This is a genomic window from Haemophilus haemolyticus (assembly GCF_003490935.1).
In the GTDB taxonomy this organism is placed as follows: Bacteria; Pseudomonadota; Gammaproteobacteria; order Enterobacterales; family Pasteurellaceae; genus Haemophilus; species Haemophilus haemolyticus_M.
This window is the reverse complement of the sequence record NZ_QQGD01000008.1, coordinates 1-57,671: the sequence shown is the minus strand read 5'-3', so window position 1 is coordinate 57,671 and position 57,671 is coordinate 1. Positions and strand designations below refer to the sequence as shown.

General features: G+C 39.0%; 43 protein-coding genes, 4 tRNA genes and 1 pseudogene. 19 read left to right on the top strand and 29 right to left on the bottom strand.

What is annotated here, in order from left to right; all coding sequences use genetic code 11:
* Positions 1-10 precede the first annotated feature (10 nt).
* A pseudogene (locus DV417_RS09625) lies at positions 11-441 on the top strand (organic hydroperoxide resistance protein).
* 128 nt (positions 442-569) lie between these two features.
* On the opposite strand, the gene DV417_RS08715 reads toward DV417_RS09625, so the two are convergent.
* The gene (locus tag DV417_RS08715) at positions 570-1,442 is read right to left on the bottom strand and encodes an MBL fold metallo-hydrolase (RefSeq protein WP_118879406.1); all 873 of its coding nucleotides are present in this window, start codon (positions 1,440-1,442) and stop codon (positions 570-572) included.
* A 144-nt stretch (positions 1,443-1,586) separates the two neighbouring features.
* Here DV417_RS08715 and DV417_RS08710 point away from each other — a divergent pair, with 144 nt between their 5' ends.
* Positions 1,587-2,540, top strand: coding sequence for a GlxA family transcriptional regulator (locus DV417_RS08710; RefSeq protein ID WP_118879405.1), 954 nt, complete (start codon positions 1,587-1,589; stop codon positions 2,538-2,540).
* Between the two features lie 181 nt (positions 2,541-2,721).
* On the opposite strand, the gene DV417_RS08705 is transcribed toward DV417_RS08710, so the two are convergent.
* The 6 genes from DV417_RS08705 to waaA all read right to left on the bottom strand — a co-directional run bounded on the left by DV417_RS08705 (position 2,722) and on the right by waaA (position 9,816).
* Positions 2,722-3,300 (bottom strand): NAD(P)H-dependent oxidoreductase, encoded by a 579-nt coding sequence (locus DV417_RS08705; RefSeq protein WP_065246361.1) that lies wholly within the window; start codon positions 3,298-3,300, stop codon positions 2,722-2,724.
* A gap of 322 nt (positions 3,301-3,622) precedes the next feature.
* The gene (locus DV417_RS08700) at positions 3,623-5,653 is read right to left on the bottom strand and encodes an autotransporter outer membrane beta-barrel domain-containing protein (RefSeq protein ID WP_118879404.1); all 2,031 of its coding nucleotides are present in this window, start codon (positions 5,651-5,653) and stop codon (positions 3,623-3,625) included.
* A gap of 185 nt (positions 5,654-5,838) precedes the next feature.
* Entirely contained in the window at positions 5,839-7,851 is a 2,013-nt protein-coding gene (gene rep, locus DV417_RS08695; protein ID WP_118879403.1) for a DNA helicase Rep, read from the bottom strand.
* 5 nt (positions 7,852-7,856) lie between these two features.
* A complete protein-coding gene (locus tag DV417_RS08690; RefSeq protein WP_118879402.1) occupies positions 7,857-8,069 on the bottom strand; it encodes a YceK/YidQ family lipoprotein in 213 nt (70 codons plus the stop codon).
* Entirely contained in the window at positions 8,063-8,536 is a 474-nt protein-coding gene (gene coaD / locus DV417_RS08685) for a pantetheine-phosphate adenylyltransferase (RefSeq protein ID WP_118879401.1), read from the bottom strand. Before coaD ends, DV417_RS08690 begins: the two co-directional genes overlap by 7 nt.
* Positions 8,533-9,816, bottom strand: coding sequence for a lipid IV(A) 3-deoxy-D-manno-octulosonic acid transferase (gene waaA / locus DV417_RS08680; RefSeq protein WP_118879400.1), 1,284 nt, complete (start codon positions 9,814-9,816; stop codon positions 8,533-8,535). Before waaA ends, coaD begins: the two co-directional genes overlap by 4 nt.
* Positions 9,817-9,878: 62 nt before the next feature.
* Between waaA and DV417_RS08675 the strand changes: the two genes are divergently transcribed.
* Entirely contained in the window at positions 9,879-10,652 is a 774-nt protein-coding gene (locus DV417_RS08675; protein WP_118879399.1) for a glycosyltransferase family 2 protein, read from the top strand.
* On the opposite strand, the gene DV417_RS08670 is transcribed toward DV417_RS08675, so the two are convergent.
* The 9 genes from DV417_RS08670 to ilvY all read right to left on the bottom strand — a co-directional run bounded on the left by DV417_RS08670 (position 10,649) and on the right by ilvY (position 18,076).
* Positions 10,649-11,212: a DNA-3-methyladenine glycosylase I gene (locus DV417_RS08670; protein WP_118879398.1), complete on the bottom strand. Its 564-nt coding sequence runs from the start codon at positions 11,210-11,212 to the stop codon at positions 10,649-10,651. The two genes, DV417_RS08675 and DV417_RS08670, sit on opposite strands and share 4 nt — an antisense overlap.
* A gap of 114 nt (positions 11,213-11,326) precedes the next feature.
* Entirely contained in the window at positions 11,327-12,079 is a 753-nt protein-coding gene (locus DV417_RS08665) for a DUF3800 domain-containing protein (protein WP_118879397.1), read from the bottom strand.
* Positions 12,080-12,090: 11 nt separating this feature from the next.
* The gene (aroE, locus tag DV417_RS08660) at positions 12,091-12,897 is read right to left on the bottom strand and encodes a shikimate dehydrogenase (protein ID WP_118879396.1); all 807 of its coding nucleotides are present in this window, start codon (positions 12,895-12,897) and stop codon (positions 12,091-12,093) included.
* A 3-nt stretch (positions 12,898-12,900) separates the two neighbouring features.
* On the bottom strand, positions 12,901-13,452 hold the full coding sequence (gene tsaC / locus DV417_RS08655; protein WP_118879395.1) for an L-threonylcarbamoyladenylate synthase type 1 TsaC: 552 nt from the start codon (positions 13,450-13,452) through the stop codon (positions 12,901-12,903).
* Between the two features lie 15 nt (positions 13,453-13,467).
* Entirely contained in the window at positions 13,468-14,004 is a 537-nt protein-coding gene (locus DV417_RS08650) for a DNA topoisomerase family protein (RefSeq protein ID WP_118879394.1), read from the bottom strand.
* A gap of 9 nt (positions 14,005-14,013) precedes the next feature.
* The gene (locus DV417_RS08645; protein ID WP_118879393.1) at positions 14,014-15,930 is read right to left on the bottom strand and encodes an ABC transporter ATP-binding protein; all 1,917 of its coding nucleotides are present in this window, start codon (positions 15,928-15,930) and stop codon (positions 14,014-14,016) included.
* 39 nt (positions 15,931-15,969) lie between these two features.
* Positions 15,970-16,287 carry a thiosulfate sulfurtransferase GlpE gene (gene glpE / locus DV417_RS08640; protein ID WP_065249287.1) on the bottom strand — a complete coding sequence of 106 codons (318 nt, stop codon included), beginning with the start codon at positions 16,285-16,287 and terminating at the stop codon, positions 15,970-15,972.
* Complete coding sequence (gene rarD, locus DV417_RS08635) at positions 16,288-17,166, bottom strand: EamA family transporter RarD (protein WP_118879392.1); 879 nt, start codon at positions 17,164-17,166, stop codon at positions 16,288-16,290.
* Positions 17,167-17,197: 31 nt separating this feature from the next.
* Positions 17,198-18,076, bottom strand: a complete 879-nt coding sequence (gene ilvY / locus DV417_RS08630) for an HTH-type transcriptional activator IlvY (protein WP_118879391.1) — start codon at positions 18,074-18,076, stop codon at positions 17,198-17,200.
* 686 nt (positions 18,077-18,762) lie between these two features.
* Between ilvY and ilvC the strand changes: the two genes are divergently transcribed.
* The gene (gene ilvC, locus DV417_RS08620; protein WP_118879390.1) at positions 18,763-20,241 is read left to right on the top strand and encodes a ketol-acid reductoisomerase; all 1,479 of its coding nucleotides are present in this window, start codon (positions 18,763-18,765) and stop codon (positions 20,239-20,241) included.
* Between the two features lie 63 nt (positions 20,242-20,304).
* Here ilvC and DV417_RS08615 read toward each other — a convergent pair whose 3' ends face one another.
* Positions 20,305-21,957: a phospho-sugar mutase gene (locus tag DV417_RS08615; RefSeq protein WP_118879389.1), complete on the bottom strand. Its 1,653-nt coding sequence runs from the start codon at positions 21,955-21,957 to the stop codon at positions 20,305-20,307.
* A 235-nt stretch (positions 21,958-22,192) separates the two neighbouring features.
* Between DV417_RS08615 and dnaE the strand changes: the two genes are divergently transcribed.
* A complete protein-coding gene (gene dnaE / locus DV417_RS08610; protein ID WP_118808846.1) occupies positions 22,193-25,672 on the top strand; it encodes a DNA polymerase III subunit alpha in 3,480 nt (1,159 codons plus the stop codon).
* 38 nt (positions 25,673-25,710) lie between these two features.
* On the opposite strand, the gene ilvA is transcribed toward dnaE, so the two are convergent.
* The 5 genes from ilvA to ilvG all read right to left on the bottom strand — a co-directional run bounded on the left by ilvA (position 25,711) and on the right by ilvG (position 31,767).
* On the bottom strand, positions 25,711-27,252 hold the full coding sequence (gene ilvA, locus DV417_RS08605; protein WP_118879388.1) for a threonine ammonia-lyase, biosynthetic: 1,542 nt from the start codon (positions 27,250-27,252) through the stop codon (positions 25,711-25,713).
* A complete protein-coding gene (locus DV417_RS08600; protein WP_065246380.1) occupies positions 27,249-27,686 on the bottom strand; it encodes a hypothetical protein in 438 nt (145 codons plus the stop codon). The genes ilvA and DV417_RS08600 overlap by 4 nt, the downstream gene beginning before the upstream one ends.
* 98 nt (positions 27,687-27,784) lie before the next feature.
* Positions 27,785-29,623 carry a dihydroxy-acid dehydratase gene (ilvD, locus tag DV417_RS08595; protein ID WP_118879387.1) on the bottom strand — a complete coding sequence of 613 codons (1,839 nt, stop codon included), beginning with the start codon at positions 29,621-29,623 and terminating at the stop codon, positions 27,785-27,787.
* Positions 29,624-29,890: 267 nt separating this feature from the next.
* Entirely contained in the window at positions 29,891-30,109 is a 219-nt protein-coding gene (ilvM, locus tag DV417_RS08590) for an acetolactate synthase 2 small subunit (protein WP_118861848.1), read from the bottom strand.
* Positions 30,109-31,767, bottom strand: a complete 1,659-nt coding sequence (gene ilvG, locus DV417_RS08585; RefSeq protein ID WP_118879386.1) for an acetolactate synthase 2 catalytic subunit — start codon at positions 31,765-31,767, stop codon at positions 30,109-30,111. The genes ilvM and ilvG overlap by 1 nt, the downstream gene beginning before the upstream one ends.
* A 245-nt stretch (positions 31,768-32,012) precedes the next feature.
* Between ilvG and DV417_RS08580 the strand changes: the two genes are divergently transcribed.
* Both DV417_RS08580 and DV417_RS08575 read left to right on the top strand, forming a co-directional pair.
* On the top strand, positions 32,013-33,539 hold the full coding sequence (locus tag DV417_RS08580; RefSeq protein WP_065249276.1) for a sodium-dependent transporter: 1,527 nt from the start codon (positions 32,013-32,015) through the stop codon (positions 33,537-33,539).
* Between the two features lies 1 nt (position 33,540).
* Positions 33,541-33,636: a methionine/alanine import family NSS transporter small subunit gene (locus DV417_RS08575; protein ID WP_005629210.1), complete on the top strand. Its 96-nt coding sequence runs from the start codon at positions 33,541-33,543 to the stop codon at positions 33,634-33,636.
* A gap of 280 nt (positions 33,637-33,916) precedes the next feature.
* On the opposite strand, the gene DV417_RS08570 is transcribed toward DV417_RS08575, so the two are convergent.
* A complete protein-coding gene (locus tag DV417_RS08570; RefSeq protein WP_118879385.1) occupies positions 33,917-36,157 on the bottom strand; it encodes a nitric-oxide reductase large subunit in 2,241 nt (746 codons plus the stop codon).
* Positions 36,158-36,545: 388 nt separating this feature from the next.
* On the opposite strand from DV417_RS08570, the gene DV417_RS08565 reads away from it, so the two are divergent.
* The 3 genes from DV417_RS08565 (at position 36,546) to DV417_RS08555 (ending at position 40,041) form a co-directional block, all read left to right on the top strand.
* A complete protein-coding gene (locus tag DV417_RS08565; RefSeq protein ID WP_118879384.1) occupies positions 36,546-37,676 on the top strand; it encodes a cytochrome-c peroxidase in 1,131 nt (376 codons plus the stop codon).
* Between the two features lie 81 nt (positions 37,677-37,757).
* Positions 37,758-39,344, top strand: coding sequence for a DNA recombination protein RmuC (locus tag DV417_RS08560; RefSeq protein WP_118879383.1), 1,587 nt, complete (start codon positions 37,758-37,760; stop codon positions 39,342-39,344).
* 145 nt (positions 39,345-39,489) lie between these two features.
* Positions 39,490-40,041 carry a TIGR00645 family protein gene (locus DV417_RS08555; protein ID WP_118879382.1) on the top strand — a complete coding sequence of 184 codons (552 nt, stop codon included), beginning with the start codon at positions 39,490-39,492 and terminating at the stop codon, positions 40,039-40,041.
* A gap of 108 nt (positions 40,042-40,149) precedes the next feature.
* On the opposite strand, the gene DV417_RS08550 is transcribed toward DV417_RS08555, so the two are convergent.
* Positions 40,150-41,352 carry an aromatic amino acid transporter gene (locus DV417_RS08550; protein ID WP_118879381.1) on the bottom strand — a complete coding sequence of 401 codons (1,203 nt, stop codon included), beginning with the start codon at positions 41,350-41,352 and terminating at the stop codon, positions 40,150-40,152.
* A gap of 181 nt (positions 41,353-41,533) precedes the next feature.
* Between DV417_RS08550 and DV417_RS08545 the strand changes: the two genes are divergently transcribed.
* The gene (locus DV417_RS08545) at positions 41,534-42,397 is read left to right on the top strand and encodes a YicC/YloC family endoribonuclease (protein WP_118879380.1); all 864 of its coding nucleotides are present in this window, start codon (positions 41,534-41,536) and stop codon (positions 42,395-42,397) included.
* 9 nt (positions 42,398-42,406) lie between these two features.
* On the top strand, positions 42,407-43,249 hold the full coding sequence (ygfZ, locus tag DV417_RS08540) for a CAF17-like 4Fe-4S cluster assembly/insertion protein YgfZ (protein ID WP_118879379.1): 843 nt from the start codon (positions 42,407-42,409) through the stop codon (positions 43,247-43,249).
* A gap of 30 nt (positions 43,250-43,279) precedes the next feature.
* Here the strand turns inward: ygfZ and xerC are convergent, their stop codons facing one another.
* Together xerC and DV417_RS08530 are read right to left on the bottom strand one after the other, a co-directional pair.
* Positions 43,280-44,167: a tyrosine recombinase XerC gene (xerC, locus tag DV417_RS08535; RefSeq protein WP_005644230.1), complete on the bottom strand. Its 888-nt coding sequence runs from the start codon at positions 44,165-44,167 to the stop codon at positions 43,280-43,282.
* Entirely contained in the window at positions 44,167-44,601 is a 435-nt protein-coding gene (locus tag DV417_RS08530) for a GNAT family N-acetyltransferase (protein ID WP_118879378.1), read from the bottom strand. Before DV417_RS08530 ends, xerC begins: the two co-directional genes overlap by 1 nt.
* A 165-nt stretch (positions 44,602-44,766) precedes the next feature.
* On the opposite strand from DV417_RS08530, the gene tpiA reads away from it, so the two are divergent.
* A complete protein-coding gene (gene tpiA / locus DV417_RS08525; RefSeq protein WP_065249271.1) occupies positions 44,767-45,558 on the top strand; it encodes a triose-phosphate isomerase in 792 nt (263 codons plus the stop codon).
* Positions 45,559-45,918: 360 nt separating this feature from the next.
* Here tpiA and DV417_RS08520 read toward each other — a convergent pair whose 3' ends face one another.
* Both DV417_RS08520 and DV417_RS08515 read right to left on the bottom strand, forming a co-directional pair.
* The gene (locus DV417_RS08520; protein ID WP_118879377.1) at positions 45,919-48,813 is read right to left on the bottom strand and encodes a TonB-dependent hemoglobin/transferrin/lactoferrin family receptor; all 2,895 of its coding nucleotides are present in this window, start codon (positions 48,811-48,813) and stop codon (positions 45,919-45,921) included.
* Between the two features lie 99 nt (positions 48,814-48,912).
* A complete protein-coding gene (locus DV417_RS08515; RefSeq protein ID WP_192878576.1) occupies positions 48,913-51,987 on the bottom strand; it encodes a TonB-dependent hemoglobin/transferrin/lactoferrin family receptor in 3,075 nt (1,024 codons plus the stop codon).
* Between the two features lie 264 nt (positions 51,988-52,251).
* Here DV417_RS08515 and DV417_RS08510 point away from each other — a divergent pair, with 264 nt between their 5' ends.
* Both DV417_RS08510 and DV417_RS08505 read left to right on the top strand, forming a co-directional pair.
* A complete protein-coding gene (locus DV417_RS08510; RefSeq protein WP_118879375.1) occupies positions 52,252-53,997 on the top strand; it encodes an ABC transporter ATP-binding protein/permease in 1,746 nt (581 codons plus the stop codon).
* Positions 53,990-55,648, top strand: coding sequence for an ABC transporter ATP-binding protein (locus DV417_RS08505; RefSeq protein ID WP_118879374.1), 1,659 nt, complete (start codon positions 53,990-53,992; stop codon positions 55,646-55,648). The genes DV417_RS08510 and DV417_RS08505 overlap by 8 nt, the downstream gene beginning before the upstream one ends.
* Positions 55,649-56,035: 387 nt before the next feature.
* Here the strand turns inward: DV417_RS08505 and coaA are convergent, their stop codons facing one another.
* Complete coding sequence (gene coaA / locus DV417_RS08500) at positions 56,036-56,971, bottom strand: type I pantothenate kinase (protein ID WP_118879373.1); 936 nt, start codon at positions 56,969-56,971, stop codon at positions 56,036-56,038.
* A 214-nt stretch (positions 56,972-57,185) separates the two neighbouring features.
* On the opposite strand from coaA, the gene DV417_RS08495 reads away from it, so the two are divergent.
* The 4 genes from DV417_RS08495 (at position 57,186) to DV417_RS08480 (ending at position 57,571) form a co-directional block, all read left to right on the top strand.
* Positions 57,186-57,261: transfer RNA gene (locus DV417_RS08495), tRNA-Thr, on the top strand.
* 29 nt (positions 57,262-57,290) lie between these two features.
* Positions 57,291-57,375 (top strand) — tRNA-Tyr (locus DV417_RS08490).
* 42 nt (positions 57,376-57,417) lie between these two features.
* Positions 57,418-57,492 (top strand) — tRNA-Gly (locus tag DV417_RS08485).
* Between the two features lie 3 nt (positions 57,493-57,495).
* Positions 57,496-57,571 (top strand) — tRNA-Thr (locus tag DV417_RS08480).
* The last annotated feature ends 100 nt before the right edge of the window (positions 57,572-57,671 follow it).

Sequence of the window (57,671 nt, the reverse complement as noted above, 5' to 3'; positions counted from 1 at the left end):
GGAAAACATTATGAAAATTTTCTACAAAACATCAGCAACAGCAGCCGGCGGACGTGATGGTCGTACCCAAGTAAACGACGGTTCAATTGGCTTTGATTTGGTTTCATTCCAAAACGAAAGCGGTAAGCACGGTACAAACCCTGAGCAGCTTTTCGCTATGGGTTACGCGCCTGCTTTGATAGCGCGATGAACCATGTAGCACCGACACTCGGCTTGAAACCGACGAAATCTTCCATTACTGTCGGTGTAGGTATCGGTCAAAAAGCAGATGGTGCATTTGGCTTAGATTTAGATATCACGATTACCGTAGCAGGTTTGACTGAAGATGAGGCGCGCAAATTGATTACTCGTGCTCATGAAGTTTGCCCTTACTCTAACGCTACTCGTGGCAATGTCGATGTACGCTTACATGTGAATGTTATTCAATCATTTGATTTGTAATAAAAATTAGCATAATAATTAATTTCGAAATAAAAGCCATCTGAAATTTCAGACGGCTTTTTTATAACAAAGTGCGGTCAAATTTTTAGGTGTTTTGCAAATCTCCATCAAAACTTGACCGCTTGTTTTTAAAACTTCACTGTTTCACCATCTTCTGGAATTGCTACATTTTCAAGCTTGTTTGCTTGGACAAATTGGTGTAAATCCTTACGGTACACAGACATATGATTTACTGCATCCATGTGCACCGTGATAAGTTTTGTATTTGGTAGCATGTTACGAGCATGAGCAACATCTTGTAGCCCCATAATAATGCCGTCATTCGGAAAAGCTAAGGTCCGCGCATCACCGGTGTTCATAATCATTACATCAGGTTTATAACGATTAATGGCTTTGTTTACTTCGGCAGTCCAAATTGTGTCACCAACCAAGTAAACAGTTGGATGGTCTTTCGCTTGGAATGTTACGCCCATCGCCTCATCTAAAATCTCGGCCAATTGTGGTACAGCGTACATTTCCGTTGTGCCGTGAGAACCGCCGGTTTTATTTAAAATAATACCTTCAAACTCCACTGGTTTTTCTAGCGATAAACTGATTATATTAGTAAAACCTTGCGATTTAAGTAAGTCGCCATCCCGTTCATGTTGCACAAAAATTTTGATGGATTTAGGTAAAATTTTTTGTGCAACCTCATCCCAATGATCTTCATGTGTATGAGTCAAAATAATGGCATCAACATCTTTGAAAGTATCTTCTGCTTTCATCGGTAATTCCACAAGTGGATTACGCAAATGGCTATTTAATGTCCCTTCAAAGCCTGCATAACGTCCTTTTTCTGCAAGCATCGGATCAATTAAAAAAGTTTTCCCTGCGTAGTTCAGGCGACCAGTGGCATTGCGGATATGTTGGTAGCTATCAGTGTTTTTAGAGGCAAGATCTACAGCGAAAGTATTTGCGCTAATAGCCAATGCTGTAGTGTTAATTAAGGTTTTTAAGTTCATTGTTTTTCCCTTTCTATATACGTTATTGAATGAATAAACATATTATAGTGAGAACAAATTTGCGCAAAAATAGACAAAAAATCAATAAACGTAATAATCAGGTCATTTTTTGTGCTATGCTCATATCAAAGTAGGAGAAATAAAATGAATAAACCCACAGTTGCTTTGATTGTGTATGAACAAATGATACCCATTCATTTTGCGATGGCATATTCCGTTTTTTCTATGTCGGATTTAAACGGCAAGCCGTTATTTGACTGTAAAATCGTTAGCGATTCGGACGACCTGACAAACTCGCTATTTCACATACATTTAGATGGTGGTTTAGAATGGTTAGAGAATGCCGATATTGTTGTGATGACTGGATGGCATGATACTCAAGTAATGCCGAGTGAGGCTTTATTAACAGCATTACGGCAAGCGTATCAACGTGGTGCGACAGTGGTGGGTTTATGTTATGGTGCCTATGTGTTAGCGTGCAGTGGCCTACTTAACGGCAAAAAAGCAACCACACATTGGTTGGGAGATAGTGATTTTACTAGTCGCTTTCCGCAGGTGAAATGGGATTTAAATCCTATTTATTTAGAACAAGATCGACTGATTACCTCAGCAGGAACGGCAGCTTCCATGGATTGTTGCCTTTCTATTGTCCGTAAATTATATGGTGTGAAAATTGCCAATCATATTGCCCGAATACTGGTTATCCCCCCTCATCGTGAAGGCGGACAAGCACAATTTATCGAACGCCCTATTTCTCGTTCCACACCTAATCATAATATCAATGCGTTGCTTGCTTATTTAAATGAAAATCTGACCGCACTTCATTCGACTGATAGTCTTGCAGAACGTTTGTCAATGAGCCGTAGCACTTTCACCCGACATTTTCGCAAAGCAACCGGAATGTCATTAAATCAATGGTTAATTGAAGCAAGGCTACAACGAGCAAGAGAGCTTTTGGAAAGCACAGATTTATCTATCACTGACATTGCAGAACAAAGTGGATTTCATAGCGATACCGCCTTGCGTCAGCACTTCTTGAAAAAACATAAGATTTCACCGAATCGCTGGCGTAAACAGTTTCAGATTGAGGATGTTTAGATCTTTTTATTTTAAAGTGCGGTCAGATTTTTAGGTGTTTTTGCAAATTCAGTTCAAAATTAGACCGCTTGTGTGATCTAAACTCAGTCTATTTCTCTTCCTCTCCCCGTTAGGAAATTTGATTAGATAAAAATAAAAAAGGTGGGCCAAAATGCTCACCTTCTAAACTCATATTTTGTAATTATCCGAACACTTTTTCCAAGTGTGCTTGGTAGTCCGCTAAGTATTGTTCTACTTGTGGATTTTTAATTACATCGTTACATAAGAATGTCGGCAGACGGGTCAAGCCGATAAACTCATTGAGTTTGTGGAAGTGCATGTATAAAGCATCCGCACCTTTACCTTCAAAGAAGTCCCCTTCGCGGGTGAATGCTTCAATCGGCGCATTCCAAGTAAGCGAAAGCATGTGTTTTTTGCCTTGCAGTAAACCACCTGTGCCATAGCCTTCAGTTGGATTTACACGATGGCGGCCATCACTGTGGTAAAGCTTGCCGTGTCCGGCGGTTAATACTTCGTCTATATATTTTTTCACTGTCCAAGGTTCGTGCATCCACCAGCCTGGCATCTGCCAAATCACGGCATCCATCCATAAGAATTTTTCGATTTCTGCTTCAACATCATAGCCAGCATCGATCACAGTTTCTTTGACATTGTGTCCAAGTGCGGTCAAAACTTCTTTCGCTTTTTTGTGAAGTATGTGGTTCAACTCGCCGTGAGAATGACCAAACGCCTTACCGCCGTCTAATAATAAAATATTCATCTTTTTGCTCCTAAAACAAATAATTATAAAAAATGGGACTGCCATTATGCCTTTGTACTTTAATTTTTAAAAGTATATTTGCCTGCCACGTTATTTCCAGACTATAAGGAAGACTACAGCCCGTAGGGTGGGCGTAAGCCCACGAAAAAAAGAATATTATTAATAATACGCGTGGGCTTATGCCCACCCTACATTGGCTACATTAGCTGATATTAAAAGTGCGGTAAAAAATTGGTGGAAATCAAACGAAAAATGACCGCACTTTCAGAATAAAAAAATCGGCAGAGAATTTCCTGCCGATTTTATTTTGTTACTACTAAACTTAAAACGTCCACTGTAAATTCAGCGCACCTTGTTTAGCGTGGTGATGTTTGCCTGTTTGGCGGTTGAATGTTGCTTGTAAAGTTAAGTGAGATTTGATTTTCACTGCTACACCTAATTGACTTTCAATTGTCGCTTTATTGTCTATCACTCGACGTTCACCATCTATTTCCACGCCGAAAGGTTTTTGTAGGTAGATTGAATTGACGGCAACAAATGGTTGGAAAATGACACCATTAGTAAAAGTAAATTGCGCTTTAGCTTGTGCGCCAACTCGAGTTTGTAATTGGCGAGAGCCAAGTAAATTCACTTGACTATTTCCACTATCAGTAAAGCGACCGTTTACTCCAAGATAGGTTAATTGTACCTGTGGTTGTAGATAAAAACGAATTTGAGTCCCTTTCCCCGTTAAGTGTTCTGCCAATAAAGTATTGTAACCTGCTTCAATTGAGGCCGTAATACCTTTTGAAGTCAAGCGCTCTGTACCGTCCTCAGCGTTAATGCGATGGCGGAAGCGTTGATATTGTACCCAGCTATCAATATATGCACCGGTTTGTTTATCACGTAATTGATGCCATGTTGCATAAATCCCGGTGCTATAACCTTTCATACTTCCTGTTGTAACATTGTCTGTATCTGGGTTACGGAAAGTGCTACGTTGTTCTGCTTGTCCACCCATTAAGCCAACGGAAAGTTGATAGTCTTGATTTTGTAAGGAGAAAACATCGCCACCAAGTTGTATACCTTTACGATTGCCTTCTACTGGCGCGGTCTTGCCTTGAACATCTTGGCTTAAGTTACCGCTAATTAAACGCACCCATAAACCTTTGCGCGGCAAAGTGCGGTCAAAAATATCGCTGTTTTTGTCGTTCAAACGTAGGTTGAATAAAGTATTGGCAGCTTGAGCCTGTTGTGCATAAATCGCAATATCATCGCGTTCTTGCACTTTGGTAAAAAAGCCCTCTGGGCGTTGTTGTAAAGAAAGCGTATAAATTCCCTTTTGGTGTTTGCCAGAAAGACGGAATGCGCGTTTATCTGCTGTGCCATTTACCTTGATAATTTGATGCCCGTCTAGGCTTTTTAAGTCTTCAATTGGCGTTTCAAAAATGATATTAGACGTTCCTGTCACATCTTTATCAAAGGTTAAAACAGGTTGAGTTGCTTCTTTGGGATCAAATTTAATAAAAAAGTGAGAGCCGTCTCCCTGGTAATTCTCGTGCACAGTTAATCTTGTATTGGTGCTATTAAAGCGAATATTGGCATTTTGTGTCTCTAAGTTATATACATCGGAATCAAAACGCGGTTCCCAAAGAGAATCTTGTAAAACCATTTTTAATAACTGAAGGGTGGCACCGCGCACTTCACTTTGGTTTTTCACAGTGAGAGTCAATCCTCTTGTTTCATCTGGAAACTTAAAACGATAGTTGTCAATGGCAAGTATATTAACATCATATACTCTTCCATCAATCACACCCTCTTTAGGACGACTTCTGTTATGTGCAAAATCATAAAAACTATATAGAAAAGTTTGATATAAAATATTCCTATATCCTAGAGAAGAACCAGAAGGATAGTTCTGTTTTTCTTCAAAAATTCTAGTAAAATGCTTGGCGTATGGCCTATTGAAATCATAATTTTCATGCTCTGGACTGGCAACTCCATATAGATTATCTGCGTTCACCAAACCGTTTAAGTTCCATTTCCTCTCGGCGAGAATGACTAAATCACAATGAAAACAGTCTGGCTTATTAGGCTCCTTTAGATAATCAATAACCTTTTCAGGAATACGGCTCCAAGCTATAGATTTTGGGTTTAACATATCCTCTAATGAATAACTTGGTGAGGAAGCACTCCCACCCAGATAATCGATAACTCCATCATTCTTGAAGTACTCTGTAATATACTCAGGCTCATGAATATCAGCAAAGTTATTAGGTTTATCAACATCAGCAAAACTAAAACTAGGAACAAACAAAACAACTGTAATCAAGAAAAAATTAAGCTTTATTTTTTTGCTGGCTTTGAATTTCATAAATGGATTTTCCTTTGTCAAGTAAAAAAGGTTAATCATTCTAACAAAAAATGAGCAAAAAGATGTGATTCAGTTCGCATTTTTCTATATTTATTTCTTATTTAGAAAAAGGATAACGTTTGCTTTTCTATAAACAAATTAAACCTTGCTTAATTACTATTTTCCCTTACCTATAAGATCTTTTATCACCCTTTCAAAATCGCCCTTAATCGATCAAGTTGGTTTTGTGTTTTTTCTTGTTTTTGCTCCACTGTCAATTTGGGTTTATCACGTTCCCACAGCACATCGTCATTAGGTAACTCAGCTAAAAATCGGCTCGGTTCTGGGCGAACTAATTCACCATATTGGCGGCGTTCTCGACACAAGGAAAAAGTAAGTTCTTTTTGCGCTCTTGTGATGCCCACATAAGCTAAGCGACGTTCTTCTTCCACGTTGTCTTCATCAATGCTGGTTTGGTGGGGCAAAATGCCTTCCTCCATACCGATCAAATAAACATAAGGAAATTCCAATCCTTTAGATGCGTGTAATGTCATCAGTTGAACTTGATCGCTCTCATCATCGTCTTCGCCTCGCTCCAACATATCGCGTAATGTCAGGCGGGTTACCACTTGATTAAGGTTCATCGGCTCATTGGTTTCATCGCCTTTTAACATATCCGCAACCCAGTCAAATAGCGTGGCGACATTCTTACTTTGCATTTCTGCCGCTTTAGGGCTTGTTGCGTATTCGTACAAATATTCTTCATAATGAATTGCGGATAACATAGAACGTACTGCACGTTCAGGTTCAGAACGTTGAATTTCATCATTAAGTTCTACAATCCAACGGCCAAATTTTTGCAATGAATCATAGGCTTTTGGCGTGATGCATTGAATAAGCTCAAACTCAAAAATAGCATCAAATAAACTGATGTGTTTTTCTTGAGCCAATTCACCAAGTTTTTGTAAGGTTGCAGTGCCAATTTCACGCTTCGGCGTATTCACAATACGCAGGAATGCGGCATCATCATCTTGATTCACCACCAAGCGCAAATACGCCATCATATCTTTGATTTCTGCACGAGAGAAAAAAGAAGTACCGCCCGAAATTTTGTAAGGAATGCGGTTTTGCATCAGTACTTTTTCGAGTAATCGAGATTGATGATTGCCTCGATACAAAATCGCATAATCTTTATATTTGGTTTTACGGCTAAAACGATGAGCGATCAGTTCGGCGACAATCCGCTCGGCTTCGTGTTCTTCATTTTTTGCTTCCATAACAAGCAATTTTTCCCCTTCACCAATGGTTGAAAAAAGTTTCTTATCAAACACGTGCTCATTGTTATCAATCAAGATATTGGCGCAATGCAAAATGCGTTGGGTTGAACGATAATTTTGCTCTAGCTTAATCACTTGCAAACGAGGGAAATCATCGCGTAAACGCACCATATTTTCTGGACGTGCACCACGCCATGAATAAATAGATTGGTCATCATCGCCCACCACAGTGAAACAAGCACGATCACCCACTAAAAGTTTAATCAGCTCATATTGGCTGGTGTTGGTGTCTTGATATTCATCCACCAACAAATAACGAATTTTTGCCTGCCATTTTGACCGCACTTCTTCATTCTGCTTGAACAATAATGTCGGAAGCATAATCAAATCATCAAAATCAAGAGCGTTGTAAGCCCGAATTTGTGTGGCATAACGCTCATAACATTTTGCAAAAGTTTGATATTTAGCATCACGCGCCAACGCAAATGCCTGTTTTGGCGAAATCAAATCGTTCTTCCAGTTAGAAATCACGGAAATTAACTCGCGCAATAAATCCTTATCTTCTTTTAACACATCAGCGGTTAGCTCTTTTAACAACGCAAATTGATCGTGCTCGTCAAACAAGGTCATATTTGATTTAAAGCCAAGCGCTTTATATTCACGTTTAATAATGTCAAAACCGAGCGTATGAAAAGTGGAAACGAGCAAACCTTTAGATTGTTCTTTGCCAATGGAATGTGCGACACGCTCTTTCATCTCGCGTGCAGCTTTGTTGGTGAAAGTAACAGCAGCAATTTGTTTCGGAGAATAACCGCACTTTTCAATTAAATGGGCAATTTTATTAATGATTACGCGAGTTTTGCCTGAGCCAGCGCCAGCAAGCACAAGACAAGGGCCTGTCACATATTCAACGGCTTGTTGTTGTTGAGGATTGAGTTTCATAAGAATTATTGGGCCCACGCATAGGGCAGTAATACGGTGTCTAATAAAAATGAGAGGGGCAAATCTAAGATTGGTAATCCCCATTGTTGCGCCATTTCAAGATCATAAGCCGCCCCTGCATAGGCGGTATATTTTTCTGTTGAATCGATAAGTTTGACCACGGAACCACAACCAGATAACGCGATAAGTGCGGTTAAAAAAATAAAGGTTTTTACCATCGTGCTTTTAACGCATTGAACACAGGCACAGGAACTAGCTCAGCGACATCTCCGCCATGTAAATAAATTTCACGCACAATGGTGGAAGAAACAAACGCCCATTTTTCTGCTGGAGGGAAAAACAGACTATCTACGCCTTTTGTGAGTAAACGATTCAGTGCCGCTAATTGAAGTTCATATTCAAAATCTGTTGTCGTGCGTACGCCACGAATAATGGCAGAAATATTGTGCTGCTTAATCACATTGGCCAACAAATCAGAAAAGCCAAAAACCTCCACATTGGATAAATGCGCAACAGATTGACGCACAAGCTCTACGCGCTCATCCAAAGAAAATAGTGGCTTTTTGCTTGGGCTATTCGCCACCGCCACTAAAACACGAGGAAAAATCACCGCACTTCTTTCAATTATATCTAAATGACCATTCGTAATCGGGTCAAATGTACCGGGATAAATCACGCTCGTCATACATTGAGCTCCAAATAAGGTTTTAATAAATCTAACAAACGCTGTAATGCGCCACGGTTTTCCATCAGCACTTCATAGCCAGCATTGCCTAAACGTTCGCAAGCTTCTTTTGAGTTTAATAAGGCTTCTACTGCGCGTTCTAAGGCATCTGCGGTTGAATTAACTTCCAACACACCTTGTACTTCCACCAGCATTCGGAATATCTCAGGGAAATTGAAAGTATGCTTGCCGGTAATCACTGGTATTTTAAATGCAAGAGGTTCCAGTGGATTATGTCCACCATGTTTCACAAGGCTTCCCCCCACAAAAGCAATATCGGAAATGCCATACATCAACATCAGTTCGCCCATACTATCGCCCAAAATCACTTGAGTATTTTCATTTGGTAATTCATTTGTGGAGCGACGAATAAATTGAAATTTTTCCTTTTTAAGTAAATCAGCCACCACATTAAAACGCTCTGGATGGCGTGGAACGAGTAATAACAATAAGTTTGGGTATTTTTCCAATAATTGGCGATGTGCTTGTAAGATAATTTGCTCTTCGCCTTCATGGGTACTCGCCGCAATCCAAATAGGACGATTTTTTACCCAAAGTGCTCGTAAAGCATCAATCTTTTCACGTAACTCATCAGAGATGGAGAGATCATATTTAATATTGCCCGTGATATTCAATTTTTCCTTTGGATATCCCAAAGTGGCATAGCGTTTTCCGCTAATATGATCTTGTGCTGCAATCAAGCTAATTTGCGACCACATTGTTTGTAAGCGCGCTTTTATTTTTCCGTAACGATGTGCAGAACGCGCGGATAAACGAGCATTAGCGATGACAAATGGGATATTGCGCAAAAATAATTGATGAATAAGATTAGGCCAAAGTTCTGTTTCCATCACGATACATAATTTAGGTTGTACAAAATTAATAAAACGATGGATCGAAAAAGGCAAATCAAAGGGGAGATAATAATGAAAAACGCTGTTTCCAAAAGTGGCTTTTACGCGTTCTGAACCTGTGGGAGTAAAAGTCGTAAAAGTAATGGATAAATGTGGATAATCTTGTTGCAATTGGCGAACCAGCGGTGTCGCAGCAATCACTTCCCCTACGGAGGCAGCATGGATAAAGATCCCTTGTGGTGGTGGGCAAGGCGCATTGCCATAAAAACCATAACGTTCAGCCAAACGCTGACGATAACGTGGAGATTTAACACTGAGCAAGCCAATAAAACACAATATCAACGGCTGGCAAATTAAAAGCAAGCTGGTATAAAAAAAACGCCACATAAATGAAATTCGGTTATACTTGAAAAAATTTCGGCTAGTATAGCAAAAAAAGGATTGAAAATATGCCTACAATTAGCGTTGCGATGATTGTAAAAAATGAAGCACAAGATCTAGCGAATTGCTTAGATACCGTGAAAGATTGGGTGGATGAGATTATCATTCTAGATTCTGGTAGCACAGATAACACCAAAGAAATTGCACTCAATTACGGGGGGGGGGGGGTAAAATTCTACAAAAATAGCCAGTGGCTGGGCTTTGGTAAACAACGCCAATTAGCCCAACAATATGTAACCAGTGATTATGTACTCTGGCTAGATGCAGACGAACGCGTTACACCCAAGCTACAACAGGCTATCTTAAGTGCGGTTAAAAATGATCGAGAAAATACCGTTTATGAAATTCCACGAGTGAGTGAAGTATTTGGGCGTGAAATTCGCCATTCAGGCTGGTATCCCGATTATGTGGTTCGTCTCTATCGCACAAATTATGCGCAATATAACGACTCACTTGTGCATGAAAAAGTGGAATTTCCTGCTGGGACAAAAGTAGAAAAATTGACAGGTGATTTAGAGCATTTCACTTATAAAAGTATCCATCATTATCTAGTGAAATCAGCGGATTATGCAAAAGCTTGGGCAGACCAACGCCAAGCTAAAGGAAAAAAAGCAACGCTTTGGCAAGGAATCACCCACGCGCTCAGTTGTTTTGTGAAGATGTATTTGTTAAAAGCGGGTTTTTTAGATGGCAAACAAGGATTTTTATTAGCAGTGTTATCGGCGCATTCAACCTTTGTAAAATACGCCGATTTATGGGAGCGAGATCAACATAAACACTAGCGAGTTTTGCAAGGACAATTATTTAAATGATCGTCCACTAACCCCATAGACTGCATAAACGCATAGCACGTGGTTTCGCCAACAAAGACGAAACCACGTTTTTTTAAGGCTTTAGAAAGTGCTTTAGATGCTTCTGTTTTAGCTGGCACAGTTCGCAAATCAGGCACATCATTGACAATCGGTTTATGATTCACAAATGACCAAATAAAATCACTGAAATTTTCACCGCACTTTTCCATCGCCAAATAAGCTTTCGCATTTTTAACAATGGCTTCTAACTTGGCTCGATGGCGAATTAATCCTGTATTTTTCATACAAGCATCAATATCAAGTGCGGTCATTTTTGCGATTTTTTTCGGATCAAATTGATGAAAGGCTACACGGTAAGATTCACGTTTTTTCAAAACTGTAATCCACGAAAGCCCCGCTTGTTGCCCTTCCAAACAAATTTTTTCAAATAGCTTTTGGCTATCGAATTCAGGCTTTCCCCATTCCTTGTCATGATAATCAATATAAATAGGCTGTTCACCAACCCAAGGGCATCTTGTTATTTGTTGCATATTAAAACTTGACAAAATAAAACGTTTTGATATATTCCAAGCCAAGTGGATCGAGGGTGCTTGGTCGGCGTTATAGCTTCAGTGGGTTTCATTGAGGCTTTTCGCTTTTTAGGACTAAGGAAAATGTTTCAGTCCTTTTTGATCAAAATTTTCCCCCAGTATTTTTCTTCCACCTTCACAATAAAATTTCTTTTTAAGAATCTCAAAGGCTCGATTTGGCTGGTTGCTATCTAAAATATATCTTCCGATAGGCCTTGCTACCAAATCAGCCACCTGTAGTCCTACAGAATTAATCTGTTTTGGCACAATTTTTACTTGAAAAGGCAAAGGCTTTTTGAATTTATTTTGTCCATCACAAATACGTAAAAATTCCAGCTCTAACTCTCTATCCTCATTACGTCCACGGCTTTCCACGGCAACAAAAGTGATTTTATCTTCTTGATGCTTTTCACAAACAAATTCGTATAGGGTTTCTAAACAATGTTTAAGTGAAAAATGATAAGGGTGTGTTGTTTCATTTTGTGGCATTTTTCGCTTATCAATCGCACAAGCAGCAAGAATAAAATTAGTATTTTCAATAATAGATGAAATACGTTCCATAAAACCTTCACGCTGTTCACGAGAAGTGAAAATATTAAAATCGCCTTTTTCTTTACGGATTTCATGCTCATGCAATATCACCATATCATGACCAAAATAATCAAATTTTAGCTTCTGTATCTGTGGAACAATATTATTCCTATAATGATTTTTATAAAAAATACAGAATGCAAACACAAACACAGGGTAGTTTTTGTCGATTGACTGTAGACTGTGGTCTCCACTTTCATCGACATACACCATAAAGTCGCTGTATTTACTTTTCATTGTCAATTACCTTATTTTAATTGCTCATAAACCGCGACAAAATCTGGCATTACGCCTCGCCATAAATGGAAAGAATGTGCTGCTTGCGCGACCAACATTCCAAAGCCATCGCTAACATTTGTTAAACCCAAACTTTTGCATAATGCGATAAATGGCGTGTCTATGCCTTTCGCATATTGCATATCATAAAAAGCCGAGCCCAATTTTAAAATTTCAGTATCAACTGGAGCCGTTCCACCACTTAATCCAGCGGAAGTCGCATTAATCACCAAATCATAAGTTTGTAGCGGAATAGCATCCACTGAGGCAGCTTGAATATTGCCATAAGGCTGAAATCTTTCGGCCAATTCTTTGGCTTTCAAAAAAGTGCGGTTGGCAAGCACAATGTTTTGTTGAGCTTGTAAAAGTGGTAATAATACGCCTTTTGTTGCTCCGCCCGCCCCCAAGATTAATACGTGTTGATTTGGACGAAGCCAATTTAAACGCGCTAAATCCGTCACTAAGCCAATCCCATCAGTGTTATCTGCATAAAGTTTTCCATCATTGAGTTTTTTGAGAGTATTACAGGCTTCCGCCAGTTTTGCTCGTTGGCTATATTCGTCTGCCAGCTGATAAGCTCGTTCTTTAAAAGGCGAAGTAATATTGCAACCTTTCGCACCATCCTCAAAAAATGCCAAAAGCTGTTGTTCAAAAACATCAAGATCACCTAATTTTGCAATGTATTCCATGGTTTGATGCGTTTGCGCTGCTAACTGACGTTGAATTAATGGCGATTTACTTTGCGCAATCGGATTGCCCCACACAGCATAAAGCTCCATAAATTATCCCCGTCTAAAAAGTTGATTTGTGCGCAAGTCTCGTATTTCGGATGGATTGAGTGCGCCGTCCACAGTTTCATCTAATACTGGAAAATCTGCACCGAATTGTGACTGCACTTCATCGGCGGTGCGGCAAGGTGGCTCACCAGTCAGATTGGCGCTAGTTGAAGTCAATGCAAACCCCGTGAGTTCACATAAGGCTTTTACGGAAGGGTGATCACACAAACGTACCGCGATGCTATCAAATTTGCCTGTGAGAAAGTGCGGGGTGGTCGATTTTGCTGGCACAATCCAAGTGGTTGGACGTTTATATTTACCTTGCAGGCGAGAAAGCTGTTCATCGTTAATCTGTTCAAAATCAACAAAAGGACGGAAAAAATCCAAGCTCGGTGCTACTAAAATCAGCCCTTTTTCCACTGGACGTTGCTTTAAATCAAGTAATTTTTTTACCGCACTTTCGCTTTGGGGATTACAGCCCAAGCCAAATACAGCTTCAGTGGGATAAGCAACCACTTGATTTTGTCGAAGGGCCTCGGCGATTTGTTCTCTATTCATTTCACTCTTTTACTTTTATTGCTCAAAAATATGACGGCAAGTTTTATTTGCACACTGTAAAATTTGTTTTTCCCCATCTTCGCTTTTTAACAAAGAAAGTGGGAAATGGCAGGTTGGGCAAGGCACGGTATAAGGCTTGGCAGGCAAAGAAAATTTACATTTAGGGAAATTATCACAGCCGTAAAAAATTTTTCCTTGGCGACCCCGACGAGAAATTAAATGCCCAGTTTTACATTCAGGACAAGCAATTTTTTCCTCAGATTCAGATTCTTCCCGCACCACAAAATCACATTCAGGATAATGGCTACAACCAATAAACATCCCAAAACTGCCTTGTTTCAACTGCAACAAATTACCGCACTTCGGGCAAATTTCATCAAGTGTTTTTAATACTTTATGCTCCGATCGTTGCAAAGGACGCAAATAATCACATTCAGGATAAGCAGAGCAACCTAAAAACAGCCCTTTTTTGCCTTGTTTAATTTGCAAAGACGCACCACATTGAGGGCAATATTCCTGTTGTTTGCTATGATGAAAAAGGCTTTGATTCATAATCTGTCCTTATGCTTGAAGCATTTCTTCCAATTCTTCCTGTGCGGTCATCCATTCCGTTTCTACATCATCTAATGCTTTCTTCACATCCACTTGTTGAACCAAAAGTGCGGTCAATTTTTCTTTATTTTCGACATTATATAATTCGGCATCGGCCAGTTGATTTTCTATGCTCGTAAGCTCAGAAAAAAATTTATTCATTTTTTCTTCTAATTGCGTGATTTTTTTACGCAATGGCGCAGTTTGTTGGCGTAACTCTGCTTCACGGCGTTTTTGTTCCTTACGATTTTGAACCGAATTTTCATTATCACCAACGTTTTCCGAAACTTTATTTTCAGGCCTGCTGTTTTGCTCACTCAGCCATTTTTGATAGTCTTCTAAATCGCCTTTAAATTCTTCCACTTTTTTATCGTTAACCAAATAAAATTCTTCCACGGTATTGCGTAATAAATGCCGATCGTGAGACACCACCACCAAAGAACCTTCGTAATCCACCAATGCTTCCGTTAATGCCTGACGCATATCCAAATCCAAATGGTTAGTCGGTTCATCAAGTAGTAACAAATTCGGGCTTTGCCAAACAATCAAAGCCAACACTAATCGGGCTTTTTCTCCTCCTGAAAAGAATTTCACTGCTTGATTTACTTTATCGCCGTGGAACGCAAAACTGCCCAAATAATCGCGAACTTGTTGCTCCGTTTGCTCGGGAGCGAGTTTTTGCATATGCCACAGGGCAGATTCATCTATCCGCAAAGTATCTAATTGATGCTGGGCAAAATAGCCAAGCTGAACACCTTTTGCCAACTGTACCGTGCCTGAAAGTGCGGTCAGTTCTCCCGCTAAAAGTTTAATCAAGGTTGATTTTCCCGCACCATTTTTCCCGAGTAAACCAATGCGCGAACCTGGCACCAAATTCAGTTTAATTTTACTTAAAATTTCTACCGCACTTTCTCCACTAGCATAACCAGCACTAGCCTGTTCAATCATCATCAACGGATTCGGCAAGGATTGCGGTGGACGAAATTCAAAGGTAAAAGGATTATCCACATAAGCAGGCGCAATCAGTTCCATACGCTCTAAGGCTTTCATACGACTTTGCGCCTGTTTGGCTTTAGTCGCTTTGGCTTTAAAGCGATCAATATATTTTTGTAAATGGGAAATCTTTTGTTGTTGCTGACGATACATGGCTGTTTGTTGAGCCAGTTTAGTTGCTCGTTGCACTTCAAAAGAAGAATAATCGCCTGTATATTCGTTGAGCTTTTGATTTTCGATATGGAGGATTTTTGTCACAATCGGGTCTAGAAAATCACGGTCGTGAGAAATTAATACTAATGTGCCTTGATATTGTACTAACCAACGTTCTAACCAAATAACTGCATCCAAGTCCAAATGGTTAGTCGGTTCATCCAGTAACAATAAATCTGACGGACAAAGCAATGCTTGCGCCAAATTCAAGCGCATTCGCCAACCGCCCGAAAAAGCCTTCACAGGCTGGGTCGTTTCTTCTTGACTGAATCCTAAACCATGCAATAAAGACGCAGCACGAGATTGAATTGTCCACGCATCCAAGGTTTCTAATTGCCCATGAATACGCGCAATGGCGTTACCGTCATTGCGTTCATTTGCCTGCTTAAGCTCTTGTTGCAAGCGGCAATATTCACGATCCCCTTGAATTACATAATCAATCGCAGAAATATCCAATGCAGGCGTTTCTTGATTCACCCAAGATACCCGCCAATTCGACGGATAATTCACCTCACCACCCTCTGGCGTTAATTCTTTTTTTAATAAGGCAAAAAGAGACGACTTACCGCAACCATTCTTCCCCACCAAGCCGACTTTTTGTTTGGGATTAATCGTAGCAGAAGCATTTTCGAGAAGTTCCGTTTGTCCTCGTTTTAAAGACAGATTACTAAATACAATCATGAATAAAATTCTTAATTCAATATATTTTTACAATTTAAATTAATATTCTCTTTCTACTGGTAAATTTGCTTTCTCCCAGCCATCAAATCCACCAATAATACTAAACACATTTTCATAGCCTTGCTCCACTAGAAAGGTCGCTACATTTTTACTGCTCACGCCATGATAGCAACTCACAATAATGGGGGAGTCAAAATCTACTAATTCTTCAAATTGCAAAAAACTTTGGTTCGTTAAATGAAAAGCACCTTTAGGATGCGAGTGTGTAAATCGAGCATCATCGCGAATATCGGCTAATACCGCACCTTGTTGAACCATTTCCCATGCTTGTTGTGGTGTAATTTCTTTAAATGACATTTATAAACTTCCTTTTGCGTGCTGTTTGTACACACCATCAATCACAACAAGAATCATAGCGAGCACTAAACAAATAAAAAGCGGGTAACTTTCGGCGTCAATTTGTTCACCGATAAAAAACGATACGAAAATCATCATAATAGTTTCCACATAGCCAAGTAGGCCAAGCAAATTCATTGGTAGCATATTGCTAGCGATCACATAAGCAATCAATGCCGTGCCGCTAATTAATCCAAGCAACACAAGCAGTCCCCAAATATTAGGATTACTTTGCTCAACCACAGCGAAATCCGTTTGCAAGGCAAAATAAATGCTAATTGGGATTAGACTTAATATCTCTAAGCAAAAAGAGGCGAGATCACTATTTTTTAATGCTTTTCGAACGGAAAAATAGGTGGTATAGCCAACACAAATCACAATAGCTTCCCAAGAAAGCCCACCTTTTAGCACGATATTAGAAATCACACCCAATGCGGCAATTACGACTGCAATAAATTTGAATGTTGAAATGCGTTCTTTAAAAATTAATCGACCAGCTGCCACCATCACAATTGGCAAAAGCAAATAACCAAAAGACACGGTCAATGAACTGCCATTATTCGGCGCCCAAAGAAAAAGCCACATTTGAAAACCCATCAATAAGCCGCAAAAAAGATAGGGCAATGCCAAGTGCGGTTGTTTTTTGATGAGTTTTAAGCGATGCATCAACGCATTTTTCTGCTTAAACATAAACACGGAAAGGACAACAAAGGGAAACGTAAAAATCATCCGATAACCAAAAATCTCCGTACCACTCAAAGGTTTGAGTAACGTAGAAAAATAATACATATAGCCAAATAAAAATGAGGCAAGTAATGAAACGAGAACACCTTTAAACATAAGAAATCCTTATTCTAAACAGCCAATCATTCTATTCTAACATCGCCCAAAATGCACGGATTAAGGGTTGTTCGAGATTCCTTTTTTGGGTACAAATAACCAATTCAAAAGGCTCAATAGGTTTATCGAGATTAAGTCTGGAAATTTGGTTATTCATTGGGCTATTGTCAATTACTGCATCGGGTAACATCGCTAATCCGAACCCCAATCCCACCATGGGAACAATCCCTTCATGCCCCGCAACGGTAGCATAAATTTTCGGGTGTTTAATCTGTTTCTCCCGCAGCCATTGTTCAATCCGTTGCCGAGCATGCCCTTCAACAGGGAAAATAAAAGGCATTTGCTGCCAATTAATGGGGTTTTCCTGCAGTAATTGTGTCGCCAAACAAGCCACACGCGGTGCAATTAAAGATAAGCTAATATCATCAATTTTATGAAATACCACACTGGATGGCAGATTATTCGGCTTACCCGCAATAGCGAGGTCAACTTGTTGCGTTTGAATCAACTCTAAAGCAAGCGCTGGATCACCCGTCGTCAGCTGAATTTCCACTTTAGGATAACGCTGGCGAAATTCTTTAAGTACGTGCGGAAGATGGCTATAAGATGCGGTTACAGAGCAAAAAAGTTTAATTTCACCGCAAAGTTCATCAGATTCATCTTTCAGTTGTTGTTTAAATTGTTGCCAGCTTTGCCATTCTGTTTTAGCAAATTGCAAAAATTTCTCGCCATATTCAGTGAGTTTAACTTGGCGATTATCACGGATAAAAAGTGTCTTCCCTAACTCGTCTTCCAATCGTTGAATTTGACGGGAAAGCGTAGAGGGGGACATGTGGTTTTGGGTGGCGGTTTTGGCGAAGTTTTGGGTTTCTGATAATTTGATGAATAAGTTGAGATCGTTGAAGTCCATAATAATATCTATTTTATTTAAGTCAGGGTTTCGCCTGACGGCGACTTACTTTCTTTTGCTTGTACAAAAGAAAGTAAGCAAAAAAATACACCCCAGTTAAATCGCTGATCTTTGCTTTATTTCAATTTTCTTTACGGTAATTTTCTAAACTCACTGCGCTCAAACAAACGAAAATTGCCTAAAAATTGAAAGTCACAAAGGCGATTTATATGGGGCTTAAGATGTATTAGCACATTATTTGAAAGTGAAGTTGATTATAAGATTGTTTTTATAATGAAAAATATTCAATTTTTAACCGCACTTTAAATCAAAGAAAGAATAAAATATTTTCCCTTCTTTACCGCCTGAAAAATTGGAAATTTGTAGGAAATTTTCGTCTGTTTGAGCACAGCGAGTTCAGAAAATTTCCGTTAAGCAAATTTTCAATTTTTCAGGAAATAAGGCAAAGCAGGGTGTGCTTTCTTTTTGCCTACTTTTACTTTGCACAAGCAAAGAAAAAGTAGGTCGCTCATCGAGCGAAATACGATGCAATTCACAAAAAATAAAATAATTGCATAAATCGCAACATTACATTCCCATAATATCACTTTACGCAACAACAAAAAATCCTATAATCAAACCACAACAAAAAAATATGCAAACACAACATCATACAATTATCAACCTTACACAATTAAGGACAAAAAATGGCTAACTATTTCAACACATTAAATTTACGTCAAAAATTAGACCAACTAGGTCGTTGTCGTTTTATGGATCGCGAAGAATTTGCAGATGAAGCAAACTTCTTAAAAGGCAAAAAAATCGTTATCATAGGCTGTGGTGCGCAAGGTTTAAACCAAGGTTTGAATATGCGTGATTCTGGCTTAGATATTAGCTATGCCTTACGCCCTGAAGCGATTGCAGAAAAACGTGCGTCATTCCAACGTGCAACTGAAAATGGTTTTAAAGTTGGTACTTATGAAGAATTAATTCCAACTGCAGATTTAGTCGTAAACTTAACGCCAGACAAACAACACTCTAAAGTGGTTGCTGATGTGATGCCTTTAATGAAAAAAGACTCTGCATTTGGTTATTCACACGGTTTCAACATTGTTGAAGTAGGTGAACAAATTCGTAAAGACATTACAGTTGTGATGGTTGCACCAAAATGTCCAGGTACTGAAGTACGTGAAGAATACAAACGTGGTTTCGGTGTGCCAACATTAATCGCAGTTCACCCTGAAAATGACCCGAAAGGCGAAGGCATGGCGATCGCAAAAGCTTGGGCTGCTGCAACTGGCGGTCATAAAGCGGGTGTTTTAGAGTCTTCATTCGTGGCAGAAGTAAAATCTGACTTAATGGGTGAGCAAACTATCCTTTGCGGTATGTTACAAGCAGGTTCTATCGTATGTTATGACAAATTAGTGGCAGACGGTAAAGATCCAGCATACGCAGGTAAATTAATCCAATACGGTTGGGAAACCATTACCGAGGCATTAAAACAAGGTGGTATCACATTAATGATGGATCGCCTATCAAACAGCGCAAAATTACGTGCATTTGAACTTGCTGAACAAATCAAAGAAAGCCTTGGTTTCTTATATTACAAACATATGGATGACATCATCAGCGGTCACTTCTCTGCAACAATGATGGCTGACTGGGCAAATGGTGATAAAGACTTATTCGCATGGCGTGAAGCAACGGGTAAAACAGCCTTTGAAAATGCACCAAAATATGATGGCAAAATTAGTGAACAAGAATACTTTGATAACGGCGTATTAATGATCGCAATGGTGAAAGCTGGCGTGGAATTAGCTTTTGAAGCTATGGTTGCAAGCGGTATTTATGAAGAATCAGCTTACTACGAATCACTTCACGAATTACCATTAATTGCGAACACCATCGCTCGTAAACGCTTATACGAAATGAACGTGGTAATTTCAGATACTGCAGAATATGGTAACTACTTATTCTCTAACGTAGCGACCCCAATTCTTGCAAAAGAAATTATCCCTAACCTTCAAAAAGGTGACTTGGGCGAGCCAACTCCAGCAGTGGAAATCGACAACATCACCTTACGCGATGTAAACGATGCAATTCGTAACCACCCTGTTGAATTAATCGGTCAAGAATTACGTGGTTATATGACTGATATGAAACGTATCGCCGTTGCAGGTTAGTGCTGAATTAAACCAAATAACAATCCGCATGTAAAAAGTGCGGATTGTTATTTTTAGAAGCAATTAGCAATCTTGTTTGCCATAAGAATCTTGGCGAAGAATGTGACGAACACCTTCATCAAATTCTGCTAATACGCGATCTGCATCTTTTGGATCTTTGCCACGCGCATCCAAGTAGAATTTAATTTTTGGTTCAGTACCTGAAGGACGAGCAATTAAGCGTCCGCCATTTTCCAAGTTAAATACAAGGATATCGCTTTGACGATCTGTTTTAGTATGGTCGATAAATTGTGCCACTTTCACGCCAGCGATTTCTGCTGGTGGATTGTTACGAAGTGCGGTCATTAATTTTCCAATTTCTGAAAGATCGCTTACTCGAATAGAGATTTGTCCACTCACATAAGCACCAAATTCTTTGGTAAATTCATCAGCATAATCTGCTAAAGTTTTGCCTTGTTTTTTCAAGTTACGCACAAGATCTAAGAACACGATTGCCGCAGAAATACCGTCTTTATCGCGTACTTTGTCTGGGTCAACTAAATAGCCCAATGCTTCTTCAAAACCAAACAATAAGCCAGATACTTTACCGATGTATTTGAAACCAGTTAAGGTTTCTTCTGATTGGAAACCGTATTTTTTTGCAATTTCAGCGAGCGCAGGAGAAGAAACAAGTGAGCAAGCCAATGTGCCTTTTTTGCCTTGATATTGTTTTGCTAAGTACCAACCTAAGAAACAGCCTACTACGTTGCCGTGTAGTGATTTCCAGTTGCCTTGCGCATCAGGCACCGCAACGGCTAAACGGTCTGCATCTGGGTCATTAGCAATGATAAATTCAGCATTCTTTTCTTTTGCCACTTTAATTGCTAAATCTAATGCGCCTTTTTCTTCTGGATTTGGGAAATTCACAGTTGGGAATGTGCCATCTGGCCAAACTTGATCTGCGACTACGTGAGGTTGTGGTAAGCCTGCTTTTGCTAGCGTTTTACTTAAAACTTCATAACCCACACCGTGCATAGCGGTATAAACATAGTTAATGTCGCAAGCTGGCTCTTTAGCTAATGATGCAGTTTTTGTAATGTACGCATCTACCACTTCATCATTTAACACTACATAATTATCGCTACGTGGTAAATCTTGGATATTGCCTGCCGCAACTTTATCAATTAATGCTGCGATGTCTTTATCTGCTGGTGAAACGATTTGACCGCCGCCATTTGCTTTACCTAAATACACTTTATAGCCATTATCTTCCGGTGGGTTATGGCTTGCTGTTACCATTACACCAGCAGTGGTATCAAAATATTGGATAGCATAAGCTAAAACTGGAGTCGGTAATTTGCGTGGTAATAAATAAGCTTTTACGCCTGCACCGGCCATAATTTCAGCTGTGTCACGGGCAAATACATCAGAGTTTTTACGGCCATCGTAACCAATTACGATAGACGGCTCTTTATCGTAGCCTTTTAAATATTCCGCTAAACCGCCAGCAGCTTGAGAAACTAACACTCGGTTCATCCCCATTGAGCCAGCTTGTAAACGGCCACGTAAACCTGCCGTACCAAATTGTAAACGACCATCAAAACGCGCATGTAATTCTGTTTCTGCCGCTTTATCTCCGCCTTTTGCCGCATCTAAAAGTGCGGTTAATTCTGCACGAGTTTCTGCGTCAGGATCTTGGTTTAACCAATTTTGCGCTACATGAAAAAGAGTTGTCATAGGATCATCCTTATTCTCTTGAAATAAATAAATCGCTGCTAGACTAGCCGAAATCACCCAAAATGGGAACGGATAATTATCAAAATTTTGATCTACTTAACATTTTTTATTCACGCAATCGGTTATCTGAGCGAATTAGGAAAGCCGTTTGTTGCATAGGCATTTATTTGAAAAATTCGCTATAATACCGCCTTAACATTTACGGCAAAATTTAACCGCACTTTAAGGATTTTCAATGTCATCCCAACCTCGTTTCGTCCATCTTCGCACGCACACAGATTTCTCGATGATCGACAGTATTGTCAAAGTGAAACCTCTTGTGAAAGCTTGTGCTGCCAATGAAATGGTTGCTATGGGATTAACGGATTTTACTAATTTTTGTGGTGTGGTGCGTTTTTATGGCGAAATGCTTTCTTCGGGGATGAAGCCAATTATCGGGGCAGATGTAAAGGTCAAAAGCGCATTGTGTGGCGATGAATACTTTGATCTTACTTTGCTGGCTAAAAATAACGAAGGCTATAAAAACATTACATTATTACTCTCAAAAGCCTATCAGCGCGGTTACGATGACTATCCTTATATCGATCAAAATTGGTTAATTGAACATCGCGAGGGCGTGATTATTTTATCGGGAGGGACGCAAGGCGATGTAGGTAAAAAATTGTTGAAAGAAAACGTAGCCGAAATTGAAAGTGCGATTGCTTTTTACCAAGAGTTTTTTGCTGATCATTTTTATCTTGCACTTACGCGCACTGGAAGACCTGATGAAGAACGTTATATCCAAGCAGCATTAAAATTAGCTAAAAGTCATGGATTGCCTTTGGTCGCGACGAACGATGTGATGTTTTTGAAATCTGATGATTTTGAGGCCCACGAAATTCGCGTAGCGATTCACGATGGCTATACTTTAGACGATCCTAAACGTCCAAAACGTTATACCCCACAACAATATTTCCGCAGCGAAGAGGAAATGTGCAAGTTATTCGCTGACATTCCTTCCGCTCTCGAAAATACCTTATTAATTGCGCAGCGTTGTAGTGTGACTTTGCGCCTTGGTCAATATTTCTTGCCTCAATTCCCGACTGGAGATTTAAGTACAGAAGATTTCTTGGTGCAAAAAGCCAAAGAAGGTTTGGAAGAACGTTTAGCTTTTTTATTCCCTGATGAAAAAGTGCGGTTAGAAAAAAGACCAAAATATGATGAACGCTTGCAAGTTGAGTTGGATGTGATTAACCAAATGGGATTTCCAGGTTATTTCTTGATCGTAATGGAATTTATTCAATGGTCGAAAGATAACGACATTCCTGTTGGTCCGGGTCGAGGTTCTGGTGCGGGTTCATTAGTGGCTTATGCATTAAAAATCACTGATTTAGATCCGCTAGAATTCGATTTGCTTTTTGAGCGTTTCTTAAATCCAGAACGTGTGTCTATGCCCGATTTCGACGTGGATTTCTGTATGGATGGTCGCGATCGAGTGATTGAGCACGTTGCTGAAACTTATGGCCGTGGCGCTGTATCACAAATTATCACCTTTGGAACCATGGCGGCGAAAGCTGTTATTCGAGATGTAGGACGAGTGCTGGGGCATCCGTATGGTTTTGTTGATCGTATTTCAAAATTAATTCCGCCAGATCCTGGTATGACGCTTGCGAAAGCATTTGAAACCGAACCACAATTACAGACCGCCTACGACAGTGATGAAGAAGTGCAAGCATTGATTGATATGGCGCGTAAGCTGGAAGGCGTGACACGTAATGCAGGTAAACATGCTGGTGGCGTGGTCATTTCGCCAACCTTAATTACTGATTTTGCACCGCTCTATTGTGATAATGAAGGCTTACATCCGGTTACTCACTTTGATAAAAATGATGTGGAATATGCGGGGCTTGTGAAATTCGACTTCCTAGGCTTGCGCACTCTCACTATCATTAAATGGGCATTAGATATGATTAATGCTCGTATGGAGCGTGAAGGCAAGCCTCGAGTAGATATTGCCTCCATTCCACTTGATGATCCTGAATCTTTTGAATTACTTAAACGCTCCGAAACCACCGCTGTGTTCCAGTTGGAATCGCGCGGAATGAAGGATTTGATTAAGCGCCTGCAACCGGACTGTTTTGAAGATATCATCGCGTTGGTGGCATTGTTCCGTCCTGGTCCGTTGCAATCAGGCATGGTGGATAACTTTATCGATCGTAAACATGGGCGAGAAGAAGTGTCTTACCCAGATGCAGAATATCAACATGAAAGCTTGAAACCTATTCTTGAGCCGACCTACGGTATTATTTTGTACCAAGAACAAGTGATGCAAATTGCGCAGGTGTTGGCTGGCTATACCTTGGGTGGGGCTGACTTATTGCGTCGAGCAATGGGTAAAAAGAAACCAGAAGAAATGGCAAAACAGCGCTCTGTATTTAAAGAAGGTGCAGAGAAAAACGGTGTTGATGGTGAGTTATCCATGAAGATTTTCGACTTGGTGGAAAAATTTGCTGGCTATGGTTTTAATAAATCTCACTCCGCTGCTTATGCCTTGGTATCTTACCAAACCCTTTGGCTCAAAACTCATTTCCCTGCGGAATTCATGGCTGCAGTGATGACATCTGAAATGGATAATACGGATAAAATCGTAGGGTTATACGATGAATGTTTACGTATGGGCTTAAAAGTAACGCCACCAGATATTAATATCGGCAAACACCATTTTAGCGTCAATGAACAAGGTGAAATTGTGTATGGTATTGGCGCGATTAAAGGTGTGGGAGAAGGTCCGATTGAAGCACTTGTGACGGCAAGAAATGAAGGGGGGATTTTCAAAGATTTATTCGATTTATGCGCTCGTGTAGATTTGAAAAAAATTAACCGTCGTACCTTTGAAAGCCTAATTATGTCGGGCGCCTTTGATAAATTAGGCCCACATCGCGCCGCACTTTCTAAGAATTTGGAAGACGCGCTTAGAGCTTCCGATCAGCATGCGAAAGATGAAGCAATGGGGCAAACGGATATGTTCGGCGTGCTGACAGAAACCCATGAAGAAGTGGAAAATGCCTATGCCAATACACCGCCTTATACCGAAAAACAAATACTTGATGGTGAGAGAGAAACCTTGGGGCTTTATTTAAGTAGCCATCCTGTTAGCCGTTATTTGAAAGAACTTTCTCATTACACTTCAACTCGCTTAAAAGATCTTGCACCAAATCGTCGTGGACAAATTAGCACTGTGGCGGGGCTAGTTGTGGCATCGAGAATTGCGATGACGAAAAAAGGCAATCGGCTAGGTATTGCTACATTGGATGACCGTTCAGGTCGCTTAGATTTAACATTATTTGGTGAAAGTCTAGAACAATTTGGTGAGAAATTGCAAAAAGATACGGTGATTGTTGCTTCAGGGCAAGTGAGCTTTGATGATTTCTCTGGTGGCTTGAAAATGACGGTGCGCGAGTTAATGACCTTAGATGAGGCACGTTCTCGTTATGTCAAATCCTTAGCTATTAGTCTTTCTGAGCATCAAATTACACCAAGTTTTATTAAACAACTTAAAGCATTACTTGAGCCGGTGAGTGGTGGAACGTTGCCGATTAACGTGTATTATCAAAGTCCGAAAGGCCGTGCGTTGTTACGTTTGGGCGTGCAATGGTCGATCATTCCAACGGATGAAATTCTGACGGAATTGGTGAATTTACTTGGCGAAAGTGCGGTGGAATTAGAGTTTGAATAATACAAAGGCGTGAAAAATATCACGCCTTTTTTATAAGATTAACGTAAGAAATAACGATAAGATTTGCTTTCTGTTACATCTTCAAAAACATAATTGAGTTGGGCAAGTGCCTGTTCAAATTCTGCTTGTTCGCGTTCTTCAATTTGGAACCCAGCAAGGATATTTCCATAGTCCGCGCCGTGGGCACGATAGTGGAATAATGAAATATTCCAACGATTTTGCAAGGTTTCTAGAAATTTCAATAACGCACCTTTTTGCTCTGGGAATTCGAACGTATATAAGCGTTCATTATCATTGGCTGCTCGCCCCCCCATTAAATAGCGAACATGCGTTTTCGCAATATCATCATCAGACATATCCTCAACATCAAAACCATTTTTAGTGAGGTCTGCAATAATGTCTGCTTTTTCTTGCTCATTTGTAGTTCTTACTCCGACAAACACACAAGCGCGTTTATCATCTGCATAACGATAACTGAATTCAGTTACAGCTCGGTTACCTAATACATAAGCAAATTTTAAGAAACTACCTGGTTGTTCAGGCATGGTCACGGCTAATAAAGCTTCTCGGTTTTCACCGATTTCACAACGTTCAGATACATAACGTAATGTGTGGAAATTCAAGTTCGCGCCAGACAAAATTGCCGCCATATTTTTGCCTTCAATATGGTTTTGTTTCGTATATTTTTTCAAACCGGCTAAACCTAATGCACCTGATGGTTCTGCAACAGCACGAACGTTCTCAAACAAATCTTTCATTGCTGCGCACACTTCGTCACTATCGACCAATACCATATCATCAAGATATTGCTGGCATAGACGGAATGTTTCGTCACCAATGCGTTTTACGGCAACACCATCCGCAAATAATCCAACATGCGTTAAATCTGTTGGTTCACCTTTATCGAGAGCGGCTTTTAAGCATGCAGAATCCTTTGATTCTACACCGATGATTTTAATTTCTGGCATAAATTGCTTAAGCAAAATTGCTACACCTGCAGCTAAGCCACCGCCGCCGACTTGTACAAACACATAATCCAAATCTGTCACTTGTTGTAGTATTTCCATTGCTAATGTGCCTTGTCCTGCGATCACTAATGGATGATCGAATGGAGGAATAAATGTCATATTTTTTTCTTTTGAAAGCTCAATCGCTTTTGCTTTGGCTTCATCGAAATTAGCACCGTGCAACAATACCTCACCACCAAAACCACGCACAGCATCCACTTTAATGCTTGGGGTGTTTTGTGGCATGACGATCAATGCTTTTAAGCCTAATTGTTTCGCTGATAATGCCACGCCTTGTGCATGGTTACCCGCAGATGCCGCTATCACTCCTGCTTCTTTTTGTTCTGCTGAAAGGCTAGAAATCATTGCGTAAGCACCGCGTAGTTTAAAACTATTTACTGGCTGACGGTCTTCACGTTTAATCCAGATATTATTGTGCAGTCGTTCAGAAAGTTTTCCCATTTTTTGTAAAGGGGTCACTTGCGCAGCTTCATATACGCGCGAACCAAGTTTAACAATGGCATTGATATAATCTGATTGAGAAGGTTGAGGATTGGTGAGTAGGTTTTTCATAGTATTTCTTTTATTCGTTTATCTTCGATATGAATGATATTGAGCCCTTCGGCATCATAATTTCGGTTAGAGCGACCTTCAATACCTATTTTGAAATCTTCATCTAATCCATCTTGTTTTAAAACTAACGTAAAAATTTCGGGATGATGGCATGAAACAGCATATCCTTTGCCATTATCCAAATGGATAACACCAAAATCTGCTGACGATGTAGCTACTTGAACTTTTCCCCATTCACTTAATAATTTTTTAGCTTGTTTTGCTAAATCTTCTTCGGGTTCAAGTAAAATAACGCAAGTTCCATTTTCAAACAGCACCCAAGACTTCTCATTTCCATTAATGCTATCTTTCCAAACATCAATTAACTTTTTGTTATAAGATGATGTACCAATCCCAACTATTTCTTTTTTCTTAAAAAAATCGAGAAATCCCATTAGAATCTTCCTATATTTATTTCAAAACACGTAGAAAAATGACCGCACTTTGCCTATAACAAAAGGCACGCGTTAGAAACGCGCGCCATCTTGTTAAATTATTTTAACAATGTTTTATCGCGTACCGCACCTTTGTCCGCTGAGGTCGCGAAGTGACCGAATACTTTCAATGCGAAAGAGACTTCACGTTCACGGTGAGCTGGTTGCCAACCTTTTTGATCTTGTTCAGCTCTGCGTGCTGTGAGTTCTTCATTACTGATTTCTAAGTTAATTGCTCGGTTTGGAATATCAATGTTGATAATATCGCCATCGCGTACTAAGCCGATTGCACCGCCAGAAGCAGCTTCTGGTGATGCGTGTCCAATAGACAAGCCTGATGTACCACCAGAGAAACGACCATCCGTTAATAAAGCACATTTTTTGCCCAAGCCCATCGATTTTAAGTAACTGGTTGGGTATAACATTTCTTGCATACCTGGTCCGCCTTTAGGACCTTCGTAACGGATAACAACGACATGGCCTTCTTTGACTTTGCCACCTAAAATGCCTGCAACCGCATCTTCTTGGCTTTCAAATACGATTGCACGGCCGGTGAATTTCCAAATAGATTCATCTACGCCTGCAGTTTTAACGATACATCCGTCTTCAGCGAGATTACCGAATAATACGGCTAAGCCACCTTCTTGCGAGATCGCATTTTCTTTATTGCGAATACAACCGTTTACACGATCATTATCGACGGTATCCCAGCGACAATCTTGTGAGAATGCTTGAGTTGTGCGGATGCCTGCAGGGCCTGCACGGAAGAATTTATGTAATTCTTCATCTTGATTGCGAATAATATCGTATTGGTCTAGTTGTTCTCCCATGCTCATTCCAAGCACGGTGTGTGTATTTTTATGAATTAATCCAGCGCGATCTAATTCACCTAACAATCCCATAATACCGCCTGCACGGTGTACGTCTTCCATGTGGTATTTATTGGTGTTTGGTGCAATTTTGCTTAAACAAGGTACTTTGCGGGATAAACGGTCAATATCTTCCATTTTAAAATCTACGCCGGCTTCTTGTGCTGCTGCTAATAAGTGTAAAACCGTGTTGCTTGAACCCCCCATTGCGATATCGAGGCTCATTGCATTTTCAAAGGCATCAAAAGTACCGATTGAACGAGGTAATACGCTTGCATCATCTTGTTCGTAATAACGTTTGCAAAGTTCGACAATTTGACGGCCCGCTTTTAAGAATAATTCTTTGCGGTCTGCGTGAGTGGCTAACATAGAACCATTGCCTGGTAAAGATAAACCTAAGGCTTCAGTTAAGCAGTTCATGGAGTTTGCGGTAAACATGCCAGAACAAGAACCACAGGTTGGGCAAGCGCTACGTTCAATAGCATCAATGCGTTCATCTGACACATTCGGATCGGCTGCTTCAATCATCGCATCCACTAAATCTAAGCGGATTAATTGATCAGAAAGTTTAGTTTTACCCGCTTCCATTGGGCCGCCTGAAACGAAGATAGTTGGAATATTTAAACGCATTGCCGCCATTAACATTCCTGGGGTGATTTTGTCACAGTTGGAAATACACACCATCGCATCAGCACAGTGCGCATTGACCATATATTCCACGCTATCAGCGATTAAATCACGGCTTGGTAAAGAATAAAGCATCCCGCCGTGTCCCATCGCGATACCATCATCCACCGCAATAGTGTTAAATTCTTTTGCTACGCCGCCCGCTTTTTCAATTTCAGCAGCAACAAGCTGTCCCATATCTTTTAAATGCACATGCCCAGGCACAAATTGGGTGAAAGAGTTCACCACCGCAATAATCGGTTTACCAAAGTCATTTTCTTTCATCCCTGTTGCACGCCATAAGGCACGTGCACCTGCCATATTACGACCTTGTGTACTGGTCGCTGAACGTAGTTTTGGCATAAATAATCTCTCCGAGTAAAATTTTAGGGTTTGTTTGTGTGATTAATTTCTTCGTTAATTGAGACTGCCAAATCTCCCCTTCCCCTCTTTGCTAAAGAGGGAGAATTTCTTTAGTAAGTGGATAACCATTGCTTCATTCACATTCTAGTGTTGTTAAAGTTCAACACTAATACTTAAATTTATCTCAATTCAATCCCCTCTTTAGCAAAGAGGGGAAGGGGAGATTTGGCAGAAGAAAAGTCGAAGAAATTATTTGATAAAATATTCTTAATTAACCATTAAAACATCTGGCAGCTTAACCAACTGATTAACCAATAGATCTAAAGTGCGGTCAGATTTTACGGTGATTTTTAACCGCACTTGGGTTTCAATTAGTGTCATGTCCATTGTTGTAACGGTAAACCCGCGGTGACGTGCTACGCGTAAAATGCGTTCTAATACTTCTGGACGATGGCGAGCGACGAGTTCAAGTTTATATTCATTCATTAGTTCATCTCCTCTACCATATCCGCGTTACATGCCCCCGGTGGAACAAGTGGCCATACACATTCATCAGGTGGAATGCATACTTGTAATAAATAGGCTGTTTTGCTGTTTAATAATCGGTTGAGTGCTGCATTCACATCATCGGCTGACTCAATACGTTCTGCAGGAATACCGAACGCATTAGCGAGCATCACAAAATCTGGGTTGTCGTCTAAAATCGTTTCACTGCGACGTTTATTCCAGAATAAATCCTGCCATTGGCGAACCATACCTAAGCGTTGGTTATCCAGTAGCAAAATTTTTACCGGTAAATTGCCACGTTTGATTGAACCCAATTCTTGGATATTCATCATGAGTGAGCCATCACCGGTAACTAAAATGACTTCATCTTGTAGGCGTGCTTTTTTTGCCCCCACAGCAGCGGGTAAGCCAAAGCCCATTGTGCCGAAACCTGCCGAAGTAATGTAGTTCTCTGGCGAAAAATGCTTCATATGTTGCGCTGACCACATTTGATGCTGACCTACATCGGTACAAATTACCGCATTATCTGGTTTGCGATTAGATAGGGTGTTGAGTAATGCCCAAGGATCAATCGGGCGATTGCCTTGATTTTCAACATAAGTGAAATCTAATTTTGCTTTGAAATTTCTGATTTGTTCACGCCAAGGTTCAATATCAAGCTCTTGTTTGAGTGTATTAAGTGCTTGGATTAAATCCCCTTGTAGGGCAACATCTGCACGGCGTAATTTATGAATTTCCGCTGCATCAATATCACAATGAATCACTTTAGCGTGAGGAGCAAAGGTATCGAGTTTACCTGTTACACGATCGTCAAAACGAGCACCGCATACGAGTAATAAATCACTTTCTTGCACGGCAAAATTAGCAGCTTTCGTACCATGCATACCAATCATTCCCATATACACATCATCGTTTGGATCAATTGCACCTAAACCTTTTAACGTTGAGACGGATGGCATTTGGGTCTGGGTTAAAAATTCGCGTAAGGCAGGAATAGCCTTCGCCATACCAACGCCGCCACCCACATAAAGCACCGGTTTTTTAGCATTTTTTAATAATTCTTTTGCTTCAGCGAGTTTATCTACTGAAAGTGCGGTCGGTTTTTCTGGTGTTTTAACGTAGGCTTTTATATTTACAGGTACTTTACCAACTTGAATATCACGAGGCACATCAATAAGAACGGGGCCAGGACGTCCGCTTTGGGCAATTTCAAAGGCTTCCGCAAAAACATCGGCTAATTCATCCGCACTTTGCACGATAAAGCTGTGTTTAGTGCAAGCAAGAGAAAGTCCTAGAACATCCGCTTCTTGGAACGCATCCGTGCCGATTAATGGAGAGGAAACTTGACCGGTAATGGCTACAACTGGAATGGAGTCCATCATGGCATCGCCTAATCCTGTGACTAAATTGGTTGCGCCAGGGCCTGATGTTGCAATACATACGCCCACTTTTCCTGTGGAGCGAGCATAACCAATCGCTGCGATGGCAGCCCCTTGTTCATTACGACAAAGTAAGTGATCTAAGCCTGCGTCATAAAGGGCATCGTAGGTTGGCATGATTGCGCCGCCTGGATAGCCGAAAAGAGTCGTGACGTGGTGTGCTTTCAGGCACTCCATGATGAGTTGTGCACCTGTCATTGTGTTTGTTTCCTGTTGTTTTTATTTTGGGACAAGTTCAGCATTGTAGCGAAATTTCGAGTCATTGGTAGGGTTTAGCGCGAAAAAAACGAAAAAAGTGCGGTGAAAATTGGCTTGTTTTGAATGTTTATGTTCTTTTTATTAAAAAATCCGTGAATTTTTACCGCTCTTTGTGCTTATTTATTGACTGATGATTAGATTTCATTATATTGAAACTCCTTTCATTTTTTTATATAGGATAATTTATGGCGCACTCAGCCCAAAAAGCGCAAAAGCGTGAGACTTTTTCTGGTCGTCGTGCATTTATTATGGCCGCGATTGGTTCGGCCGTCGGTCTTGGTAATATTTGGCGTTTCCCTTATACCACTTATGAAAATGGTGGTGGAGCATTTATCATCCCTTACCTTATCGCGTTGTTAACCGCAGGGATTCCTCTTTTATTTTTAGATTATGCAATTGGCCACCGTAATCGTGGTGGTGCACCACTTTCTTATCGCCGTGTTAGCCCGCACTTTGAGGTATTTGGTTGGTGGCAAATGATGGTGAATGTCATCATCGGACTATATTACGCCGTGGTATTAGGCTGGGCGGCAAGCTACACATACTTTTCTTTCACTGGAGCATGGGGCGATAAACCAATTGATTTCTTCATCGGTGAATTCTTAAAAATGGGCGACATTAAAAACGGTGTGAGTTTTGAATTTGTCGGTATGGTAACTGGCCCATTGATTGCGATGTGGATTGTTGCGTTAGGCGTGCTGTCTATGGGCGTTCAAAAAGGGATTGCTAAAGCATCTTCTGTATTAATGCCAGTGCTCGTTGTAATGTTTATGGCGCTTGTGATTTATTCCTTATTCTTACCAGGTGCGGCAAAAGGTTTAGATGCATTATTTACGCCAGATTGGTCGAAACTTTCTAATCCAAGTGTGTGGATTGCGGCCTATGGGCAAATCTTCTTCTCTCTTTCTATCGGCTTTGGGATTATGGTGACTTACGCCTCTTATCTTAAAAAAGAATCCGATTTGACTGGTAGCGGCTTGGTTGTAGGTTTTGCTAACAGTAGCTTTGAAGTATTAGCGGGTATCGGCGTATTTGCAGCATTAGGTTTTATTGCTACTGCGCAAGGTCAAGAAGTGAGCGAAGTGGCAAAAGGCGGAATTGGTTTAGCATTTTTTGCGTTCCCAACCATCATCAACAAAGCACCATTTGGTGAAGTGCTAGGCGTATTGTTCTTTGGATCATTAACCTTTGCGGCATTAACTTCATTTATCTCAGTAATTGAGGTAATTATTTCCGCAATTCAAGATAAAATTCGTATTAGTCGTGGGAAAGTAACGTTTATCGTGGGTGTACCAATGATGTTAGTTTCTGTCATCTTATTCGGCACGACAACAGGTTTACCAATGTTAGATGTGTTCGATAAATTCGTGAACTATTTCGGTATCGTTGCCGTGGCATTTGCTTCTTTAATTGCGATTGTAGCAAATGAAAAACTGGGTTTATTGGGTAATCACTTAAATGAAACTTCATCTTTCAAAGTAGGTTTCTTCTGGCGTTTATGCATTGTATTAACGAGTGGTGTTTTAGCATTCATGCTTTTCAGTGAAGGAGCAAAAGTCTTCTCTGAAGGTTATGAAGGTTACCCAAGCTGGTTCGTAAATACCTTTGGCTGGGGAATGTCTATTAGCTTACTTGTCGTGGCGTTCTTCCTTTCTCGCTTAAAATGGAAAAGCGACACCAAGTTAACCATTGATGAAACTAAAGGAGAATAAAATGAGTACTGGTGCAATTATTATGATGATCGTGTCTCTCGCTTTGGTATGGGGTGGATTGGTTTACGCCCTAATTCGATTACCAAAAGAAGAATAATCATAAATCTGACCGCACTTTGATCTGTCCCCAAAAATTTTGGCTAAATAACCAATTGATTAAGGTGTAGATTATTAACAAACATTATTCGATATTATTTAAGGGGCTGAAGCAGATTAACATAATTGCTAATCTACTTCAGCCTCTAATATTTTTAATGTTTATCTAATATTAATGCTAATTTTATATAAAAAGCGTTGTAAGCTTATATATAAGATATGGTAGATAAGAATAAAAAAGCGACTTACTTTCACATAAGTCGCTTTTGGGGATAACCTAACTAAGTATGTTTAGGTCTGAAGAAAATCATCGTAAAGATTTGCCAGAAGAAGGCTAGTGCACCGAAGATGAATACCACATCACCACCTAAACGAACCCAACGTAAGGTATCGAATAATGGTTGTTGCATAAATTCTTCACTACGTGCATACCATAAACCTTCAGAGATACTTGCATATCCTTGGATAACACCGATAGGTAGTAAGCTTGATACGATCATCAGTACTAAACCACCGTTTAGTAACCAGAAGCCCCATTTCATTAACTTATCGTTAAATGGTGTATCCGGACGTAAATAACGAGCAATTAAGAATACGAAACCTAATGCTAAGAAACCATACACACCGAATAATGCCGCATGCGCGTGAACAGCAGTCGTGTTCAAGCCTTGAACATAGTAGAGTGAAATTGGTGGATTTATTAAGAAACCAAATACACCTGCACCTAACATATTCCAGAATGCGACAGCTACGAAGCAGTAAAGAGGCCATTTTAAACGGTCCATCCAAGGTGTTTTTTGTTGCATCGCCCAGTGTTCCCAAGCTTCATGACCTAATAACACTAATGGAACCACTTCAAGTGCTGAGAATGACGCACCTACTGCGATAATTGGTGTGGTTGCACCTGCGAAGTATAGGTGGTGGAACGTACCAGGAATACCGCCGATTAAGAATAACGCTGCTTCAGTAATGGTTGCCACCGTCGCAGTACGACGTGAAACTAAACCTAAACTTACGAAGATGAATGAAAGCGCCGCTACAGAGAACACTTCAAAGAAGCCTTCTACCCATAGGTGAACTACCCACCAGCGCCAGTATTCCATCACAGAAATGTGAGTATGCTCGCCGTAGAATAATGCAGGGCCATAGAATAAGCCGATTGCAATAACAGAAGCGAAGAATAACGCTAATAAGTTTTTATCACCCGGTTGTTTGAATGCGTTCACTGTACCGCGAAGCATTAAGACTAACCAGAATAAGATACCTGCAAATTTCACCGCTTGCCAGAAACGACCTAAGTCAATGAATTCGTAACCTTGGTGACCGAACATGAAGCTCCATTCTTCAGGAAGAATATGAGCAATCGCTAAGTAGCTACCAGTGAATGAACCTATTACTAATACTACTAATGCCCAGTATAGAATATCTACGCCTAATTTCTGGAATTTTGGATCTTTACCGCCATTAATGATTGGTGCAAGGAATAAACCACCAGCAAGGAAGGCCATCGCAATCCAGAATAAGGCTGATTGAATATGCCAAGTACGTATTAATGAATAAGGAAAATATTGGGAAATATCAATACCGTAGAATTCTTGACCTTCAACGGTATAGTGAGCAACAATCGCCCCTAAGTTCACTTGCAGTAAGAATAATGCAAGCACAGTAAAGAGATATTTGCCTAATGCGCGTTGAGAGGGGGTAAGTTGTAACTTTGTAAGTGGATCGAACTCAGGTGTTGGTGGTTCTTTTTCATCTTCACGTTTTTTGAATGACCAAATCCATACCACAAAACCAATACCTGCAATTAGGAATACCACGCTCGCAATTGACCAAATCACGTTTTCTGGTGTTGGCACATTATTGATTAATGGTTCATGTGGCCAGTTATTGGTATAGCTTGCATTTGTATTTGGGCGTTCAGCTGAAGCAGTCCATGCTGTCCAGAAGAAGAATTTTGTTAAGTCTTTACGCGCTTGTAAGTCAGGAAGGGTATTATCCTTCATGGCGAAGTGTTCACGAGTGACTTTAGTGGCAGGATCATCGCCGTATAAAGAAATGTAGTATTGTGCAGTTTTTTCCATTGCCGCTAAACGGGTGTTAGAAAGCACAACGGTGCCGTTTTCAACTTTGCTGCCGCGATATTCTTTGGTTAAACGCGCTTTTAATAAAGTTTGTTGTTCATCATTTAAATCTGCAAAGTTTTTACTAAACTCTTGATTCGCTGTAATGTCCAACCAATTAGTTAATTCACGGTGAAGCCAATCTGCCGTCCAGTCTGGTGCTTGATATGCACCGTGCCCCCAAACAGAACCCACTTGCATACCGCCAGTAGTTTGCCAAGCTGTTTGACCATGTAAAATTTCATCGTGAGTAATCACTTTTTCACCTGATTCAGAAACATATTGTTGCGGAATTGGTGGTGCTTCACGATAAACTTCAAACCCATAGTAACCGAGAATGGAGAAGGCTCCAATCAATACGGCGACTAATAGGTACCAGAACTTTTTATACTGTCCCATTTTATCACTCCTAGGTTATTGAAAAATTAACTTCCTATTTAAAATCATAGGTAAATATTTTACACAAAGCAAAATACCTGACTAATTATATCGGGTATTTAATTGCTAGAATAATACCTCAAACAAAGTAATTGACTAAATTGGTAGGTTATTTTGATTGATATCATCAAAAAAGCTCAGCTAAAAAATGTTTTAACAGTTTTTCAATTCCCAAAAGTATTGCCTTTCTACTAGAAGTAGTAGTTAATTTAAGTATGTAAGAAAAGGTTTAAAAATTTGAGTTTGGTGTAAGATATCAATGTTTAAGTTAATTTATGTACAGTCTAAATTTATAATAGTAGATTTACTTTGACTAAGTGCAGTTATTTTTTATACCCATGGAGTTAGAATGAAAAAATATTTCTTGTCATTATTTGCCTTACCTATTTTTTGTTTCGCTCAAGAAGAACCCATAAATCCCGCATTGCTTGGATTAGGTCAGGCTTTCTTTTTTGATAAATCACTTTCTCACAATAAAACACAGAGTTGCTCTACTTGCCATATGCCTGCAGCTGCTTTTGCGGATTTGCGCGAAAATGATATAGGTAAAATGGTTTCACAAGGTGATGATCCGACAAAATTTGGTAATCGCAATACACCAACTGCAATTTATGCAAAATATTCCCCTGATTTTCATTTCGATGAAAAAATTAAGGATTATGTTGGCGGCCAATTCTGGGATGGTCGAGCAAAACATTTAGCTGAGCAGGCGGGGGGGCCTCCTCTCAATCCTGTTGAAATGGGCATGAAAGACAAAGCCAGTGTGGTAAAACGTATTGCCGAAAATCAGGCAGTGAAAGACTACATTACCAAGCATTGGGGCGAGGAGATTTGGCAAGATGATGAGAAAATTTATGCCATTATGGAACAGGCACTTGCTGCATTTCAGCAATTAGATTTGTTTGCTCAATTCAGTTCTAAATATGACCGCACTTTGGCAGGGCAAGATAAATTTACTGAGCAAGAGGCATTAGGCAAGGCGTTATTTTTTGATAAAGAAAAAACAACCTGTAGTAATTGTCATCAGCTGAATGAAAAAGATCATAGTGAAGAAACTTTTACAAATTATCGTTATTTCAATCTCGGCGTGCCGAAAAATGAGGTACTGATTGCACACAATAAATTAGGCGAAGATTGGGTGGATAATGGATTGTTAGATAATCCAATGGTGAAAGGTGATATCGCTCAAAAAGGCAAATTTAAAGTGCCGACATTGCGTAATGTAGCCGTTACCGCACCTTATATGCATAACGGCGTATTTAAAGAGCTGCGTACTGTATTATTATTTTTAGATAGCCATAATAATCCTGAGCGTAAGATAAATCCTGAAACGGGTAAACCTTGGGCGGCTGCAGAATATGCGCCAACGATAAGCCATAGCGATCTTAAAGGTAAGCCGCTTACTGATGCAGAAATTGATGCGCTGGAAGCGTTTTTGAAAACGCTGACTGATGCCGCCTATGATAAGGGTGGCGAGTAAGATAATTTCACCGTACTTAAAGCTAAAATTTAAGTCACATTTCTATGTTACAATTTATAGCATCATTTTAAGGGGGGATATATGTCAGAGAATTTGTGGCTTTTTAGCTTATTAGCAATAGTTGTTCTATTGATTTTATTGCTTATTCTGCGCCAGCAAAAATATACACATCTTCATCAAGAATTATCGAAAACGACTCAAGATTATAATCAACTTGCTAGTAAATTTGATGAACTTAGCAGCATCAAAAATCAGCTAGAGCAGCAAACCATCAAAGCTCAAACAGAAAGCCAAGGCTTGTTAGTTCGACTCAATGAGCGTGATGAAAAAATTCATTATCTCACTCAAGAACTGGATGAAGAACAATCTCGCCATTCCGCCATCGCGGAGCAAATTACTGCATTAAAAGAACGCTTCGGAATCGCTTCTGCGCAAGCGGAAAGTTTAAATGCCCAGTTGCAACATAGCCAAAGCCAGCTATCTCGTAAAGAACAGGAGCAACAACATTTAACTGAAAAATTGACCGCACTTTCCCAAGAGTTAACAGGATTAAAAACAACGTTAGCAGAGAAAGAAAAACATTTTTCAGAGCAACAACAGAACTTTGAACAATCTAAGCAGCAGTTGGGTGTGGAATTTCAAAATCTAGCCAATCGGATTTTAGATGAAAAAAGTCTATCATTTAGTCAATCAAATCAAACTGCCTTGGAAACATTGCTCAAGCCTTTCCGTGAGCAAATTGAAGGTTTTCAAAAACGTGTCAATGAAATTCACTCCGAATCCGTTAAAGGTAATGCAGGATTGGAAGCTGAAATCAAAAAAGTGCTGGAAATCGGTCTGAATATGTCGCAAGAGGCGAGTAATTTAACTTCTGCACTGAAAGGCGAAAAGAAAACGTTAGGCAACTGGGGCGAAGTGCAATTAGAACGAGCTTTGCAACTGGCTGGACTTGAAGAAAATGTGCATTACCGTGCTCAAGCACATTTTAAAGATGAACAAGGCGGACGTAATTACCCTGATTTTGTGTTGAATCTACCTGATGAAAAACACTTAATTATCGACAGCAAAATGTCGTTAGTGGCTTACGAAAGTGCCGTGAATTCTGACGATGTTTTTGAACGTGAGCGTTTACTAAAAGAACATATATCCGCATTGAAAAGTCATATTAATGATCTGCATAAGAAAGATTATAGCAATCTTATTGGCATGCGCAGTCCGAATTTTGTTCTTATGTTTATTGCGGTGGAACCTGCGTATATTGAGGCTTTAAAATCCGATCCTACTTTATTTAATTACGGTTATGAACGTAATGTCATTATGGTTTCTCACACCACCTTAATGCCGATTTTACGAACCGTAGCAAACCTCTGGCGCATCGAACGCGGTAATGCCGAGGCAAAAGAAATCGCTGAAAAAGCGGGTGAGATTTATAACCAAATTTGCTTAGTCGCAGAACGTTTAAGTAAGCTTGGTAATACGCTTTCCACCGTCAGCAACCAATACAACAGCACAGTCACCGCACTTGTTGGCCAACAAGGTTTAGTTGGCAAAGTAGAACGGTTTAAAACCCTTTCCTCAAAAGCGAATAAAACGATGCCAGAAGTGGAGTTATTGAATAATCAACTGGATTTGGCTAGGTTGACGACATTAGAGCAGAGAAATGAATAAAAAATAGGATTACCTCGCGATTTTATCTGACATATAAATAAAATAAGAATAACTCAATTTCCTTATTGCTATTTTCAAAAAAACTGCTATTTTCTTGCGGTTTTTTGTTTATTTAACCCACTATTTAATTTAGGAATAAAATCGAATGGAAGAGAACAAACCTGTTGATCCTTATGCGAAATATAACGAACAATCGAATATTATCGCGAAAATAATTTTTGCTAGTCGCTGGTTGCAAGTGCCGATCTATTTGGGTTTGATTGTCACTCTTGCGATCTACTCTTATAAGTTTATTAAAGGCTTATGGGCATTGGTGATTAATGTTAATGAGATGGATTCCAACACGATTATGTTGGGTGTGTTGAATTTGATTGATGTCGTGATGATCGCAAACTTGCTTGTGATGGTGACTATCGGTGGCTATGAAATTTTTGTATCCAAATTGCGTACGCGTAATCACCCCGATCAGCCTGAATGGATGAGCCATGTAAATGCGACGGTATTGAAGGTTAAACTTTCTATGTCTATTATCGGCATTTCATCTATCCATATGTTGCAAACCTTTGTGAACGCAAACAATACACCAGAAAAAACCATGATGTGGCAGTTATTTTTGCATTTAGGCTTTTTGGTGTCGGCAATTGCTTTGGCTTATACGGACAAAATTTTGTATAGCACAAGCCATAAAACGCATTAAAAATTTACCGCACTTTAACGCCATAATTAAATATAAAACGCCGTTCATTATTGAACGGCGTTTTGCTTTATGTAGATCAAGAAGTGCGGTAGGTTTTTTCCTCGTTTTTTAACCCACAACAAATGGCAAGTAACCCGCACGAATCGCAAATGGAATAGATGTAATGATTACGCCTAATACCAATACGATAATTAAAGTTAGATTTCCTCCCCATACTTTGTATGGCAAATCGGTGTGAGTTCGACGGGCTTTCCAAACGAGGCTAACTGGCAATACTACGGCATAGAATGCAAACATTTGGCCTGCGTAGCCTAGCGCTAAAATAAAACCTTCAGGATAGAAAAGCGCAAAGACGAGAGGTGGAATGAACGTCATTAAGCCAAGTGAGATGCGCCCTGCGGAAATATTAAAAGATCGTTTTAATAAATCTTCGATACATTCCAACAAGCCAAGCCCTACACCTAAGAAAGAAGTAACCAGCGCCAAAGTTGAGAATAATTTTACCGCACCTGCGATCATGTTACTGCCAGTGATAGCAAGCGTTGCTTTTACTAAGCCATTTAAGGTGGCATCTTCTTTTAAGATTTGTAAGAACTCATTTTGTGTGAGCAAGCCGTGCGTCGACATTTGCCACAAAATATAGGCGCAAAGGGTAATTGCTGAACCCGCCAAAATAGAAATGCGTAATGCTTTTACGTTGCCGTCTAAGTATTTATTTAAACTTGGAATCGAGCCGTGGAAACCAAATGCCGTGAAAAAGACAGGGCTTGCAGAGATAATTAAAGCGTTATCAATTGGCGTCGCCATTAAGTTATCAAATTTGATTTCTGGCAACATTAAGCTTAACACCACGGCAAAGGCAGCAAGCATCACAAAAAATAACACGCGATTAATTTTATCTACGCTATGTGTGCCGATGACGATAAATGAACCGAAAATCACGGTGAATAATAAGATGCTGACTTTATCGCCAAAACTTTCTGGTAATAAATCTTTTAGTAATGAACCGCCACCGCTGATATAAGCGGCAATTAATGCGTATAAGAAAATAATTAGCACTGCCGTAGCAATAATGCGTCCTGCTTTACCAAAATATTGTTCTGCAAGTGTACCGATGCCCGCGTCGCTTTCTGCGGTTTGGTAGAGTTCTACGAATAAAAGTGCGGTAAATGTGAGTAACGCCCAAAGCCCTAAAAGTAAAACAAGAGTAAAGCCAAAGCCAATGCCTGCCGATGTGAGTGGCATAGCCAACATTCCCGCTCCAATCATCGTACCGGCAACGAGAAGTGTGCTGCCTACAGTTTTGTTCATGTTTGCTTCCTTATTGTGTAATAATAAATTTACGGTGATTGTATTTTAAGATTTACAGTATGTAAACAACAGAATACAAAATATCTTTATTATTTACCGCACTTTTCTTTTCCCTTTCTGTGTTCATCTCGTTAAAATACTTAGCGAATCAACTAAGACAAAACTAAAAATAGGAGAGCTTATGATTTACAGTATGACCGCTTTTGCACGCCTTGAAGTGAAAAAGGATTGGGGCGATGCAGTATGGGAAATTCGTTCCGTTAACCAACGTTATTTAGAAAACTTTTTCCGTTTGCCAGAGCAATTCCGAGGATTAGAAAACACGTTGCGTGAGAAACTTCGTCAAAGTCTTACTCGCGGTAAAATTGAATGTTCTTTGCGCATTGAAACAAAAAAACAAACAAATGGTGAATTGAATTTAAATAAAGAGCTTGCGAATCAAGTGATTCAATCTTTGCAATGGATTAAAACTCAAGCTGGAGAAGGTGAAATTAATTTGACGGACGTGTTGCGTTATCCCGGTGTGGTGGAAGCGCAAGAGCAAGACTTAGATGCGATTAGTCAAGATTTGTTGACAGCTTTTGATGATTTACTGACAGATTTTATTGCAATGCGTGGTCGTGAAGGCGAAAAACTGAACGATATTATTCAACAACGCTTAGATGCGATTGCCGTGGAAGCGGATAAAGTGCGGTCACAAATGCCGGCAGTTTTACAATGGCAACGTGAACGTTTATTGCAACGTTTTGAAGATGCTCAAATTAATCTTGACCCTCAACGTGTGGAACAAGAAATGATTTTACTCGCTCAACGCGTTGATGTGGCGGAAGAGCTCGATCGTTTACAAATGCACGTGAAAGAAACCACGAATATTTTGAAAAAAGGCGGTGCAGTTGGTCGTAAATTAGATTTTATGATGCAAGAATTGAATCGTGAATCCAATACCCTTGCGTCCAAATCCATTAATGCCGATATCACGGCTTCTGCGGTTGAGCTAAAAGTGCTTATTGAACAAATGCGTGAGCAAATCCAGAATTTAGAATAGGAAAGCAGAATGTCTCAATTTATTTCTCTTACTCAATATCAACTGATTGAGGCACATGGTGCGGATGCAGAAAAATATTTGCAAGGGCAGTTAACCACGGATGTTGTGCGATTAGCTAGTGGGTCAACGACACTTACTACTCACTGCGATCCGAAAGGTAAAATGAATGCAATTTATCGTTTGTTTAAGGTAAGTAGTGAACAATTCTTTTTGCTGATTAAGAAAGAACTATTGCCAAGCGGGCTGGATGCCTTGAAAAAATATGCGGTATTTTCCAAAGTGAGTTTTGATTTACGTGATTGGCAAATCATTGGCGTGATAGGTGAAAAATGTGGAAAAATTACACCGCACTTTTCATGGGAAATTGATGGGCAACGTTCAATTTTATTGAATGAAACCGAATTGCCCGTGAATTTTAATGGTGATGAAAAAATTTGGGATGTAGCCGATATTCAAGCGGGATTGCCAAATTTAAGTCCGCAAACGCAAAATGAATTTATCCCACAAGCCCTAAATTTACAGGCTATTGAGCAAGCCATTTCTTTTACCAAAGGTTGTTATATTGGGCAAGAAACTGTGGCACGTGCGAAATATCGTGGTGCAAACAAACGCGCAATGTTTGTCTTTAAAGCACAAACTCAGCAGGAAGCGGAAATTGGCAGTGAAATCGAAATGCAGATTGAATCTAATTGGCGAAAAACAGGCACGATTACAAGTGCGGTCAATTTAGACGGTGTTTTATGGTTGCAAGTTGTGATGAATAACGACATTGATTCGGAACAACAATTTAGATTGCCGAATAGTGAAATACTGTTAGAGCGAGAGCAATTACCTTATTCGATTACCGAATAATAACAATCCGCAGGTTTTACCTGCGGCTTGTTATTTCTTACGTTTCGCTCTTGGATGAGCCTGATCGTACACTTCTGCCAGATGTTGAAAATTTAAGTGAGTATAAATTTGTGTGGTGGAAAGGTTGCTATGCCCAAGCAATTCTTGCACGGCGCGTAAATCAGAACTGGCTTCCAACATATGCGTCGCAAAAGAATGGCGTAATTTGTGCGGATTAAGATGGCTATTTAATCCTTGACGAATCCCCCAAGTTTCCAAACGTTTTTGAATGGCTCGATGAGAAATACGATTTCCAAGCTGGCTAACAAATAACGCCTCATCTTTTGGGTTAAATAATGCCCGCACTTTTAACCATTCTTGAATGGCATGCGACGCATAACGCCCAAACGGCACTACACGCTCTTTGTTGCCTTTCCCGATAACGCGTACTTCCCGCACACGGGTATTAATGCTGTTTAAATCTAAACCTTGTAATTCAGATAAACGTAAACCCGAACTATACATTAATTCCAAAATCGCACGATCACGAATATCAATCGGCTCTTTGCTATCGTTGGCAAGCAATTGTTGAACTTGCTCGCCATCCATATTTTTCGGTAAATGCTTGCCTTGTTTCGGTGCAGAAATGCCAGTGGCGGGATTTACTTTCAATTCGCCTTGTTGCACCAAAAAACTGAGAAATCGACGCAATGCGGATAAACGCAAAGCCAAGCTTTTTTCTTTTAAGCCTTGTTTTTTGCTTTCCGCCAAAATAAAGCGCACCACGCTGGGAGTCACTTGTGCCCAAGCGTGAATATCTTGTTGCGCTAAGATTTTAATGATGGCATCAAGTTGATGTTGATAATTGGTGAGCGTGTGAGGGCTCATTTGGCGTTCAATCCGCAAATAATCCCAATAACGATTTAACGCTGTTAGCATTACAGACTCAATTCAAATAAACGTTCTTTCGGGTTTAATTTAAACCCTTCCAATTCCAACATTGAATATTGATTTTGCGCTAATTCCGCCACTAAACGATTAGATTGAGTGAAATGCACAAAGTCTTTTGCTTTAGAAATCAACGCCGCATAAATTTCTGTTTGTTGAGCATGTTCCAACACAAAAATATCGGTGATTTGCCAATAGCGTTGTAATTGTAAAGAAGAAAGGCGAGGAAAAAGCTGCACAAAGCCGATAGCCTTTTCATTTTCGTCCACCGCAATAAAAAACAGGCTTTCATTAAAACGCATACGATTAGTTAAAAAAGCCAAGGTGCGTTCTGGATTCTCTGCTTGTCCATAGGCTTGGCGATAGGCTTCAAAAAGAGGAAGAAGCACGTCAATATTCCATTGTTCAGCTTTGAAAAGTTTCATAATTGGTTATTTTTTATTGGTTCCATACAGGTAATTGTAGCTTTTTAGCACAAGATAATCATCTTTCTATGAGAATTTTTTTAATTTTATGATCTTCTGCAAAGAATCGTGGAGAAATTTTGGTATAGTAAGCAAGTTAATTTTATCAACTATGGAGAAACAAAAATGGCACGTCGTCCTTTAGTTATGGGTAACTGGAAATTAAACGGTTCCAAAGCGTTCACCAAAGAATTAATCGAGGGATTAAAAGCAGAATTACATGATGTAACAGGTTGTGATGTAGCAATTGCCCCCCCCGTTATGTATTTAGGTACGGCTGAAGCAGCACTTTCTGGTTGTGGTTGCAGCTGTGGCGGTAAAAGTGTGGTTCAATTAGGTGCACAAAACGTAGATATCAATGTGAAAGGTGCATTTACTGGTGATATTTCTAGCGAAATGTTAAAAGATTTCGGTGCAAAATATATCATTATTGGCCACTCTGAGCGTCGTACTTACCACAAAGAAAGTGATGAATTTGTGGCGAAAAAATTTGGTGCATTAAAAGAAGCTGGTTTAGTACCAGTATTATGTATCGGTGAAACTGAAGCTGAAAACGAAGCAGGCAAAACAGAAGAAGTGTGTGCGCGTCAAATTGATGCGGTGATCAACGCATTAGGCGTTGAAGCATTTAACGGTGCAGTGATCGCATACGAACCAATCTGGGCGATTGGTACTGGTAAATCTGCGACTCCAGCACAAGCTCAAGCTGTTCACGCATTTATCCGCGGTCACATCGCTGCCAAATCTCAAGCCGTGGCAGACCAAGTAATTATCCAATACGGCGGTTCTGTAAATGATGCAAATGCAGCTGAATTATTTACTCAGCCAGACATCGATGGCGCATTAGTAGGTGGCGCATCATTAAAAGCCCCAGCATTTGCTGTAATTGTAAAAGCAGCGGCAGCAGCAAAAAATTAATTTTCAGTTAATTAAAAGTGCGGTAAAAATCAGCCGCGCCCAAAAACCTAGATTATTTACTTAAGGACTGACGAGCATATTGTATTAGACTCAGTCCTTTTAATTTCAGTTGAATTCATCGATAATTCCCCCACCAAATAATCCCTTACTATATCAACTATCTTCTCTCTACGGTTAAATAGCCAGCCATAAAACATCCCGTTTTAATCGTTCAAAGAAACTTTCCATTGCTTCATTAGCGAATATTTTTATAGCTACACTATCTGACTATAATAAAATCTGCCCCTCAATTATTGGTAATTTAGTCCAACTTTTGAGGTGCAGATTATTTTCTCCGCACTTTTGTGCTTTTAGATACAATTAGAATTCAAATTGAACTGACATTCTATAGTTTCGTCCAGGCGCATAGAAACGGTTTATACCTAAGCCTGTTGATTGTTCTATAACATTACTTGTTCCAAATGAACGAATTGAACGAGCAGACTCCCAGGTGATGTATTTACGATTTGTAAGATTGTATACACCAGCTCTTATGGTTAAGTTTTTAATTGGTTGAACATATCCAATAAAATCAAGGATTGTATAAGATTTACTACGCCATTTTATGGTTGTATCACTTTCACCACGTTCTTTAGCATAGATATTATAAGTATCTTGTGGATTTTTACTTGCTACATGTGTTGTATAGAAATCGAAACCAAATTTATGATCTGGATGATCATATCCTAGTCCATACACCATCGTTTTAGGCTGAATTGCATTCATAGGAATATTGCCATTCATTCTTCCTTTTTGATAGGTATATTTATAGCTTAAGTTAAACCCATTCATAAATTTTGCCATCTTACCAAGGAATAGTTTTGAATTAATTTCAATACCTTTTACAGACGCATTATCTCTATTTATATTTTGATAAAGAGAAAATGGTAATGAGCTACCTCCTCCTGTGCCTACTTTAAAATCTTTTTCTCCTTTAAATATTAGGTCGATAAAGTTTTTATAGTTAGTTTTAAATATACTTGTAGAGATAAATCCCCAATCATCATGATGTAAAGTTAATGCGATTTCTTTTGTTTTTGCTATTTCTGGTTTTAAATCAGTATTTGGCAGAATAGTAAAATCTGGATGTTTAAAAGTGAAATACATTTCATCTGAAGTTGGTGCTCTAAAACCTTTAGAGTATCTAAGTTGTAAACGAAGATAATTTGTTGGATCAATCGTTGAAACAAAACTATAAGAATGCGCTTTATATTTTTTCTTTTGGCTTGCAATATAATTTATGTTATCAATTGCATTTTGTTTAATTTGCTCTTCTGTTGGATCATAATAATGACCTGGATTCCACGAAATTTCCTCGCCTTTAGGTAATGGAATATATAATCCTTTTACTATATCGTCTGGTAATTTTGGCGTTGAACCAGCTATGTAATGTGGTTTATAACCAATGTTGTCATAACGATATCCTAAATCAAATGATAAATAATCATTGATAATGATATTATCAAAGAAATAAGCTGATTTACCTGTCGTTGTCACTGGTAATAAGAATGAATACTCTGGATCAACTCGAGGGCAAAGAAAGGCATTATAGGTAGATGATCCTTCACAGGTTTCTGGAGTTTCTTTTAATGTGTACCAGTCTGTTGTAAGGCCTAGAGTACGTTCAGCCCACCATTTTACATCATGAGCATCATTACCCGCTCTATTTACCATTTGCTTCGTTGTTTTATTATACGAAACACCATATTGGAGATTATGCTCAGTATTCAATTTTGTAAACGATTTTGTTAGATCCAAGTTAGTTTGCTGGGTATTGGTATCAAGATCTCTTTCCTGCCACAAACGTTCTAAATAGCCTTTACTTGGTACTACAACACTATAACTATAATTCGCTTGAGATGATTTAGCGAAAGTTTTTCCATTCTGTTCAAATTTTTTATCTAACATCAAAGGCATTTTTTGAACAGCTCCAGACCAACCTACAGCTTTCCAATAAGTCATTGGTTTCGTGCAATCATAAAGGGAGCAATCAAACCAATATTCATCTCCTCTTTTTAGAGTAAAACCGTTAGTTTTTTCAGAATTATCTGTATCAATATAGGTGTCTTTATTTTTTAATTCGATATCGGTTCCATCTCGTCGAGTAATTTTTCCATCTTGAAGCTTTATTCCATGTGGATTGGCTGTTTCAAGACAATTACTACCATCACAGTATTCGTCAGTTCTTGCTCTAGTTTTTATTTTTTGTTTTGAAAAAGTAATTTTTAACGTATCCCAAAATAAGTTCGTTGAAAAATTTTCGTAAGAAAATGAGAAATTACTTCGTTGAGTTTTATCATTTGTATGTCTAGATTCAACTTCAGGGGTTTCATTACCACTACGTTGATATTTTAGTGTATAGGATAAATCTTGCCCACGAGAACGATGTTCATATAAATCAGCTGATGCCGTAAAACGATGGTTTTCAGTAGGATTAAAAGATAATTTTAATAATGTACTGTCTTGCTCAATTTTGTATGGGTCTGCTTTTTCTCTACGTTTACCTTGGACGAGACTATCCGCATTTTTATAATCATAGTTTTCAAGTTCATGCCCATTTCTTCTTGTTGCAACCACTAAGGCATCGAACTTTTTATAACGTCCAGCAAGAGTAAGGGTATTGAATGATTGATTATTTTCCGTAGCGTATCCCGTTTTGTAGCTTACATAATAGTCCTTGTTAAGGAGATAATCCCTCGCATCTTTTGTTTTATAAATTACAGATCCACCTAAGGAACCACTACCATTCTTAATAGAATCAGCCCCCTTGGTAATATTTACTTCTTTTAATGTTTCAATTTCTGCACCATTACGAGTGTTGTTGAAGTTACCATAACCTTCAAAAAGCTCTTTAAAGCCTTGAGAAGATAATGTTTCAGCTTGCGCTAATCCATCAATATTAATAGAAACTCGATTTTCATCAACGCCACGAATGGTAAAACCACTGTTACCAAAACGCCCAGCTTCAACAACAGTGATACCTGTTTCATATTTAACGATATCTTTGATATTTTGAGCCTGCTGTTTTTCTAAGCTTTTCGCTGTTTTTACAGTTTCGGCAATTTTGGGAGGTGTTTTCGGATCACTATGTTCGGTAGAACCAGATACATTAATTTCCTCAAGCTGCTGTTGTGTTGGTTCATTAGCATAAGCAACACTTGCCGTCAGGCCAAGCATAACGGAATACGCAAGCAGATTTAATCTAAAATTGGTCATTTTTTCCTCGTTAAAGATAATATGTAAATTAAATTATGTATTTAAATTAACCGCACATTTACTATCACTACTATTATTATGTGCGGTTTAAGAGTACACCTAAAATTCTAATTGAATAGATGCTCTATAATTTCTACCTGGTGCGTAAAAACGATTTAAACCTATACCTGTTTCAGTATCTATTCGGTTGATTGTACCGATAGTTCTAATGGATCGGGCCGATTCCCAAGTAAGATATTTTTGATTTGTTAAATTATAAACACCAGCTGTAAATGTAAGGTTTTTAATTGGTTTCCAGTAAGCAATGGCATCTATCACTGTATAATGTTTATTACGCCATAATGCTCTTCTATCAATAACTTTTTCGTTACCATTTACTGTTCTTGCTGGCACTGTTTCAATTGCACCAGTATTAATATTTTCTGCTTGACGTTCAATCATGCTTTGCCATTGAGGGTTAAAGCTGTCTTTTGCCTTTTTGGCTGAGACGTCGGTAATATAAAAATCTAATCCCCATATTTTATTAGGTGAATCATAACCTAAATTGTATACGGATGTGGTCGGTTGCAAAGCGTTCATTGGCTGGTCTTGCAAGGCCATATTCATATATTTAGGGTTATGTTCTAATAATTTTTTATATCCCTCTAATGGTTTACCATCTTTTATTCGACCTTTTTGATAAGTCAACTTATAACCCAAATGGAATCCTTCTAATTTTTCAATAAGGTCTCCTATTTCTAGGTGAGTAGAAATTTCAATTCCGTTTACTTTTGCCTTATCACGATTCAAACTCTGATAGAATGGATAATAAGACGATTTACTTTGATCAATTGGACGTTCACCTAAATATGCCAAATCAATAAAATTCTTATAATCGGTTTGGAATAAATTAGTAGTGAAATAACTACGTTCTCTATAAAAAGTAAAGGCGATTTCTTTTGTTTTAGCTTTTTCTTCTTTTAAATTAGTATTTGGTAAAAGTGAAAATTGAGGATGTTTAAATGTTATATACATTTCATCAGGCGTTGGCGCTCTAAAACCATTAGAATATTTAAGCTGTATTCTTAACCAATCTGTTGGATCCAAGTTTAATCCTAAATTATAGGAATGGTGCTTAAATGCTGTTGATTTTTGAATTGCATTTAAATTGTCTTGTACATTTTTTATATAATCGGCATGATTATAATTATACCAGCCATTGCCTCCAGTTAATGCACTATCTGGAATAGGGATCATTGTACCAGCTAATAATCCACGTGGAATTTCAGGATCTTGTCCTAAGCGATAATGCGGTAAATGTCTGACATTGTCATATCTATAATTTAAATCAAAACCAAGCCAATTTGTTACTGTAAAATTATCACCTAAATAAAATGCATGGTTTTTAGTTTTAACAGGGATTAGGTAACTAGAGCTTCCTGCAGCACTTTCTTTAAGTTGGCAACCAGGCCATTTATTTGGATATGGAGTATATTGAACTGGGAATGTTCCAGAAATAGGCTCATTGCATATGAAATTATCCGCCCACCATTGAACATTAGCTCCTTTATATCCCTCTTTATTAACCATATTTTTTTCTGTTTCAGAATATAGTCCACCATATTGCACTGAATGGTTAGTTTTACCTAAAGAAAATGACTTATCAAAATCAAAGTTCAATTGTTTTGTATTTGTATTTAAATCACGATCATTGTAGTAGTTATTACTATATCCTCGACTATGGGGTAATACGTAAAAGGCTTCTTCTGACTGAACGCCACCCCATGAGTTTGAAATTGATTTTGTCGGAATGTAACCATATGTTTTCCCATTTATAGACTTAGTTTGGATATCTCTAGGCTCAAATAAATATTTTTCAGTATAGTTCTCATCATTTTTAATAAAAACTTGATATTTTTTTGAACAATCTAATTTACTACAGTCTAATAGCAAATGTTCTGTACTCACTTCACGATAATCAAAACCACTAATCTTATTACCGTGGGAATCTGTGTATTCAGATTCAGTACTCCAACCATCTACAACTCCTTTCCCAGTGATATATCCCCCCCATTTATCTTTTATTTTATAAGTTCCATCAGAACTATCTAATTTCAATCCTTGCTTATTATCAACATCAATACAATTTGTATTGTTACAATATTCATCACTGCGAGCTTTATTTTTAATTTTTTGAGATGAATAAGTTAATTTAAAGTGATCCCAAAATGGAGTTTGTGTAAAGTTTTCATAAGAAAATTGGATATTTTCTCGTTTAGATTTATCGTGAATAAGGCGTTCCCCTTGACTGGTTTCAGTATTAACATAAGAACTAGGGCGTAATGAATAAGATAAATCTTGTCCATCAGTTTTTAATGTTGATTTATCAACAGCTACACTAAATCGATGATTTTCTGTTGGTTCAAACCCTAATTTCACTAAAGTACTATTACGGGAAATGGAATAAGGATCTGTTTTTTCTCTTTTAATTCCGACAACCTTATCATCATAACTTTCATAACCATAATTCTTCATTTCATTGCTATTACGTTCAGTATGAACAATTAATGCATCAAATCCTTTATATCGGCCAGCTGCAGTAAGAGACACCGTATCTTGACTATTCATACTTTGAGTAGCACGTTTAACGCTAAAGTAATGATCTTTTCCTATTAGATAATCTCTAGCATCTTTTGTATCAAAGATAACCGAACCACCCAATGCTCCACTACCAGATTTTAAAGAGTCAGCACCTTTGGTAATAGTCGCTGTTTTTACATTCTCTATTTCTACATCATTACGAGTATTATTAAAATTTCCATAGCCTTCAAATAGCTCTTTAAATGCTTGTGAACTTAAGGTTTCAGCTTGACGAAGTCCATCAACCATAATACCTACACGGTTTTCATCAACTCCTCGAACAGCATAACCACTTGCTCCTGTTCTTCCTGTTTCAACAACACTAATACCCGTTTCATAACGTACTAAATCTCGAGAATCTGAAGCCTGTTGTTTAGATAATTTTTTAGCCGTGATTTGGGTTTCACCAACTTTTTTTTCTTTCACATTTATTGTTTCTGTATTCCCTGAAACATTAATTTCCTGCAGTTGTTCAGGTTCGTTGGCGTAAACAGCTCCTGTTGTCAGCCCAAGCATAACGGAATACGCAAGCAGATTTAATCTAAAATTAGTCATGTTTAACTCCATGAAAAGGTAAATAATAATGATTATCAAGCATGTTATAAGAAAAAGTATTTTCTCACAATCAGAAAATTCTGTTTTTGATTAAAATCAAACAATAAAAATTATTCTCATTATGCCCTATATTTAAATGCGCTTGTTCTCTATAATACAAGCCATCGATTGTTCATGTTAGAAAGTATGCGCAATCGTTTTAATTTTCACCATTAAATGAAAAGTGCGCATTGATTGCGTACTTCTTTTTTAGGAGCAGTCATTATGATGATAGATAAACGCCTAATTAACACGGTGGCCGATAGCAAAAAATGGATTGGCGTCACGGTGTTGTGGAATTGGGTGGCGTTAGTTGGCGGGATTATTAGTGCCGTCGTGTTTTCTTATATTTTACAAGCCGCTTATTTTAAAGAGTTGACGATGTCAAGTGCGGTGGGTTTAGGTGTGATTTTAATTGCGGCATTGGCACTGCGTGCTTTTGCGGGTAAAAAATCAGTACAGGCGTCTTATTTTGCCAGCACAAAAGTGAAGCATGAATTGCGTAGCCTTATCTATCGTAAATTAGCTTCTATGCCGCTTAATCAAGTGAATCAACAATCCACTTCAAGCATTATCCAAGTGGCATCAGAAGGGGTAGAACAGCTTGAAATCTACTTTGGGCGTTATTTGCCGCAGCTTTTTTATAGCTTGCTTGCACCGCTTACCCTCTTTGCTTTCCTGATTTTTTTCAGCTTTAAAACAGCCATTATTTTATTAATTTGCGTGCCGCTTATCCCTATGTCTATTATTGCGGTGAATAAAATTGCGAAAAAACTCTTGGCAAAATATTGGTCGATTTATGTGGGATTAGGCAGCAGCTTTTTAGATAACTTACAAGGTTTAATCACGTTAAAAATCTATCAAGATGATGCTTATAAAGCGAAAGAGATGGATAAAGAGGCTGAGCATTTCCGCAAAATTACCATGAAAGTGCTTACTATGCAGCTTAACTCGGTTTCTCTTATGGATTTACTCGCTTATGGTGGCGCAGCAATTGGGATTTTAACCGCATTATTGCAATTCCAAGATGCACAACTCAGTGTCTTAGGCGTGATTTTATTTATTCTACTTTCCTCCGAGTTCTTTATTCCGCTTCGTTTGCTTGGTTCATTCTTCCATGTGGCGATGAATGGTAAAGCGGCTTCAGATAAGATTTTCACATTACTTGATACGCCAGTGGAAACCCAACAAAGTGCGGTGGATTTTGAAGCAAAAAATAACGTTCAAGTGGAAATTAAAGATTTACATTTTGCGTATTCTGCAGAAAAACCGGCAATTCAAGGTTTAACTTTAACGATTCAACCAAATCAACTTTCTGTGTTTGTGGGTAAAAGTGGTTGCGGTAAATCAACCTTAGTTTCCTTGTTGATGGGCTTTAATAAAGCGCAACAAGGTGAGATTTTGTTTAATGGACAAAACGCCTCAGAAATAGACCGCACTTCTTTCTATCAAAAAGTATCGTTGGTGAGCCATAGCAGCTACGTGTTTAAAGGCTCGCTGCGTGAAAATATGACGATGGCGAAAATTGATGCCAATGACGAGCAAATTTATGCTTGTTTAGAACAAGTGAATCTTGCCCAATTTGTACGTGAAAATGGCGGATTAGATATGCAATTATTAAGCCGTGGCGCGAATTTATCTGGCGGTCAAATCCAACGTTTAGCCTTAGCGCGTGCTTTATTACACAATGCCGAGCTTTACATTTTTGATGAAGCGACCAGTAACATTGATGTGGAAAGCGAAGAAATTATTTTGCAGTTTATTCAGCAATTTAAACAACAAAAAACCATTGTGATGATTTCTCACCGATTGGCAAATGCGGTAAATGCCGACTGTATTAACGTACTTGACCAAGGCAAATTGATTGAGCAAGGCACTCACGAAAGCTTAATGGCAAAACAAGGTGCGTATGCTGAAATGTTCCAACAACAAAAAGATTTAGAACAAATTAGAGAGGTGGCAAATGCGTAAAAATGGTTTTGTTGTGATGGGGCATTTGTTGAAATTAGTGACTCCTCTGGCGCACATTATGGCGTTTACCATCACGATGGGAACGCTCGGTTTTCTGGCTGCCATCTTTATTATGGTGCTGGGTGCGATGGGGTTAGTGAATCTTCTTAACTTTGACACCCATTTAAGTTTTTCCGGAATTTTGACCGCACTTATCGTATTAGCGGTGGCTCGTGGCGCATTGCGTTATTTAGAGCAAATGTCTGGGCACTATATTGCTTTTAAATTATTGGCATTATTGCGTGACAAAGTGTTTTCTTCTTTGCGTCGCCTAGCTTTTGTGAAGTTGCAAGATAAACAAGCAGGACAATTAGTGTCTTTGGTGACTAACGATATCGAATTGCTCGAAGTGTTCTATGCGCACACTATTGCACCGATTATGATTGCGTTCTTTACTTCTGCGATTTTATTGTTGGTCTTTGCTCATCTTTCAGGCTGGTTTGTGCTTGTGGCATTGGCGGCGTATTTAACAGTGGGTGTAATTTTACCGATTATCACCACCAAATTGGCGCGTGAAGATGGCAGACGCTATCGTGAATTAGTGGGCGAAATGAATGACTTCTTCCTCGACAGCGTGCGTGGTATGAAAGAAATTCAGCTTTTCGGCTATGCGAAACAACGTTTAGATGAAATTCAACAACGCAGCCAAAAAATCGATACGGCTTTTGAGCGCATCAAAGATCAAGAAGCAAAAGTGCGTGTTTATACTGAAGTGGCAGTATCCGTTTTCAACATTATTATGCTGTTTACTGGCTTAATTTTATTTAGCTTAGATAAAATTGATTTTTCAGCCTTTTTAATCGGCGTAATTTTATTGATGTCGAGTTACGGGCCAGTTATCGCCTTAAGTAACCTTTCAAGCAACTTATTACAAACCTTGGCTTCAGGTGAGCGAGTATTAAGCTTGCTAGCAGAAGAACCAGAGTTAAAAGATGTAGAAAGTGCGGTCGATTTGAAAGAGGTTTCTCTCATTGATGTTGAGAATGTAAACTTCGCTTACGGCGAAGAACAAATTTTATCGGATGTCAGCTTGTCTGTGAAAAAAGGTGAAATCTTAGGGATTCACGGCAGAAGTGGCAGCGGTAAAAGCACCTTGTTGAAATTGCTTATGCGTTTTTACGATCCAAAATCAGGCAGCATTAAAATTAACGGCGAAACCTTACCGAACATCAACACCCGTAGCTTGCGAGACAATATGGCGTACATTACCCAGCAAACCTATATTTTCAACGAAACTATTGAGGAAAATATTCGCCTTGCGCGCCGTGATGCAACGCTAGAAGAAATTATGGAAGCAGCGAAGAAAGCGTCAATTCATGATTTCATTTTAAGTTTGCCACAAGGTTATCAAACGAAAATGACAGAATTGGGTGGTAATTTGTCTGATGGTGAAAAACAACGTATTGGTATTGCCCGTGCCTTCTTACACAATGCGCCGATTATTTTGCTTGATGAACCGACTAGCAATTTGGATAGCTTAAACGAAGCAATGATTTTGAAATCATTGTTGAACGTGAAAGCAGAAAAATTGATTATTCTTGTTAGCCACCGCCAATCCACAATGGCAATTTGTGATCAGGTTATTGGTATAGAAAACGGCAGAATGTCCTAAATTAATATAAGAAAAAATCGCACTGTTAAAGGTGCGATTTTTTGTTAGAAGAGGCTGATATTTTAAATAGCTGAATATTGCTATTGATATTAACTTTTTGGGGAATTATGTTTGAACTATTGTTAGGTAAAAAAAAAGAACAAAACATAAATCCCGTGGGAACATTTTACATTTAGTCTAAGATAGCTAGCTTATCGTCGAATCCTTGTTGAATCAAAGCATGTCTAAGAAGGAAACTATTTGGATAATGCAGCAATGGTACGTTTCCTTGGACAATAAAATATAGGCTGGAATTTAACTAATATTAAAAGGACTGTCTTCAAAACAATATTATCATCCGTCCTTTAGTAAATAGTGTAGACTTTTTATTTTTACCGCACTTTTAATCTATTTTCTCAATTTAACTAACTCTACCTGATGATTTTCACCTTTTTTTAGAATTAAATTTGCTCGTTCACGGGTTGGGAGAATGTTTTGATTGAGATTTAACCCGTTAATTTCATCCCAAATTTTACTTGCCGTCGCAATGGCCTCTTCTTTTGATAAACTTGCGTAATGTTTAAAGTAAGAATTAGGATCATTAAATGCACTTTCTCGGAATTTTAAAAAGCGTTTAATGTACCATTCTTTCAGTAATTTTTCTTCTGCATCGACATAAATAGAGAAATCAACAAAATCTGACACAAAGGTTTGATTTGTTTTGTTATTGCCTGTTTGAAGAACATTTAATCCTTCTAAAATGAGAATATCGGGTTTATCTACCACATCAAATTCATCGGGAATAATATCGTATGTTAAATGAGAATAGATTGGTGCTGTAACATTGCTTTTACCTGATTTTACATCCGCTAAAAAGCGAATGAGTTTAGGTGTGTCATAAGAAACGGGAAAACCTTTCTTTTGTAAAAGATTCTCTTGTTTAAGTTTGTCTAATGGATAAAGAAACCCATCTGTTGTGATGAGATCAACCTTTCTTTCAGTTGGCCAATGAGAAAGTAGAGATTGTAGAATACGTGCAGAAGTGCTTTTCCCAACAGCAACACTGCCAGCAATACTAATTATGTAAGGTGTTTTGGCATTATTTCTGCCTAAAAAACGATGTAGTACCGTTTGGCGATGTAAATTTTCATCAATGTAATAGTTAATAAGACGAGTTAACGGTAGATAAATCGTACTTACTTCATCTAATGAAAGGTCTTCATTAAAACCTAACAGTGGTTTGAGATCCTGTTCTGTCAATTTTAATGGAACGGATTTACGTAATTCCGCCCACTGTTCACGATTAAAGCTTAAAAAAGGTGTTTGCTGAGTTGAAAATTCCACAATAATTTTATTTGATAGCTAAATAAACGAAGAAAAATATACTCTATAACCGGCATGTTCGCATTTATTTTTCAGTAAATTTAATAAGATTTGGTTAAAAATTCACATTTTTGCTTGTGATTTAAACGAACGCGCAAAAAAAATAATTTTTTTAGAAAAAAAACTTGTCACGAAAAGTTTTTTACATATAATACGCCTCACTTGCTTACGACACGCCGACTTAGCTCAGTAGGTAGAGCAACTGACTTGTAATCAGTAGGTCATCAGTTCGATTCCGATAGTCGGCACCATTCTTTCGTATCAAGTATTCATTTAGCGTGGAGGGGTTCCCGAGCGGCCAAAGGGGGCAGACTGTAAATCTGTTGGCTCAGCCTTCGAAGGTTCGAATCCTTCTCCCTCCACCATCTTTTAGATGAATCCTGATGGGACAGACGAATTTAGGACTTGCGGGCATCGTATAATGGCTATTACCTTAGCCTTCCAAGCTAATGATGCGGGTTCGATTCCCGCTGCCCGCTCCAGACGCTGATATAGCTCAGTTGGTAGAGCGCACCCTTGGTAAGGGTGAGGTCGGCGGTTCAAATCCGCCTATCAGCACCATCCTTCAATTCTCTTTCCTTCATTTAGAATAAACAATTTTATTGGTTAATGTGGTTTTATTTACCCATCGATAACCGTGTCTATTTAGAGGGACTCTTTA

What these genes read in the sequence shown, in the direction of transcription:
- DV417_RS08715 (WP_118879406.1), bottom strand. Translation starts at nt 1,442, where the DNA reads ATGAACTTAAAAACCTTAATTAACACTACAGCATTGGCTATTAGCGCA.
- DV417_RS08710 (WP_118879405.1), top strand. Translation starts at nt 1,587, where the DNA reads ATGAATAAACCCACAGTTGCTTTGATTGTGTATGAACAAATGATACCC.
- DV417_RS08705 (WP_065246361.1), bottom strand. Translation starts at nt 3,300, where the DNA reads ATGAATATTTTATTATTAGACGGCGGTAAGGCGTTTGGTCATTCTCAC.
- DV417_RS08700 (WP_118879404.1), bottom strand. Translation starts at nt 5,653, where the DNA reads ATGAAATTCAAAGCCAGCAAAAAAATAAAGCTTAATTTTTTCTTGATT.
- rep (WP_118879403.1), bottom strand. Translation starts at nt 7,851, where the DNA reads ATGAAACTCAATCCTCAACAACAACAAGCCGTTGAATATGTGACAGGC.
- DV417_RS08690 (WP_118879402.1), bottom strand. Translation starts at nt 8,069, where the DNA reads ATGGTAAAAACCTTTATTTTTTTAACCGCACTTATCGCGTTATCTGGT.
- coaD (WP_118879401.1), bottom strand. Translation starts at nt 8,536, where the DNA reads ATGACGAGCGTGATTTATCCCGGTACATTTGACCCGATTACGAATGGT.
- waaA (WP_118879400.1), bottom strand. Translation starts at nt 9,816, where the DNA reads ATGTGGCGTTTTTTTTATACCAGCTTGCTTTTAATTTGCCAGCCGTTG.
- DV417_RS08675 (WP_118879399.1), top strand. Translation starts at nt 9,879, where the DNA reads ATGCCTACAATTAGCGTTGCGATGATTGTAAAAAATGAAGCACAAGAT.
- DV417_RS08670 (WP_118879398.1), bottom strand. Translation starts at nt 11,212, where the DNA reads ATGCAACAAATAACAAGATGCCCTTGGGTTGGTGAACAGCCTATTTAT.
- DV417_RS08665 (WP_118879397.1), bottom strand. Translation starts at nt 12,079, where the DNA reads ATGAAAAGTAAATACAGCGACTTTATGGTGTATGTCGATGAAAGTGGA.
- aroE (WP_118879396.1), bottom strand. Translation starts at nt 12,897, where the DNA reads ATGGAGCTTTATGCTGTGTGGGGCAATCCGATTGCGCAAAGTAAATCG.
- tsaC (WP_118879395.1), bottom strand. Translation starts at nt 13,452, where the DNA reads ATGAATAGAGAACAAATCGCCGAGGCCCTTCGACAAAATCAAGTGGTT.
- DV417_RS08650 (WP_118879394.1), bottom strand. Translation starts at nt 14,004, where the DNA reads ATGAATCAAAGCCTTTTTCATCATAGCAAACAACAGGAATATTGCCCT.
- DV417_RS08645 (WP_118879393.1), bottom strand. Translation starts at nt 15,930, where the DNA reads ATGATTGTATTTAGTAATCTGTCTTTAAAACGAGGACAAACGGAACTT.
- glpE (WP_065249287.1), bottom strand. Translation starts at nt 16,287, where the DNA reads ATGTCATTTAAAGAAATTACACCACAACAAGCATGGGAAATGGTTCAA.
- rarD (WP_118879392.1), bottom strand. Translation starts at nt 17,166, where the DNA reads ATGTTTAAAGGTGTTCTCGTTTCATTACTTGCCTCATTTTTATTTGGC.
- ilvY (WP_118879391.1), bottom strand. Translation starts at nt 18,076, where the DNA reads ATGGACTTCAACGATCTCAACTTATTCATCAAATTATCAGAAACCCAA.
- ilvC (WP_118879390.1), top strand. Translation starts at nt 18,763, where the DNA reads ATGGCTAACTATTTCAACACATTAAATTTACGTCAAAAATTAGACCAA.
- DV417_RS08615 (WP_118879389.1), bottom strand. Translation starts at nt 21,957, where the DNA reads ATGACAACTCTTTTTCATGTAGCGCAAAATTGGTTAAACCAAGATCCT.
- dnaE (WP_118808846.1), top strand. Translation starts at nt 22,193, where the DNA reads ATGTCATCCCAACCTCGTTTCGTCCATCTTCGCACGCACACAGATTTC.
- ilvA (WP_118879388.1), bottom strand. Translation starts at nt 27,252, where the DNA reads ATGAAAAACCTACTCACCAATCCTCAACCTTCTCAATCAGATTATATC.
- DV417_RS08600 (WP_065246380.1), bottom strand. Translation starts at nt 27,686, where the DNA reads ATGGGATTTCTCGATTTTTTTAAGAAAAAAGAAATAGTTGGGATTGGT.
- ilvD (WP_118879387.1), bottom strand. Translation starts at nt 29,623, where the DNA reads ATGCCAAAACTACGTTCAGCGACCAGTACACAAGGTCGTAATATGGCA.
- ilvM (WP_118861848.1), bottom strand. Translation starts at nt 30,109, where the DNA reads ATGAATGAATATAAACTTGAACTCGTCGCTCGCCATCGTCCAGAAGTA.
- ilvG (WP_118879386.1), bottom strand. Translation starts at nt 31,767, where the DNA reads ATGACAGGTGCACAACTCATCATGGAGTGCCTGAAAGCACACCACGTC.
- DV417_RS08580 (WP_065249276.1), top strand. Translation starts at nt 32,013, where the DNA reads ATGGCGCACTCAGCCCAAAAAGCGCAAAAGCGTGAGACTTTTTCTGGT.
- DV417_RS08575 (WP_005629210.1), top strand. Translation starts at nt 33,541, where the DNA reads ATGAGTACTGGTGCAATTATTATGATGATCGTGTCTCTCGCTTTGGTA.
- DV417_RS08570 (WP_118879385.1), bottom strand. Translation starts at nt 36,157, where the DNA reads ATGGGACAGTATAAAAAGTTCTGGTACCTATTAGTCGCCGTATTGATT.
- DV417_RS08565 (WP_118879384.1), top strand. Translation starts at nt 36,546, where the DNA reads ATGAAAAAATATTTCTTGTCATTATTTGCCTTACCTATTTTTTGTTTC.
- DV417_RS08560 (WP_118879383.1), top strand. Translation starts at nt 37,758, where the DNA reads ATGTCAGAGAATTTGTGGCTTTTTAGCTTATTAGCAATAGTTGTTCTA.
- DV417_RS08555 (WP_118879382.1), top strand. Translation starts at nt 39,490, where the DNA reads ATGGAAGAGAACAAACCTGTTGATCCTTATGCGAAATATAACGAACAA.
- DV417_RS08550 (WP_118879381.1), bottom strand. Translation starts at nt 41,352, where the DNA reads ATGAACAAAACTGTAGGCAGCACACTTCTCGTTGCCGGTACGATGATT.
- DV417_RS08545 (WP_118879380.1), top strand. Translation starts at nt 41,534, where the DNA reads ATGATTTACAGTATGACCGCTTTTGCACGCCTTGAAGTGAAAAAGGAT.
- ygfZ (WP_118879379.1), top strand. Translation starts at nt 42,407, where the DNA reads ATGTCTCAATTTATTTCTCTTACTCAATATCAACTGATTGAGGCACAT.
- xerC (WP_005644230.1), bottom strand. Translation starts at nt 44,167, where the DNA reads ATGCTAACAGCGTTAAATCGTTATTGGGATTATTTGCGGATTGAACGC.
- DV417_RS08530 (WP_118879378.1), bottom strand. Translation starts at nt 44,601, where the DNA reads ATGAAACTTTTCAAAGCTGAACAATGGAATATTGACGTGCTTCTTCCT.
- tpiA (WP_065249271.1), top strand. Translation starts at nt 44,767, where the DNA reads ATGGCACGTCGTCCTTTAGTTATGGGTAACTGGAAATTAAACGGTTCC.
- DV417_RS08520 (WP_118879377.1), bottom strand. Translation starts at nt 48,813, where the DNA reads ATGACCAATTTTAGATTAAATCTGCTTGCGTATTCCGTTATGCTTGGC.
- DV417_RS08515 (WP_192878576.1), bottom strand. Translation starts at nt 51,987, where the DNA reads ATGACTAATTTTAGATTAAATCTGCTTGCGTATTCCGTTATGCTTGGG.
- DV417_RS08510 (WP_118879375.1), top strand. Translation starts at nt 52,252, where the DNA reads ATGATGATAGATAAACGCCTAATTAACACGGTGGCCGATAGCAAAAAA.
- DV417_RS08505 (WP_118879374.1), top strand. Translation starts at nt 53,990, where the DNA reads ATGCGTAAAAATGGTTTTGTTGTGATGGGGCATTTGTTGAAATTAGTG.